Annotated in this window: 36 protein-coding genes and 2 rRNA genes (1 of these 38 running past the window's edge); 19 read left to right on the top strand and 19 right to left on the bottom strand. The window is 71.8% G+C overall.

The annotated features are described in order from the left end of the window. Positions 1-94 (top strand): 23S ribosomal RNA (locus tag ACWD01_RS02720); the annotation flags it as partial. Between the two features lie 96 nt (positions 95-190). Beyond that, a 5S ribosomal RNA gene (rrf, locus tag ACWD01_RS02715) occupies positions 191-307 on the top strand. Positions 308-383: 76 nt separating this feature from the next. Here rrf and ACWD01_RS02710 read toward each other — a convergent pair. The 6 genes from ACWD01_RS02710 to ACWD01_RS02685 are packed head-to-tail and all read right to left on the bottom strand — an operon-like array spanning position 384 to position 6,252. After that, positions 384-779, bottom strand: coding sequence for a contact-dependent growth inhibition system immunity protein (locus tag ACWD01_RS02710; protein ID WP_451157311.1), 396 nt, complete (start codon positions 777-779; stop codon positions 384-386). A gap of 36 nt (positions 780-815) precedes the next feature. After that, complete coding sequence (locus tag ACWD01_RS02705; RefSeq protein WP_451157309.1) at positions 816-2,126, bottom strand: DUF58 domain-containing protein; 1,311 nt, start codon at positions 2,124-2,126, stop codon at positions 816-818. Positions 2,127-2,134: 8 nt separating this feature from the next. Beyond that, positions 2,135-3,118 (bottom strand): AAA family ATPase, encoded by a 984-nt coding sequence (locus ACWD01_RS02700; RefSeq protein WP_451157307.1) that lies wholly within the window; start codon positions 3,116-3,118, stop codon positions 2,135-2,137. Next, entirely contained in the window at positions 3,115-4,353 is a 1,239-nt protein-coding gene (locus ACWD01_RS02695; protein ID WP_451157305.1) for a DUF4350 domain-containing protein, read from the bottom strand. Before ACWD01_RS02695 ends, ACWD01_RS02700 begins: the two co-directional genes overlap by 4 nt. Next, positions 4,350-5,036 (bottom strand): DUF4129 domain-containing protein, encoded by a 687-nt coding sequence (locus tag ACWD01_RS02690; protein ID WP_451157303.1) that lies wholly within the window; start codon positions 5,034-5,036, stop codon positions 4,350-4,352. The genes ACWD01_RS02695 and ACWD01_RS02690 overlap by 4 nt, the downstream gene beginning before the upstream one ends. 4 nt (positions 5,037-5,040) lie before the next feature. Continuing rightward, a complete protein-coding gene (locus tag ACWD01_RS02685; protein ID WP_451157301.1) occupies positions 5,041-6,252 on the bottom strand; it encodes a hypothetical protein in 1,212 nt (403 codons plus the stop codon). A gap of 183 nt (positions 6,253-6,435) precedes the next feature. Here ACWD01_RS02685 and mtnA point away from each other — a divergent pair, with 183 nt between their 5' ends. From mtnA to ACWD01_RS02650, 7 genes are all read left to right on the top strand, one after another. After that, positions 6,436-7,581 carry an S-methyl-5-thioribose-1-phosphate isomerase gene (mtnA, locus tag ACWD01_RS02680; RefSeq protein ID WP_451157299.1) on the top strand — a complete coding sequence of 382 codons (1,146 nt, stop codon included), beginning with the start codon at positions 6,436-6,438 and terminating at the stop codon, positions 7,579-7,581. Positions 7,582-7,585: 4 nt separating this feature from the next. Beyond that, positions 7,586-8,275, top strand: a complete 690-nt coding sequence (gene mtrA, locus ACWD01_RS02675) for a two-component system response regulator MtrA (protein ID WP_319020203.1) — start codon at positions 7,586-7,588, stop codon at positions 8,273-8,275. 1 nt (position 8,276) lies between these two features. Next, on the top strand, positions 8,277-10,271 hold the full coding sequence (mtrB, locus tag ACWD01_RS02670; RefSeq protein WP_451157297.1) for an MtrAB system histidine kinase MtrB: 1,995 nt from the start codon (positions 8,277-8,279) through the stop codon (positions 10,269-10,271). After that, positions 10,261-12,114 (top strand): LpqB family beta-propeller domain-containing protein, encoded by a 1,854-nt coding sequence (locus ACWD01_RS02665; protein ID WP_451157295.1) that lies wholly within the window; start codon positions 10,261-10,263, stop codon positions 12,112-12,114. Before mtrB ends, ACWD01_RS02665 begins: the two co-directional genes overlap by 11 nt. Before the next feature lie 81 nt (positions 12,115-12,195). Then, positions 12,196-12,930, top strand: a complete 735-nt coding sequence (locus ACWD01_RS02660) for a ComF family protein (protein WP_451157293.1) — start codon at positions 12,196-12,198, stop codon at positions 12,928-12,930. Between the two features lie 335 nt (positions 12,931-13,265). Beyond that, complete coding sequence (hpf, locus tag ACWD01_RS02655) at positions 13,266-13,958, top strand: ribosome hibernation-promoting factor, HPF/YfiA family (protein WP_451157291.1); 693 nt, start codon at positions 13,266-13,268, stop codon at positions 13,956-13,958. Between the two features lie 206 nt (positions 13,959-14,164). Then, positions 14,165-14,929 carry a response regulator gene (locus ACWD01_RS02650; protein ID WP_451157289.1) on the top strand — a complete coding sequence of 255 codons (765 nt, stop codon included), beginning with the start codon at positions 14,165-14,167 and terminating at the stop codon, positions 14,927-14,929. Positions 14,930-14,948: 19 nt separating this feature from the next. Here the strand turns inward: ACWD01_RS02650 and ACWD01_RS02645 are convergent, their stop codons facing one another. Further along, complete coding sequence (locus ACWD01_RS02645) at positions 14,949-16,109, bottom strand: winged helix-turn-helix domain-containing protein (RefSeq protein WP_451157287.1); 1,161 nt, start codon at positions 16,107-16,109, stop codon at positions 14,949-14,951. Positions 16,110-16,155: 46 nt separating this feature from the next. Further along, complete coding sequence (locus ACWD01_RS02640; protein ID WP_451157285.1) at positions 16,156-16,731, bottom strand: GNAT family N-acetyltransferase; 576 nt, start codon at positions 16,729-16,731, stop codon at positions 16,156-16,158. A gap of 239 nt (positions 16,732-16,970) precedes the next feature. Here ACWD01_RS02640 and secA point away from each other — a divergent pair, with 239 nt between their 5' ends. After that, positions 16,971-19,787: a preprotein translocase subunit SecA gene (gene secA / locus ACWD01_RS02635; RefSeq protein ID WP_451157283.1), complete on the top strand. Its 2,817-nt coding sequence runs from the start codon at positions 16,971-16,973 to the stop codon at positions 19,785-19,787. A gap of 386 nt (positions 19,788-20,173) precedes the next feature. Here secA and ACWD01_RS02630 read toward each other — a convergent pair whose 3' ends face one another. Then, complete coding sequence (locus ACWD01_RS02630) at positions 20,174-20,602, bottom strand: Rv3235 family protein (RefSeq protein ID WP_451157281.1); 429 nt, start codon at positions 20,600-20,602, stop codon at positions 20,174-20,176. A 278-nt stretch (positions 20,603-20,880) separates the two neighbouring features. On the opposite strand from ACWD01_RS02630, the gene ACWD01_RS02625 reads away from it, so the two are divergent. Then, the gene (locus ACWD01_RS02625; RefSeq protein ID WP_451157279.1) at positions 20,881-21,387 is read left to right on the top strand and encodes a DUF6912 family protein; all 507 of its coding nucleotides are present in this window, start codon (positions 20,881-20,883) and stop codon (positions 21,385-21,387) included. A gap of 54 nt (positions 21,388-21,441) precedes the next feature. Next, complete coding sequence (locus ACWD01_RS02620) at positions 21,442-22,113, top strand: HAD family hydrolase (RefSeq protein ID WP_451157277.1); 672 nt, start codon at positions 21,442-21,444, stop codon at positions 22,111-22,113. Between the two features lie 26 nt (positions 22,114-22,139). Here ACWD01_RS02620 and ACWD01_RS02615 read toward each other — a convergent pair whose 3' ends face one another. Then, the gene (locus ACWD01_RS02615; RefSeq protein WP_451157275.1) at positions 22,140-22,706 is read right to left on the bottom strand and encodes a DJ-1/PfpI family protein; all 567 of its coding nucleotides are present in this window, start codon (positions 22,704-22,706) and stop codon (positions 22,140-22,142) included. Positions 22,707-23,077: 371 nt separating this feature from the next. Here ACWD01_RS02615 and ACWD01_RS02610 point away from each other — a divergent pair, with 371 nt between their 5' ends. Continuing rightward, on the top strand, positions 23,078-28,045 hold the full coding sequence (locus ACWD01_RS02610) for an NAD-glutamate dehydrogenase (RefSeq protein ID WP_451157273.1): 4,968 nt from the start codon (positions 23,078-23,080) through the stop codon (positions 28,043-28,045). 307 nt (positions 28,046-28,352) lie between these two features. On the opposite strand, the gene ACWD01_RS02605 is transcribed toward ACWD01_RS02610, so the two are convergent. The 3 genes from ACWD01_RS02605 to ACWD01_RS02595 are packed head-to-tail and all read right to left on the bottom strand — an operon-like array spanning position 28,353 to position 31,112. Next, positions 28,353-29,312, bottom strand: a complete 960-nt coding sequence (locus tag ACWD01_RS02605; RefSeq protein ID WP_451157271.1) for a serine/threonine-protein kinase — start codon at positions 29,310-29,312, stop codon at positions 28,353-28,355. 38 nt (positions 29,313-29,350) lie between these two features. After that, positions 29,351-30,196, bottom strand: coding sequence for an ABC transporter ATP-binding protein (locus ACWD01_RS02600; RefSeq protein WP_451157269.1), 846 nt, complete (start codon positions 30,194-30,196; stop codon positions 29,351-29,353). Next, the gene (locus tag ACWD01_RS02595; RefSeq protein ID WP_451157267.1) at positions 30,189-31,112 is read right to left on the bottom strand and encodes an ABC transporter permease; all 924 of its coding nucleotides are present in this window, start codon (positions 31,110-31,112) and stop codon (positions 30,189-30,191) included. Before ACWD01_RS02595 ends, ACWD01_RS02600 begins: the two co-directional genes overlap by 8 nt. A 101-nt stretch (positions 31,113-31,213) precedes the next feature. Here ACWD01_RS02595 and ACWD01_RS02590 point away from each other — a divergent pair, with 101 nt between their 5' ends. The 5 genes from ACWD01_RS02590 to ACWD01_RS02570 all read left to right on the top strand — a co-directional run bounded on the left by ACWD01_RS02590 (position 31,214) and on the right by ACWD01_RS02570 (position 39,077). Then, positions 31,214-31,831: a TetR/AcrR family transcriptional regulator gene (locus tag ACWD01_RS02590; protein ID WP_451157265.1), complete on the top strand. Its 618-nt coding sequence runs from the start codon at positions 31,214-31,216 to the stop codon at positions 31,829-31,831. Positions 31,832-32,271: 440 nt separating this feature from the next. Then, positions 32,272-35,727 carry a CDP-glycerol glycerophosphotransferase family protein gene (locus ACWD01_RS02585; protein WP_451157375.1) on the top strand — a complete coding sequence of 1,152 codons (3,456 nt, stop codon included), beginning with the start codon at positions 32,272-32,274 and terminating at the stop codon, positions 35,725-35,727. 125 nt (positions 35,728-35,852) lie between these two features. Then, positions 35,853-37,109, top strand: coding sequence for a glycosyltransferase family 39 protein (locus ACWD01_RS02580; protein WP_451157263.1), 1,257 nt, complete (start codon positions 35,853-35,855; stop codon positions 37,107-37,109). 29 nt (positions 37,110-37,138) lie between these two features. Beyond that, entirely contained in the window at positions 37,139-38,668 is a 1,530-nt protein-coding gene (locus tag ACWD01_RS02575; protein ID WP_451157261.1) for a methyltransferase domain-containing protein, read from the top strand. A 34-nt stretch (positions 38,669-38,702) separates the two neighbouring features. After that, entirely contained in the window at positions 38,703-39,077 is a 375-nt protein-coding gene (locus ACWD01_RS02570) for a DMT family transporter (RefSeq protein WP_356898114.1), read from the top strand. On the opposite strand, the gene ACWD01_RS02565 is transcribed toward ACWD01_RS02570, so the two are convergent. The 6 genes from ACWD01_RS02565 to ACWD01_RS02540 all read right to left on the bottom strand — a co-directional run bounded on the left by ACWD01_RS02565 (position 39,049) and on the right by ACWD01_RS02540 (position 50,950). Beyond that, on the bottom strand, positions 39,049-41,319 hold the full coding sequence (locus ACWD01_RS02565) for a bifunctional glycosyltransferase family 2 protein/CDP-glycerol:glycerophosphate glycerophosphotransferase (protein ID WP_451157259.1): 2,271 nt from the start codon (positions 41,317-41,319) through the stop codon (positions 39,049-39,051). The genes ACWD01_RS02570 and ACWD01_RS02565 overlap by 29 nt on opposite strands. 84 nt (positions 41,320-41,403) lie before the next feature. Continuing rightward, a complete protein-coding gene (locus ACWD01_RS02560) occupies positions 41,404-43,698 on the bottom strand; it encodes a bifunctional glycosyltransferase/CDP-glycerol:glycerophosphate glycerophosphotransferase (protein WP_451157257.1) in 2,295 nt (764 codons plus the stop codon). A 191-nt stretch (positions 43,699-43,889) separates the two neighbouring features. Then, complete coding sequence (locus ACWD01_RS02555) at positions 43,890-44,777, bottom strand: carbohydrate ABC transporter permease (protein ID WP_451157255.1); 888 nt, start codon at positions 44,775-44,777, stop codon at positions 43,890-43,892. A 97-nt stretch (positions 44,778-44,874) separates the two neighbouring features. After that, positions 44,875-46,221 carry a carbohydrate ABC transporter permease gene (locus ACWD01_RS02550; protein ID WP_451157253.1) on the bottom strand — a complete coding sequence of 449 codons (1,347 nt, stop codon included), beginning with the start codon at positions 46,219-46,221 and terminating at the stop codon, positions 44,875-44,877. Positions 46,222-46,225: 4 nt separating this feature from the next. Further along, positions 46,226-47,590 carry an ABC transporter substrate-binding protein gene (locus ACWD01_RS02545; protein WP_451157251.1) on the bottom strand — a complete coding sequence of 455 codons (1,365 nt, stop codon included), beginning with the start codon at positions 47,588-47,590 and terminating at the stop codon, positions 46,226-46,228. Positions 47,591-47,776: 186 nt separating this feature from the next. Continuing rightward, on the bottom strand, positions 47,777-50,950 hold the full coding sequence (locus ACWD01_RS02540) for an FtsK/SpoIIIE domain-containing protein (protein ID WP_451157249.1): 3,174 nt from the start codon (positions 50,948-50,950) through the stop codon (positions 47,777-47,779). A gap of 432 nt (positions 50,951-51,382) precedes the next feature. Here ACWD01_RS02540 and ACWD01_RS02535 point away from each other — a divergent pair, with 432 nt between their 5' ends. After that, on the top strand, positions 51,383-52,384 hold the 5' portion of the coding sequence (locus ACWD01_RS02535; RefSeq protein WP_451157247.1) for a serine/threonine-protein kinase. It continues 642 nt past the right edge of the window; only the first 1,002 of its 1,644 coding nucleotides appear in the window; it begins with the start codon at positions 51,383-51,385; its stop codon lies beyond the right edge, outside the window.

Here is a 52,384-nt window from a genome sequence, read left to right as displayed (position 1 = left end):
AGGCTCCCAGTAGACGACTGGGTTGATAGGCCGGATATGGAAGCCCTGTAAGGGGTGGAGTTGACCGGTACTAATAGGCCGAGGGCTTGTCCTCAGTTGCTCGCGTCCACTGTGTTAGTTCTGAAGTAACGAACTCGCCCGACCCATGTGTGTGGGTTGCCGGCTGGTAGTTCGGACATCTTCATAGTGTTTCGGTGGTCATTGCGTTAGGGAAACGCCCGGTTACATTCCGAACCCGGAAGCTAAGCCTTTCAGCGCCGATGGTACTGCAGGGGGGACCCTGTGGGAGAGTAGGACGCCGCCGAACAATTATTGTGGGAAGGCCCCGCACCTCTGGTGCGGGGCCTTCCTGCGTTCAGGGCTCACCATCCCGCACCAGTGCTCTACGAAGCCAAGAACCGCTCGACCTTCTGTTGCAGCTCAGGAGGCAGGTCGGTCAACTCCGCGACGATGGCGCGAAACTCTCCAGCAAGGCCGGAAAACTCGGTCCAGACCGCTGGGTTCCTGGTGAGGACCGCGGACAGCAGATCACCTTCGTACATGTGCCCCTCTGCCATCGGGTTCTCCCGCAGTACTTCCGCTGCCAGTGGCAGGAGGTAGGGCAGGCCTATGCTCTGCCCGATCAACAAGCGCATGTCCTCGACGGTCAACTTGCCGATCGGCCGACGCCGCAAGGCGTGTGCAGTAGTGATAAGCCGGGTGGCGTCGGCTCCCGGAGCCGGCCAGTAGTCGTGTTCAAGCTCTTCAAGGGAGCGGTTACGGTTCAGGGGTCGCGTCACGTCCCTGATTGTCCACGACGAGATCTCAACCGCGGATCAGAGGCGCCCGGCGGCCTTGAGCGCGAGATACGCGTCGGCGAGGGCAGGGGCGAGCTTCTCCGGTGTCGCGTCCACGACCGTCACGCCGTGGCGCTGCAGTTGCTCTGCCGACCGACGGCGCTGGGCCTGGGCCTGCGTACCCGCAGCGGCGTCGTAGACGTCTTCGGCGGAGCCCCGGCCGCCGGTCATGTTCTCGATGTGAGGGTCGGCCACAGAAGCCACCAGGACCGTGTGCCGCTGGGTCAGCCGGGGAAGTACGGGGAGCAGTCCTTCCTCGACCGGGGCGGCATCGAGGCTGGTCAGCAGTACGACGAGCGACCGGCGGGGAGCGTTCTGCAGTGCGGCCGCGCTGAGACCACGGGCGTCGGTCTCGACGAGCTCCGGCTCCAGCGGGGCGAAGGCGTTGACGAGGGCCGGCAGGATGTCGCCGGCGGAGCGCCCGAGGACCTGCGCGCGGACGCGGCGATCGTAGGCCAGCAGGCCGACCCGGTCGCCGGCGCGGGCCGCGAGTGCGCTGAGAAGCAGTGCGGCGTCCATCGCGGCGTCCAGGCGGGGCACGTCCCCCACACGGCCGGCCGAAGTCCGCCCGGTGTCGAGGACGATGAGGATGTGACGGTCACGTTCCGGACGCCAGGTGCGGACCGCGACCGTGGACCGGCGTGCGGTGGCCCGCCAGTCGATGGAGCGTGTGTCGTCCCCCGGCACGTAGTCGCGCAGGCTGTCGAATTCGGTGCCCTGTCCGCGGACGAGGACGCTTGTGCGGCCGTCGAGTTCGCGGAGGCGGGCCAGTCGTGAGGGCAGGTGCTTCCGGCTGGTGAACGGCGGCAGGACGCGGACCGTCCACGGGGCCTTGTGGCTTCCCTGCCGGGCCGCCAGGCCCAGTGGGCCGTAGGAGCGGACCGTGATGCGTTCGGCCAGGCGGTCGCCTCGTCGTGTGGGCCGCAGGACCGTGGTGAGACGGCGGCGTTCACCGGCCGGAATGGTGAGCCGGTGGCGGGAGGCCTCCTGCCCTGTGCCGGACAGCCAGCTGCTGGGCGGCCAGGCATCACGGATGTGGGCCCGCAGCGTGCGTCCGGAGGGATTGGCGACGGTCAGCTCGACCTTGGCATCGTCACCGAGTCGAACTGTTGTGTCACCGCTTCGGGTGAATCGGAGCGTTCGCACTGGCGCGGCGAGGGCGTAGTCACACAGGATTGCGAGTGAGAGAGGCGCGTTGACAGCGAGCATCCCCGTCCAGCTCGGGGCGAGGATGCCCACGGGGAGAGAGCCGAGAGCGGCCAGGAGCGCAGTCCGTCCGGTGAGGGCCATCGGTCGCCTCAGCGGGGGACGGGGACGTGGGCGAGGATCGCGGTGATGACGGAGTCGGCGGTGACTCCCTCCATCTCCGCCTCGGGCCGGAGCTGGAGCCGGTGCCGAAGGGTCGGCAGAGCCAGGGCCTTCACATCATCGGGGATGACGTAGTCGCGTCCGGTGAGCCAGGCCCAGGCGCGGGCGGTGGACAGCAGGGCTGTGGCGCCTCGGGGGGAGGCGCCCAGAGTGAGTGAGGGGGACTCGCGGGTGGCACGACAGATATCGACGACATAGGCGGCGATGTCGGCGGAGACCGATGTCTTGGCGACGGCGGCACGCGCCGCCTCCAGTTCCGCGAGGCCGGCGACGGGACGCACCCCCGCCGCTTCCAGGTCACGCGGATTGAAACCGTCGGCGTGCCGGGTCAGGACATTGATCTCGTCCTCGCGGGAGGGGAGAGGCACGGTCAGTTTGAGAAGGAATCGGTCCAGCTGAGCTTCGGGAAGGGGGTAGGTGCCTTCGTACTCGACCGGGTTCTGCGTCGCTGCGACGAGGAACGGCTCCGGGAGGGGACGCGGTGTGCCGTCGACCGTGACCTGGCGCTCCTCCATCGCTTCGAGGAGCGACGACTGGGTCTTGGGCGGAGTGCGGTTGATCTCGTCGGCGAGCAGCAGGTTGGTGAACACCGGCCCGGGCTGGAAGGAGAACTGTGAGGTGTGCGTGTCGTAGACCAGGGAGCCGGTGACATCGCTGGGCATCAGGTCGGGGGTGAACTGGACGCGCTTCGTGTCGAGTTCGAGAGAGGCGGCCAAGGCGCGGACCAGCAGTGTCTTGGCGACACCGGGGACTCCCTCGAGGAGCACATGGCCGCGGCAGAGCAGGGCCACGACGAGACCGGTGACAGCGGGGTCCTGGCCGACCACGGCCTTGGCGATCTCGGCGCGCAGGGCCTCCAGGGAGGAGCGTGCGCGGTCCGAGCTCTCGGCTGTCTCGGGGGTCGGGGCGCTCATGAGGTGCGTACCTCTCTTTCGAGGGCGTCGAGTTGGTCTGCGAGTCGTACAAGGGCTGCGTCGTCGGCCGGGGGTGCGCCGAAGAGCAGCTCGCGGGTGTCGTGCTCCCCGTCGGGGAGGTGCGCCGAGACCGCGGGAAGCAGGGCTTCGGGTGAGTGGGTCTCGGCCGCGGAGACGCCGAGGAGTGGGGCGAGGCGGGTTCTGGTGGCGGCACGGAGCGAGGCGGCGGCACGGTCTCGGGCGTTCACCTTGCGATAGAGGCGGGCGCGTCCTTCGGTGGCTTCCGAGGCGCGGATGGCGACCGGCAGCCGTTCGGTGACCAAGGGGCCGAGCCGGCGCGCCCGCCAGACGGCGGCGAGGACGGCGGCCAGGGCGAGCTGCAAAGTGCCCCACAGCCAGCCACCGGGGATCAGGTCGAAGAACGAGTCCTCGCTCTCGGCCTCGGTGTCACGGCCGCTGCTGTCGTCGCCCTCCCCGTCCGCAGGCTCCACCGCGGAGGGATCGTCCAGCGAAGGGATGTACCAGACCAGCTCGGGTCGGGACCCGAGGAGTTGCAGGGAGAGAGAGGCGTTGCCGTGCTTGTCCAGACGATCGTTGAACAGGATGTCGGGGGAGCCCAGGAGGACGGTGTCGCCGTCGTTCTCGGCGGGGATCCTGACCAGGGAGGGCAGTCCGTCGTTCGGGTAGCAGCTGTCGGTGCCGGGAACGTCGGCCGTGTCGACGATGTACCGCTCGCCGCCGACTTCGGCGCTGCCGGCGCTGCGGGCGGCGGCGAGGTCGCACTGCGGGCCGCGGACGGAGACATCGGCGGGAACGTCGACATCGGCGCCGGGGGCCAGCGTTTCGACGGATGCCCAACCCGGCGCGACCAGTACCGTACGGCCGCCGGCGGTGGCCGTCGCGGACCGGAAGTCCCGCTGCTGGGCGTCCGTGAGCGTCTCGGGTTGCGCGACGAGGACCGTGGTGTCCGGGCCGGCCGCGGCGGTGGCGTCGTCGAGGGTGGTGACGACCCGGGTCGAGACACCGCGCGCCTTGAGGAGTTCGGCGACGGCACGGCTGCCGTACGGGTCCGCCGAGCGCGGGTCGAGTCGGCCGTGATGGTCGCCGGACTGCAGTGCGGCCATGGCGATGCCGGCCACGACGAGGAGCGCGACGACGAGGAGCAGGCCGCGCACCCGGTTCCACACCTGGCGGGTGGAGGGCGACATGGAGGTGGTGCTGGTCGGCCCGGTCATTCGGCCGCTCCCTGTGCAGCGCCGGCGGTCAGGGGCTTGGCGCGCTCCAGCGCGAGGTCCAGCTCCCGGAGCCGTTCGTACGCCCGCCGGTCGGCCGTGCGGCCGCCGTATGTGACGTCGTCGAAGGTCCGGGCCGCCGCGCGCAGTTCGTCGGCGTGGGCGGGCAGCGGACGGCCCGCCTCCGCGGCGGCTTCGTCGGCGGTGCGGCCGGGCCGCGGGTCGAGGAGGGTCCGTTCCTCCAGGGACCGGACGATGGCGCGCATCCGTTCCTGGACGGCCTGGTTCCAGCGGTCGGCGGCGGCGTGCTTGTCCGCTGCCGCGCGGTGTGCGGAGGCATCACGCGGGCGGTCGTCGAACAGCGAGTCCGAACCGGTCGCCGCCCGCTGGGGCTTACCGAGCCGCCACCAGAGCGCAGCCGCCAGGGCGACGACGACGAGGACGATGACGATCAGCCCGAGCGTGCCTCCCGGCGCTCCGCTCGAAGCGGCGCCGAAGAGGTCGTCGACCCACTCCCAGAAGCGGTTGAGGGCGCGTTCGAGCAGGTTCGGGTCGTTCTCGTGGTACATCGGCCGGGACAGCTCCCGCTCCGCCGCCTCGCGGGCGGGAACGCGTGGGATGTCCACCGGTACGTCGTCGCTCACCCGGATCAGCGGTGCTGCCGTTGCGCCCCCCGTGCCCAACACCGCATCAGCCTCCGGTGGGTCCGGCGCCGGGCGGTGCCGAACCGTAGCCGGGGAGGCCCGCCGCGCGGGCGAGTTCGAGGTCGAGCGCTTCGCGGCGGATGCGCTGGTCCACGTAGAGGAGGACCGTCACGCCCGCGGTGATCGGGTAGGTGATCGACGAAGCGATCACGGAGCCGATGCTCGCGATGATCAGGAAACCCCAGCCGAAGTTTGGGGCGGCCCCGGTGAACAGCTCGCTCAGCGCGGTCCCGTCCACCGCGAAGGCGAGGATCGTGAACGGAAGGACGATGACCAGGCTCACGATGAAGACGAGCAGCAGAGTCAGCAGCGTGATGCCGAAGATGCGCCACCAGGTGCCCTGAACCAGTTTGGCGGAGCGGCGCAGGGAGGCGATGACGCCCTGGCGTTCCAGCACGAGGGCGGGGGACGCCAGGGAGAAGCGGATCCCGAGCCAGATGATGACGCCGATCGCGGCGAGTCCGCCCAGCACGGAGAGCAGCACCCCTGCGCCGCCGATGAGCGCACCGGGCAGCACACCCACCGTCATGATCACGATGCTGCCCAGGGGCAGCAGCAGGATGAGCCCCAGCAGATGCGGCAGCCGCGGCCGGGCCTCGCGCCATGCCTCGGCGAGGGTCACCGGCCGGCCCAGGACGGAGCGGCTGATCACCACGGTGAGCAGTGCGGTGCTGAGCAGCGTGCCGACCAGCATGATCAGCAGGGTGGGGCCGAGGCCCACCAGACTGGCCTGCATGGAGTCGAGCGACTGCTCCAGGGCTTCCTCGGGCGTCGCGTCGGGATCGACGGCCGGCACCTCCGGGAGCAGGTAGCGGTCCACGAGGACATTGGCGACCTGGGAGACGACCGCGACAGTGACGGTCACACCGAGGATCGTGCGCCAGTGCGCGCGCAGCGTCGACACGGCGCCGTCGAGGATCTCACCGACGCCCAGGGGACGCAGCGGGATGACTCCCGGCTTGGCCACGGCCGGGGGCCGGCCCCAGCCGCCGCCGTACCCGCCGCCCCATCCCGGCGGCGGCCCGGGGGCCTGGCCGGGACCGGTGGGCGCGGACCACTGTCCGGGAGCGGGCTGCTCCTTGGACCACTTCGTGGCGGGACCGTTTCCGTCGGCAGGCGGGGCCGGGTGCGGCACGCCGGTGTTCTGGCCTTCGGAGGGAGCCGATCCGGGCGATGCCCAGCCCGGGGTGTCGTTCACGGTCGTCCACCTCATGGATTGGTGTCGGGGCCGGCTCGTCGAGCCGGCACGTTCACGGTGCCCCGCCGCCGCTGCGGGCAGCTGGTTTGGCTGCCATCGTGCCACGCGTAGCCGGTCGGCGGACCGCCGCCCGGGTCACCTTCGCACCTTCATTGTCGGAGGCCCACCGGGCAGACTGGGCGGATGGCTGATCAGCACGTACGAAACCAAGTGGTCGCCGAGCGGGCGAAGCTTCCGGTGCTGCGCTGGGACGAGCCGCCCGAAGGGCCCGTACTGGTGCTTCTCGACCAGACCAGGCTGCCCGCCGAGGAGGTCGAGCTGGTCTGCACCGACGTTCCCGCCCTGGTACGGGCGATCCGGACGCTCGCCGTGCGCGGGGCGCCCCTCCTCGGCATCGCCGGCGCCTATGGTGTGGCGCTCGCCGCCCTGCGGGGCTTCGACGTGGAGGAGTCCGCCGAGCTGCTGGCCGGCGCGCGGCCCACCGCCGTGAACCTCGGGTACGGGGTGCGGCTGGCCGCGTCCGCGCACCGGGCGGCGCTCCAGCAGGGCGCGGGCGCCGAGCGGGCCGCCAAGGCAGCGCTCACGGCGGCCCAGGAGCTGCACCGCCATGACGCCGAGGCCAGCGCGAGGATGGCCGCGCACGGACTGGCGCTGCTGGAGGAGCTGCTGCCCGGCGGCGGTCACCGGATCCTGACGCACTGCAACACCGGGGCGCTGGTGTCCGGCGGCGAGGGGACGGCGTTCGCCGTGGCGCTCTCCGCACACCGGGCAGGGCGACTGCAACGGCTCTGGGTGGACGAGACACGCCCGCTGCTTCAGGGCTCGCGGCTGACCGCCTACGAGGCGGCGCGCAACGGACTGCCCTACACGCTGCTGACGGACAACGCCGCGGGTTCGCTCTTCGCGGCCGGGGAGGTGGACGCTGTACTGATCGGCGCGGACCGGATCGCCGCGGACGGATCGGTGGCCAACAAGGTCGGCAGCTATCCGCTGGCGGTCCTGGCCAAGTACCACCATGTGCCGTTCGTCGTGGTCGCGCCGACGACGACGGTGGACCTGGCGACACCGGACGGCGCGGCGATCGAGGTGGAGCAGCGGCCGGGACACGAGGTGACGGAGGTAACATCCCCGCAGTCCGCAGTGGCCGGCGCCGGAAGCGGCGGGCTGTCCGTGGCCCCTGTGGGAACGCAGGCGTACAACCCCGCGTTCGATGTCACACCGCCCGATCTGGTGACCGCGATCGTCACCGAGGAAGGGGCGTTGTCGCCGGTCACGGGGGTCGGGATCGCGGAGCTGTGTGCCAGGTCACGCCAGGTAACGATTAGCTAATGGGATGATTGCGTTTATGAAGGGACGAGTCCTTGTCGTCGACGACGACACCGCACTGGCCGAGATGCTCGGCATTGTGCTGCGTGGTGAAGGTTTCGAGCCGTCGTTCGTAGCGGACGGTGACAAGGCGCTTGCCGCTTTCCGGGAGGCCAAACCCGACCTTGTGCTGCTGGACCTCATGCTGCCCGGACGGGACGGCATCGAGGTGTGCCGGCTCATCCGCGCAGAGTCCGGCGTTCCGATCGTGATGCTGACCGCCAAGAGCGACACGGTCGACGTCGTGGTCGGGCTCGAGTCGGGGGCCGACGACTACATCGTCAAGCCGTTCAAGCCGAAGGAGCTGGTCGCCCGGATCCGGGCGCGGCTGCGGCGGTCGGAGGAGCCGGCGCCGGAGCAGCTGACCATCGGTGACCTGGTCATCGATGTCGCCGGCCACTCCGTGAAGCGGGACGGGCAGTCCATAGCTCTGACTCCGCTCGAGTTCGATCTGCTGGTCGCGCTCGCGCGTAAGCCCTGGCAGGTGTTCACCCGCGAGGTGCTGCTGGAGCAGGTGTGGGGTTATCGCCACGCCGCCGACACCCGGCTGGTCAATGTGCATGTGCAGCGGCTGCGCTCGAAGGTCGAGAAGGACCCGGAGCGCCCGGAGATCGTGGTGACCGTCCGTGGTGTCGGTTACAAGGCAGGGCCGAGCTGACATGCCCGGCGGCAGCGTTGCTCCCGGGCCCGGCGAGCCGGCGGCCCACAAGGGGCGGGCTGCCGGAGCGGGGTATGGGCCCAGGCGTCTCGGCCGACTGCTGCACGGCGGACGGCTGCTCCAGGAAGGCGCCCCCAATGGGCCGGTGCCGCGGCTCGTCATGCGCTGGGTGAGGCGCCCGCTGCTGCCCGCGGTGCGGCTGTGGCGGCGGAACATTCAGCTCCGGGTGGTCGTGAGCACCCTGCTCATGTCGCTCGGCGTGGTGGTGCTGCTCGGATTCGTCGTCATCGGCCAGGTCCGCAACGGCCTGCTCGACGCCAAGAGCAAGGCGGCGCAGAGCCAGGCGGCCGGCGGTTTCGCCGTGGCCAGGGAGAAGGCGAATGCTCCGATCGGTCCCGGCGGGGGCGACGACAGCGGCGAAGGCGCGAACGCGCGCACCTGGCGTTCCGATCTCGTGGTGCAGCTGTCCAGTGGCGGCCAGGGCGCTTTCAACGTGGTCGCGCTCAGCGCGGACGCGCAGGGCGCCGGCACCAGCCGCGCGCCGCGTACGTCCGGGGCCGTGGACCCGGCGAGCATCCCGCAGGACCTGAGGGACAACGTCAGGGAGGAAGCGGGGACGTTCGAGACGTACCTCAGCATCCAGTACACGGACAACGTGCTCCAGCCGGAGCCCGGGCTCGTGGTGGGCACGCAGCTGAACGACATCGAGGGCAATCCGTACGAGCTGTACTACGTCTTCCCGCTGGCGCAGGAGGAGCAGTCGCTCAACCTGGTCAGAGGCACCCTGGCGACGGCCGGGCTCTTCGTCGTCGTGCTGCTCGGGGCGATCGCCTGGCTGGTGGTGCGGCAGATCGTCACCCCGGTCCGGATGGCGGCCGGTATCGCCGAGCGTCTCGCGGCGGGCCGGCTCCAGGAGCGGATGAAGGTCACCGGCGAGGACGACATCGCCCGGCTCGGCGAAGCCTTCAACAAGATGGCCCAGAACCTCCAGCTGAAGATCCAGCAGCTCGAGGAGCTCTCCCGGATGCAGCGCCGGTTCGTCTCGGACGTCTCGCACGAGCTGCGTACGCCGCTGACGACCGTGCGCATGGCCGCCGACGTGATCCACGAGGCGCGCAGTGACTTCGATCCGGTGACGGCGCGCTCCGCGGAGCTGCTCGGTGACCAGCTCGACCGCTTCGAGTCGCTGCTCGGCGACCTGCTGGAGATCAGCCGCTTCGACGCCGGAGCGGCGGCCCTCGAGGCCGAGCCGATAGACCTGCGTGAGGTCGTACGGCGGGTCATCGGCGGCGCCGAGCCGCTGGCGGAGCGCAAGGGCAGCCGGATACGGGTGGTCGGCGACGAGCAGCCGGTCGTCGCGGAGGCCGACGCCCGCCGCGTCGAGCGGGTGCTGCGCAATCTGGTGGTCAACGCCGTCGAGCACGGCGACGGCAAGGACGTCGTGGTCCGCATGGCGGTGGCCGGCGGCGCGGTCGCCGTGGCCGTGCGGGACTACGGGGTGGGACTCAAGCCGGGGGAGGCGACCCGCGTCTTCAACCGCTTCTGGCGGGCCGACCCGGCGCGGGCGCGCACCACGGGCGGCACCGGACTCGGTCTGTCCATCGCCGTCGAGGACGCGCGGCTCCACGGCGGCTGGCTGCAGGCGTGGGGCGAGCCGGGCGGCGGCTCGCAGTTCCGTCTGACCCTGCCGCGCACCGCGGACGAGCCGCTGCGCGGCTCCCCGATACCGCTGGAGCCGCAGGACTCGCGGCAGAACCGGGAACGTGCCGGTGCGCCGGCGAATCCCGAGGTGAACGGGCACCGGCTGACGTCCGTGCCCGTTCAGACGGCGTCGGACCGCTCCCCGCTGCCGCCGCGCACGGCGCCCCCCGAGGTGGACCCGACGGCGCTGCCGGGCAACGGGTCCCGAGTCGTCGCACGACCGTCAGGAGAGCGGGGCACCACCCCCGCCGCAAGGACTTCATCGGAGCGGGAGGACACGACTCGTGGGCGTTGACCGCCGTCGTAACGGGCCGGGACTGCGGCGGGCAACGGCACTGCTCGGCTGCAGCGGTGTGCTGCTGGCCGGGTGCGCCTCGATGCCGGACTCCGGTGACGTCCACCCGGTGAAGGCGTCGCAGCGGGCCGACTCGCAGGTGCGCGTGTACGCGGTGCCCCCGCGGAAGGACGCCTCCCCCGACGAGATCGTCACGGGCTTCCTGGAGGCCATGACCAGTGACGACACCAATTTCGACACGGCGCGCTCATATCTGACGCCCGAGGCGTCGAAGAGGTGGCGGCCGGAGGAGAGCACGACGGTGCTGGCGGCGGCGCCCGACCCGGGCGCGCCGATACCCGGAGGGCAGGACGCTCCCGGGATGAGCTATCCGTTGCTCGGCCGGCACATCGCCACGGTCGACGCTCAGCACGCCTATCAGCCGGTCACGCCGAGCGAGTACCGCAGGACGATCCATCTGTCGCAGAAGGCCGGTTCCGACGGAAAGCAGTGGCGTATCGACAGCCTGCCCGCCGGGCTGCTGCTGGGCGCGTCCGACTTCGAGCGCAACTATCGGTCGGTCAACAAGTACTACTTCGCCTCCGGGCGCGACGTCATGGTCGCCGACCCGGTCTACATCCGGCAGCGGCAGGATCCGGTGACCCGGATGGACCCGGTGACGCAGGCGGTCAAGGCGCTGCTGGAGGGGCCGACGAACTGGCTGAAGCCGGTCGTCGAGTCGCGGTTCCCCAGCGGCACGGGGATGAAGCTCAAGGACGGCACCACGTCACTGGCCTTCGACGACCGCAACACGCTGAAGGTCCCCCTCGACGACAAGGCGTCCAACGTGGGTCGGACGCAGTGCCTGAAGATGGCCGCGCAGATCCTGTTCACGATCAAGGACCTCTCGTCGGCCAGGCTCGAACACGTGGAACTGCTGCGCTCGAACGGCTCGCTGCTGTGCGTGATGAACGCGGGGCAGGCCGAGGGGTACGCGCCGGACCACACCTCGGGCCGGCCCGACTACCAGTACTTCGTGGACAGCAAGCAGCGGCTGGCGCTGATCGCGGCCGGGGCCTCGGAGGCGGACGAACCGCAGAACGTGGTCGGACCGTTCGGCGACGGCCGCCTCAGGCTGGGCACGGTCGGCGTGGCCAGGGACGAGCACAAAGCCGCGGCCGTCTCCGCGGACTTCAGCAGCCTGTACGTGGCCTCGATCGTCTCCAACAGCGAGCTGGACGCGCCCGTGCTCACCAGTTCGGGCAAGGGGATCGACGACCGGCTGTCCGCACCCAGCTGGGACGGCCGCGGTGATCTGTGGGTGGCCGACCGGAATCCGGCCCAGCCGGAGCTGCAGCGGCTCGCGCGCGGCGCGGACACCCCGGAGCCGGTCAAGATCGTTCCGGGCCTGGACGGGGCGCGTATCGAGGCCGTGCGGGTGTCGGCGGACGGCGTGCGCATCGCGCTGCTGCTGACGAAGGACGGCAGTACGACGCTGAGGATCGGGCGGGTGGAGCGGCACGGAGGCGGCGACGACCCCGTGGTGACCGTCACCGAACTCCGGCGTGCCGCGCCGCAGATGGAGACCGTGACGGCCGCCTCCTGGGCGGGTCCGAGCCGGCTCGTGGTCGTCGGCAAGGAGGCCGGCGGCGTGCAGCAGGTGCGCTACATCCAGACGGACGGCTCGACCGTCCCCAAGGGGATCCTGCCCGGCCTGAACCAGGTGAAGGCGGTCGCCGCGTCGGACGACGAGAGCCAGCCGCTGGTGGCGTACTCGCTGGAGGACGGCATCGTGCGGCTGCCCGCCGGAGCCAACTGGCAGACGCTGGTCAAGAAGGGGACCTCGCCGGTCTACCCGGGGTAGCTCCCGCCCTCCTGCGGGCGTCCGGCCGCGGTTGTCCACAGGGGTGGCGGACGGCCCGCCGCCGCGGCCACAGTGGTCTCCATGAGGGCGTGGTGGCGTGAGATCTCCGGCCTGGTGCTCCCAGCCGTCTGCGGCGGCTGCGGTGCGCCTCGTACGCAGCTGTGCGCCGAGTGCGCGCATCTCCTGCACGGGCGTACCGCGCGCAGGGCCAGGCCGGTGCCCGAGCCGTCCGGGCTGCCCGCAGTGCACGCTGCCGCGCTCTACACGGGCTCGGTCCGCGCCGTGCTCCTGGCGCACAAGGAGCGGGGCGCGCTGGGGCTGGCCGGTCCGCTGGGCGTGGCGCTGGCCGGAGCGGTACGTGCGGCGGTCGCGGACACGGCGGGGCCCGGTGGCCCGCTGCTCCTGGTGCCCGTGCCGTCGGCGCCCGGCGCGGTCAGGGCCCGGGGTCAGGACGCGGCACGGCGGATCGCGCTCGCGGCGGCCGGTGAGCTGAGGCGGACGGGCAGGGCCGCGAAAGTGCTGCCGGTGCTGCGGCAGCGGCGCCGGATGGCCGACCAGGCGGGGCTCACGGCCCGGCAGAGGCTCGCCAACGCGGCGGGGGCGCTGGAGGTGCGGGCGGGTGGCGCGCGCCTTCTCGCGGGCGGCAGGACGGTCCTCGTGGACGACCTCATGACGACGGGGGCGACGCTGGTCGAGGCGGCTCGGGCACTGAGTGCCGTGACAGGGGTGACAGGGCCGGATTCCGTTGGGGCGCCGGGGCCGAGCGCCGCGGTCGTCGCCGTTCCACCACTGTCCTTCGAATTAAACCGGAACTGACTGGGAACCTGCATCGTTGCAGGTGGTAAGAGGGTGAAAACGCCTGATCGGAGGTACCTCCGAGTAGCGGGTGCCGACACCCGTCCGAGAGAGCTATGTTCGGGTGTGAGGAAAGGCGAGCGCCTGACCCGCCGAATGGGCTGCCGATTTTCCCGGCCGGGAAACGAGCGGTGGCGGCCCCTCCGAAATTGGGGTGGGTGGAGACCTTGTCGACTGGGGAGGAGGAGGTGAAAGTCGCCAAGTCCGAGGCTCCGGAGAACACCGGGGCCTGGTGCAAGAGGGAGATGCTCCGCAGCCGATGAGCGGGCGGAGCGAATCCGGGAACGGAGTTCTGCGTGGACATCGTCGTCAAGGGCCGCAAGACCGAGGTGCCCGAGCGGTTCCGCAAGCACGTGGCCGAGAAGCTGAAGCTGGAGAAGATCCAGAAGCTCGACGGCAAGGTGATCAGCCTGGACGTCGAGGTGTCCAAGGAGCCCAACCCGCGGCAGGCCGACCGTTCCGACCGGGTGGAGATCACTCTCCGCTCGCGCGGCCCGGTGATCCGGGCAGAGGCAGCGGCCTCCGATCCGTACGCGGCGCTGGACCTCGCGACGGACAAGCTGGAGGCGCGGCTTCGCAAGCAGCACGACAAGCGCCACAACCGACGTGGCAGCGGCCGTCTGTCCGCAGCCGATGTGGCCGATTCCGTCCCTGGCGTGGCCGAGTTGAGCGCCACCAACGGCAAGCCGCTCACCGAAGAAGTGGCAGAGCCCGTTCCTACCACCAGGATCGGGTCGATCGAGGTGCAGGGCGAAGGGCCGCTGGTGGTCCGCGAGAAGCTGCACACCGCAGCACCGATGACGCTCGACCAGGCGCTCTACGAGATGGAGCTGGTCGGACACGACTTCTATCTCTTCGTCGACTCCGAGACGAAGCAGCCCAGTGTCGTCTACCGGCGGCACGCTTATGACTACGGCGTCATCCACCTGGAGACCGACCCCCTGGCCGGGTCGGAGGCCGGCGGCGCCGGAGGTGCGCTCGGCGGCTGACGCCGCATTCCCCACGGTCCGTCGGTGACGAATCCGGTGCCCCTGGAGCGCGTTGTGCGCCCCCAGGGGCACCTTCGTGCGACCGCGGGAACAGCACGTCGACGCCCGGGCATGAAAGCATGACGTCGCAAGCAACCGGTGCGCCCCGTAAAGACGTTGGCGAACCGTACATGATCTTCGGGCCACGGCCTTCAGGGGGAGGAACGATGGCGGACGGATTCGGTCCGGTGCACGGCGGCGCGGACCACCCCGGTGACACGCACGCAGAAACCGAAGCGCCCTGCGACGAGGTGACCGGAGACTCCGGAAAGGAGCCGATCCGGGTTCTCGTCGTGGACGACCACGCGCTGTTCCGGCGAGGACTCGAGATCGTCCTCGCGCACGAGGAGGGCATCGAGGTCGTCGGCGAGGCCGGCGACGGCGCGGAGGCCGTGGACAAGGCGGCCGATCTGCTGCCCGACATCGTGCTGATGGACGTCCGGATGCCGAAGCGAGGCGGCATCGAGGCGTGCACCAGCATCAAGGAGGTGGCCCCCAGCGCGAAGATCATCATGCTGACGATCAGCGACGAGGAGGCCGATCTCTACGACGCGATCAAGGCCGGGGCCACCGGCTATCTCCTCAAGGAGATCTCCACGGACGAGGTCGCGACGGCCATTCGCGCGGTGGCGGACGGGCAGTCGCAGATCAGCCCCTCCATGGCGTCCAAGCTGCTCACCGAGTTCAAGTCGATGATCCAGCGCACCGACGAGCGCAGGCTCGTGCCGGCGCCCCGGCTCACCGAACGGGAGCTGGAGGTGCTCAAGCTCGTGGCCACCGGCATGAACAACCGCGACATCGCCAAGGAGTTGTTCATCTCGGAGAACACGGTCAAGAACCACGTGCGCAACATCCTGGAGAAACTGCAGCTGCACTCCAGGATGGAGGCCGTGGTCTACGCGATGCGGGAGAAGATCCTCGAGATCCGGTAGCCGGAGCCCGGCGCCGTGCTCAGCCCAGCGCCTTGACCAGGTCCGCGGTGAGCTCGGGCCGGTCGACCCGTTCGACGCGGACCGCGTCGCAGCCCACCCACTCGGCGGCCTCGCGCAGCGCCTGAGCCATCGGCGCCACGGCCTTGGGCGTGTCCAGCGACACCTGCCGGGCCACCAGGGTCGTCCCCTCGCGCGCCGGATCGACGCGGCCCAGCAGCTTCCCGCCCGCGAGCAGCGGCATCGCGAAATAGCCGTACACCCGCTTGGGCTTGGGCACGTACGCCTCCAGCCGGTGGGTGAAGCCGAAGATCCGCTCCGTGCGCGCACGCTCCCAGATGAGCGAGTCGAACGGCGAGAGCAGGGTCGTCCGATGGCGGCCGCGGGGCGGCGAGGCCAGCGCCGCCGGATCGGCCCAGGCGGGCTTGGCCCAGCCCTCGACCGACACCGGCACCAGCCCCGAGTCCGCGACCACCGCGTCGAACTGCTCGCCCTTGAGCCGGTGGTAGTCCGCGATGTCGGCGCGGGTGCCCACGCCGAGCGACTCACCTGCCAGCCGGACGAGACGGCGCAGGCACTCGGTGTCGTCCAGGTCGTCGTGCAGGAGCGCGTCCGGGATCGCCCGCTCCGCCAGGTCGTACACCCGCTTCCAGCTGCGCCGCTCGGTGCACACCACCTCGCCGTACATCAGCGCGCGCTCGACGGCGACCTTGGAGGCGGACCAGTCCCACCACTCGCCGCCGTTGTTCGCGCCGCCCAGGCCGGTCGCGGTCAGCGGGCCCTCCGCGCGCAGCTGCTTGATCACCGCGTCGTACGCGCCGTCCGGCAGGTCGTGGTACCAGTGCGGGCGGGCGCGGAAGGCGCGGCGCCGGAAGGCGAAGTGCGGCCACTCCTCGACGGGCAGGATGCACGCCGCGTGCGACCAGTACTCGAAGCTGTGCCCCTCCGTCCAGTACGCGTCCTCGACCGTCCGGCGGCCGACGGCGCCGAGCCGCGCGTACGGAACCAGCTCGTGCGAACGCGCCAGCACCGAGATCGTGTCGAGCTGTACGGCGCCGAGATGGCGCAGTACGCCCCGGACTCCGCCGCGCCGGTCGGGCGCGCCCAGGAATCCCTGGGCGTGCAGTGCGATGCGGCGGGCCTCGTCGGCGGAGAGTTCGAGCGTGGGCGGCGGCGTCGTCATGTCCCGCACGATAGAGGGCGTCACTGACAACCCGGCCGGGGGACGGTCAGGAGCGGGCCGGGAGATACGCGACGTCGCAGGGCAGGCCCAGATCGGACGGGAGCAGCCCGCCGATCCACACGTCCCGCAGGGTGTCCTTGTTGAGGAGCGCCGCCCGCAGCTCGCCCTCCATCCGGAAACCGGCCTTCTCCGCGACCGCCCGGGAAGCGGTGTTGCCGACCTCGGCCCGCCACTCGACGCGGGTGGCGCCCAGCCTGGTGAAGGCCCAGTGGGACACGGCGGTGACGCTCTCCGCCATCACGCCCCGGCCCCGGTGCTCCTTGCCCGTCCAGAAGCCGATCTCCCAGGTGCCCGAGAAGGTGCGCATGGTCACAGCCACCGACGCCATCAGCGGGCCGCCCTCGCGCGGCAGCACGGCGAAGGTGCAGATGGTGCCGTTGCGCCAGCCGTCCGGGACCATGTGCTCCGTGAACTCGGCCGCGTGCCGCCACTCGTAAGGGGAGGGAACCGTGGTCCACCGCTGGATGTCCGGATCCTGGCAGGCCTCGTGGACCGCCTCCGTGTCCTCGGGGGTGAAGGTCCGAAGCAACAGGCGTTCGGTGGTGAGTGTGATCGGCTCCATACAAGGATTCTGGTCAGCCCGGCAGCCCGATGCGAGCACTTTTGCCGTGATCCCGGCACCTTCCGCGCCCCCCGCGCGTTCACCTGATGGCGGACAGCCGGTCTCCGTGGCCATGGATCTCCCGACGCGGCGGGGTCCTCGCTTACGATGGCCGATGCGGTGGGGCCTACCTGCCGTGCCCGCGCCAGTGTCCATCACAGACCCAGTGCCAGGCCCGACCGGCAAGGAGACCAACCTCAGTGTCCGTCTTCAACAAGCTCATGCGTGCAGGCGAAGGCAAGATCCTGCGCAAACTGCACCGCATTGCGGACCAGGTCAACTCCATCGAAGAGGACTTCGGCAACCTCTCCGACGCCGAGTTGCGGGCGCTCACCGACGAGTACAAGCAGCGGTACCAAGACGGTGAGAGCCTGGACGACCTGATGCCCGAGGCGTTCGCGACCGTCCGCGAGGCGGCCAAGCGCGTGCTCGGCCAGCGCCACTACGACGTACAGCTGATGGGCGGCGCCGCGCTGCACCTCGGGTACGTCGCCGAGATGAAGACCGGTGAGGGCAAGACCCTCGTCGGCACGCTGCCCGCCTATCTGAACGCCCTGTCCGGCAAGGGCGTCCACATCATCACGGTCAACGACTACCTGGCCGAGCGCGACTCCGAGATGATGGGCCGGGTCCACAAGTTCCTGGGCCTCGAGGTCGGCTGCATCCTGGCCAACATGTCGCCCTCCCAGCGCCGCGAGATGTACAACTGCGACATCACGTACGGCACGAACAACGAGTTCGGCTTCGACTACCTGCGCGACAACATGGCGTGGTCCCAGGACGAGCTCGTCCAGCGCGGCCACAACTACGCCTGTGTCGACGAGGTCGACTCGATCCTCGTCGACGAGGCGCGTACGCCGCTGATCATCTCCGGCCCGGCCGACCAGGCCACCAAGTGGTACGGCGACTTCGCCAAGCTGGTCACCCGCCTGACCAGGGGCGAGGCCGGAAACCAGCTCAAGGGCATCGAGGAGACCGGCGACTACGAGGTCGACGAGAAGAAGCGCACCGTCGCGATCCACGAGGCCGGTGTCGCCAAGGTCGAGGACTGGCTGGGCATCGACAACCTCTACGAGTCGGTGAACACCCCGCTCGTCGGTTATCTGAACAACGCCATCAAGGCCAAGGAACTCTTCAAGAAGGACAAGGACTACGTCGTCATCGACGGCGAAGTCATGATCGTCGACGAGCACACCGGCCGTATCCTCGCCGGCCGCCGCTACAACGAGGGCATGCACCAGGCGATCGAGGCGAAGGAAGGGGTGGACATCAAGGACGAGAACCAGACGCTCGCCACGATCACCCTGCAGAACTTCTTCCGCCTCTACGACAAGCTCTCCGGCATGACCGGTACGGCGATGACCGAGGCCGCCGAGTTCCAGCAGATCTACAAGCTCGGCGTCGTGCCCATCCCGACGAACCGGCCCATGGTCCGTCTCGACCAGTCCGACCTGATCTACCGGACCGAGGTCGCCAAGTTCGCCGCCGTCGTCGACGACATCGCGGAGAAGCACGAGAAGGGCCAGCCGATCCTGGTCGGCACCACCTCGGTCGAGAAGTCCGAGTACCTCTCGCAGCAGCTGAACAAGCGCGGCATCCAGCACGAGGTCCTCAACGCCAAGCAGCACGACCGTGAGGCGACGATCGTCGCCCAGGCCGGCCGCAAGGGCGCCGTCACGGTCGCGACGAACATGGCCGGCCGCGGTACGGACATCAAGCTCGGCGGCAACCCGGACGACCTCGCCGAGGCGGAGCTGCGCCAGCGCGGCCTCGACCCCGTCGAGCACGTCGAGGAGTGGGCCGCGGCCCTGCCCGCCGCGCTCGAGCGCGCGGAGGCGGCCGTGAAGGCCGAGCACGACGAGGTCAAGCAGCTCGGCGGCCTGTACGTGCTGGGCACCGAGCGGCACGAGTCCCGCCGTATCGACAACCAGCTGCGCGGCCGTTCCGGCCGTCAGGGCGACCCGGGCGAGTCCCGTTTCTACCTGTCGCTCGGCGACGACCTGATGCGTCTGTTCAAGGCGCAGATGGTCGAGCGCGTGATGTCGATGGCCAACGTGCCCGACGACGTCCCGATCGAGAACAAGATGGTGACGCGCGCGATCGCCTCGGCGCAGTCCCAGGTCGAGCAGCAGAACTTCGAGACCCGTAAGAACGTCCTCAAGTACGACGAGGTGCTCAACCGGCAGCGCGAGGTCATCTACGCCGAGCGCCGCCGCGTCCTCGAGGGCGAGGACCTGCACGAGCAGGTGCGCCACTTCATGGACGACACGATCGACGCCTACATCGAGGCCGAGACCGTCGAGGGCTTCGCCGAGGAGTGGGACCTGGACCGCCTGTGGGGCGCGTTCAAGCAGCTCTACCCGGTGAAGATCACGGTCGACGAGCTGGAGGAGGCGGCCGGCGACCGGGCCGGGATCACCGCCGAGTTCATCGCCGACTCGATCAAGGACGACATCCACGAGCAGTACGACGCGCGTGAGAAGCAGCTCGGCTCGGACATCATGCGTGAGCTCGAGCGGCGCGTGGTGCTGTCCGTCCTGGACCGCAAGTGGCGCGAGCACCTCTACGAGATGGACTACCTCCAGGAGGGCATCGGCCTGCGGGCGATGGCCCAGAAGGACCCCCTGGTCGAGTACCAGCGCGAGGGCTTCGACATGTTCACCGCCATGATGGAGGGCATCAAGGAGGAGTCCGTCGGCTACCTGTTCAACCTGGAGGTCCAGGTCGAGCAGCAGGTCGAGGAGGTCCCGGTCGAGGCGGCCGACAAGACGTCGCTGACCAAGGAAGAGGCCGTGGCCACGGGCGCGTCCCGTCCGGAGATCCGCGCGAAGGGGCTCGAGGCGCCGCAGCGGCCCGACCGGCTGCACTTCTCCGCTCCGACGGTGGACGGCGAAGGCGGTGTCGTCGAAGGCGACTTCGACAACGGCGACGGGGCGGCGCGGTCGCAGTCCGACGGGATGACGCGGGCGGAGCGCCGTAAGGCGCAGAAGACGGCGGGGCGCCGTCGCAAGAAGTAAAGCGGGTACGTACGTCGTAGCCGGGGCGCCGGGCCGGACACCATGGGGTGTCCGGCCCGGCGACGTTCGGGGGCGGGGCCCGGCGGGTGCGGGTGCCGCTGGGCGGGGCGGTTTCCCCACCCCGCCCCTTCCCGACACCGGGCTCCGCCCGGACCCGTCCACGGGGGCTCCGCCCCCGTGCCCCGGTGCCGCCGTATACCGACGCGGTGGGCCCAGCGCGCCCGGCCCAGGGCGTTGGGGGCCCGCTGCCCGCTGACGGGCCAGGAGGCCGCCGTAGGGCTCCCTGCGGGCCGCACAGCCGGGCGCAGAGGGCGCGGCCCGGCGGTGGGTGTGACAGGGCGGGCCTCGCCCGCAACGGCAGCGGTGCCCGGACAGGCAACGCCGCCTCATCGCGCGTCCGGGCCCGTGCGTTCGCCGCCCAGTTCCACGGCTGCGCAGCGCCAGCGGAGGTCCGGGCCCTGTTCGAGGCGGAAGGCCATCGCGGTGACGCGTTCGCCCGAGCCGATGCGGGCGAAGGCCTCGATCACGCCCGGGCCCGGGTGGAACTCGCCGCAGTGGCGGACGACCGGGGTCACCCGGTCCGCGGGGAGCAGTGGGGTGTCCGGGGCGAGGCGGACGAGTTGCTCGTACGCCTCGCCGATCGTGTGCCCGAGCATCCAGTGCACGGGTCGCCGGCCGCTCAGTACCGCGAGCAGGCGGTCGGCGAACCAGTAGTGCGGTTTGTGCTGCCTGCCGCGGGCGTGGGTCAGTGCCGCCGCCGCGTGTGCGGCGGGCCTGCGCTGGTCGTGCCGGCCCGCGGGCCTGGTCCTGTCCATACGGAGAGCCCCCGATGTGCTGGTCCCGGGCTCAGTACCGGGAAGTAGCTTCGACGGGGGAACTTCTATGGCGTGCGGACCCGCGCCGCAAAGGGACCGGAGCCCCGGCGGACCGTCCCGCGAAAGTCACCTATCAGGGTGACGAGGGCCCGTCCGCACCGGGCGGGGACGGCACCGAGGGTGTACGGGGTGGACGCCGGGCAAGGCCCGGAGGGCACCCCGAAGGGGGACGCCGCACGTATCCTGATGGCGTTCTCCGACTACGAAAGCGGCCTGGCATGCGCGTGTACGTCCCTCTGACCCTTCCCGGTCTCGCAGCGGCGCACAAGGCCGGCGAACTCGGTCCCGGCCCGCTCACCGCGTACGCCGTCACGCCCGGTCTGCGCGAGTGGTACGTCTCCGACGACATCGAGGAGCTGGAGTACGCCGCCCTCAGCCGCGCCGCCGCCGCGTCCCTGCGTCTGCTGGCCGGTCTGCCGGATGCGGCCCGGCGCCGCGTCGTGGTCGCCCTCGACGTACCGGACCAGGACGCCGTCGCCGACCCCGACCGGGCGCTGGACGCGGGCGCGCTCGGTGAGGTGCGGATCGCCGCCGCCGTTCCGATCGCCAAGGCGGCGGCCGTCCACGTCGACGCCGACGACGCGGAGGCCGACGTCTCCGCCGCGGTGGCGGCGCTCGGCGCGGCCGACCACGGCGACGACGACGCGCAGTTCACCGTCGACGGCGCGGAGGACCACGAGCTGCTCTGGTTCGGCGTGCAGGAGATCCCCAACATCGTCGGCTGACCGGCGCCCCGGCTCCCGGCCTCGGTGTCGTACCCGGCCTGTACGGTTCTCGGCATGGGGATGAAGGGGACGCAGGCACATCTTGTCTGGGACTGGAACGGCACACTGCTCGACGACATCAGCGCGGTCATCGCGGCGACGAACGCCGCGTTCGCGGAGATCGGCCTGGAGCCGATCACGCTCGAGCGCTACCGGGAGCTGTACTGCGTCCCGGTACCGCGTTTCTACGAGCGGCTGATGGGCCGCCTCCCGTCGGACGCCGAGTGGACCGTCATGGACGAGACGTTCCACCGGCACTACGTCGAGCACCGGACCGGCTGCGGGCTCACCGAGGGCGTGGAGGAGCTGCTGCACGAGTGGCAGCTCACCGGCCGGAGCCAGTCCCTGCTGAGCATGTACGGACACGACCAGCTGGTCCCCGTGGTCCGGGACTACGGCATCGAGAGCCGTTTCATACGCGTCGACGGGCGGACCGGGCCGTCCGGGGGCACCAAGGCGCTGCACATGGAGCGCCACCTCGGGGCGCTGGCCACGACGGTCGTGCCCGAGCGCACGGTGGTCATCGGCGACGCCGTGGACGACGCGCTGGCGGCCGCACACGTCGGCGCCCGGGCGGTGCTGTTCACGGGCGGCTCCCACAGCAGGTCCAGCCTGGAGTCCGTGGGCGTGCCCGTGGTCGACACCCTCGCGGAGGCGGTGGAGGAGGCGCTGCGCCTCGCCTCCTGAGCCCCGCCCGGGTGGCCGGCAACCGCCTAGCCGGCCGGCGCCGTCGCCCGCAGCACCTTGAGGAACTCCCGCATCCACGCCGGATGGTCCGGCCACGCCCGTGAGGAGACCAGCAGCCCGTCGACGACCGCCTCCAGGTCCTGGAACGACGCACCGGCCGCCTGCATGTCCAGTTCCAGCGCCGGGTAGGACGTGACACGGCGTCCCGCGAGGCCGCCGATCGCCGCCGTCAGCAGCGGGCCGTGGCAGATCTGGGCCACGGGCTTGTCGGAGTCGAAGAACGCCTTGAGGATCTTGCGGAGCTCCAGATCGTTGCGCAGATACTCGGGCGCGCGCCCGCCGGGGATCACGATGGCGGCGTACGCCCCGGGGTCCACCTCGGAGAAGGCCAGGTCCGCCTGCCAGGTGTAGCCCGGCTTCTCGGTGTACGTGTCGAAGCCCGGCTCGAAGTCGTGGACGACGAACTGCAGCTTCTTGCGTACAGGGGCCGCGATGTGCACCTCGTACCCTTCCTCCAGCAGCCGCTGGTACGGGTAGAGGACCTCCAGGGACTCCGCGGCGTCCCCGGTGACGATGAGAATCTTCGTGGTCATGGCTGCTCCCGGTTGCTTGGTTGCAAAAGGGCCCTGTGTCGCTGTCCAGAGTGTCAAACTTCGGGCCCCGCTTTTGTACACATACGGCTCATGACGGTTCGGGGGTGCGGCGGGATAGCCTGGGGGCGTGATCAGCGCGATACGCCGTGGGGGCAGCGAAGCCCCCGGCCTGCGCCCGGAGTGCCACAGCGTCCGGGCGATCGCTGACCCCTCCCGTCCGGACTGTCTCCGCCAGACAGAATTGGCCGACTACGGCTCGGACGGCTCTCATCGCGGCATAACGTCGACTGCGACCGGACACCCCGGGCCGCGGCGATTCGTCGCACCCTTCACCTACGTCACGCAACGGCGCGCGACAGGAGCCAGAGGACATGCAGACCAAGCTGGACGAAGCCAAGGCCGAGCTGCTCGCACGAGCGGCCCGGGTTGCTGAGAACAGCCCGGCCGGGGGGCACCTTCCGACTGGGACCGAGCAGGGAAAGCGCCCCGACCAGGGCACCCTGCTCACGTACCTCCAGCGCTACTACCTGCACACAGCTCCGGAGGACCTCGCCGACCGCGACCCGGTCGACGTCTTCGGCGCAGCGCTCTCCCACTACCGGCTCGCGGAGAACCGTCCGCAGGGCACCGCGAACGTCCGGGTCCACACGCCGACCGTCGAGGAGAACGGCTGGACCTGCAGCCACTCCGTCGTGGAGGTCGTCACCGACGACATGCCCTTCCTCGTCGACTCGGTCACCAACGAGCTCTCCCGCCAGGGCCGCGGCATCCATGTCGTGATCCACCCGCAGATCGTCGCCCGCCGCGACGTGACCGGCAGGCTCATCGAGGTGCTGCCGTCCCGGGCCAACGCCAAGGACCTGCCGCACGACGCCCTCGTCGAGTCCTGGATCCACGTCGAGATCGACCGCGAGACCGACCGCGCCGACCTCAAGCAGATCACCGCCGATCTGCTGCGCGTCCTGTCCGACGTCCGCGAGGCCGTCGAGGACTGGGAGAAGATGCGCGACGCCGCGCTGCGCATCGCGGACGGCCTGCCGAGCGAGCCCACCGCCGACGACCTGCGCGACCAGGAGGTCGAGGAGGCCCGGGAGCTGCTGCGCTGGCTCGCCGCCGACCACTTCACCTTCCTCGGCTACCGCGAGTACGAGCTGACCGAGTCCGACGCCCTGGCCGCCGTGCCCGGCACCGGCCTCGGCATCCTGCGCGCCGACCCGCAGCACGACGAGGACGAGGCGCACCCGGTCAGCCCGTCGTTCAGCCGGCTGCCCGCCGACGCCCGCGCCAAGGCCCGCGAGCACAAGCTGCTCGTCCTGACGAAGGCCAACAGCCGCGCGACCGTGCACCGCCCCAGCTACCTGGACTACGTCGGCGTCAAGAAGTTCGACGCCGAGGGCAACGTCATCGGCGAGCGCCGCTTCCTCGGCCTGTTCTCGTCCGCCGCGTACACCGAGTCGGTGCGCCGCGTGCCCGTCGTGCGCCGCAAGGTCGCCGAGGTCCTCCAGGGCGCGGGCTTCTCGCCCAACAGCCACGACGGCCGCGACCTGCTGCAGATCCTCGAGACGTACCCGCGTGACGAGCTGTTCCAGACGCCCACCGACCAGCTCCGGGCGATCGTCACCAGCGTCCTGTACCTCCAGGAGCGCCGCCGGCTGCGGCTGTACCTGCGCCAGGACGAGTACGGGCGCTACTACTCCGCGCTCGTCTACCTGCCGCGCGACCGCTACACCACCGGGGTGCGGCTGCGGCTGATCGACATCCTCAAGGAGGAGCTCGGCGGCACCAGCGTCGACTTCACCGCCTGGAACACCGAGTCGATCCTGTCCCGCATCCACTTCGTGGTGCGCGTCCCGTCCGGCACCGAGCTGCCGCACCTCACCGACGCCGACACCGAGCGGATCGAGGCCCGGCTGGTGGAGGCCGCCCGCTCCTGGGCCGACGGCTTCGGCGAGGCGCTGAACGCCGAGTTCGGCGAGGAGCGCGCCGCCGAACTGCTCCGCAGCTACGCGGGAGCCTTCCCCGAGGGCTACAAGGCCGACCACTCGCCGCGCACCGCCGTGGCCGACCTGGTGCGCCTCGAAGAGCTCACCCACACCGAGAAGGACTTCGCCCTCTCGCTGTACGAGCCGGTCGGCGCCGGCCCGGGCGAGCGGCGCTTCAAGATCTACCGGACCGGCGAGCAGGTCTCCCTGTCCGCCGTGCTGCCCGTCCTGCAGCGCCTCGGCTGCGAGGTCGTCGACGAGCGGCCGTACGAGCTGCGCTGCGCGGACCGTACGCCCGCCTGGATCTACGACTTCGGCCTGCGTATGCCGAAGGCCGCCAACGTCGGCGACTACCTCGCCGACGACGCCCGTGAACGCTTCCAGGACGCGTTCGCCGCCGTGTGGACCGGCGAGGCCGAGAACGACGGCTTCAACGCGCTGGTGCTGGGCGCCGGGCTCAACTGGCGGGAGGCGATGGTGCTGCGCGCGTACGCGAAGTACCTGCGCCAGGCCGGTTCGACCTTCAGCCAGGACTACATGGAGGACACCCTCCGCAACAACGTCCACACCACCCGGCTGCTGGTCTCCCTCTTCGAGGCCCGGATGTCGCCGGACCGCCAGCGCGCGGGCACCGAGCTGATCGACGGGCTCCTCGAAGAGGTCGACGGCGCCCTCGACCAGGTCGCCAGCCTCGACGAGGACCGCATCCTGCGGGCCTTCCTCACCGTCATCAAGGCCACGCTGCGCACGAACTTCTTCCAGAGCGCCAGCGAGGGAAGCGAAAGGAGAGGTCAGGAGGCGACGCGCGGCGAGCGGCACGGCTATGTGTCGATGAAGTTCGACCCGCAGGCCATCCCGGACCTGCCGGCACCGCGCCCCGCGTTCGAGATCTGGGTGTACTCGCCGCGCGTCGAGGGCGTCCACCTGCGCTTCGGCAAGGTCGCCCGAGGCGGTCTGCGCTGGTCCGACCGGCGTGAGGACTTCCGTACGGAGATCCTCGGCCTGGTCAAGGCCCAGATGGTCAAGAACACCGTGATCGTGCCCGTCGGCGCGAAGGGCGGGTTCGTCGCCAAGCAGCTCCCGGACCCGTCCGTGGACCGCGACGCCTGGCTGGCCGAGGGCATCGCCTGCTACAAGACCTTCATCTCGGCGCTGCTCGACATCACCGACAACCTGGTCGCGGGCGAGGTCGTCCCGCCGGCCCAGGTGGTCCGCCACGACGAGGACGACACGTATCTCGTCGTCGCCGCCGACAAGGGCACCGCGTCGTTCTCCGACATCGCCAACGAGGTCGCGGTCGCGTACGACTTCTGGCTCGGCGACGCCTTCGCGTCCGGCGGGTCCGCCGGATACGACCACAAGGGCATGGGCATCACCGCCCGCGGCGCCTGGGAGTCGGTCAAGCGGCACTTCCGCGAGCTCGGACACGACACCCAGACCGAGGACTTCACCGTCGTCGGCGTCGGCGACATGTCCGGTGACGTGTTCGGCAACGGCATGCTGCTCAGCGAGCACATCCGGCTCGTCGCCGCCTTCGACCACCGCCACATCTTCATCGACCCGGACCCGGACGCGGCCCTCTCGTACGCCGAGCGCCGCAGGCTCTTCGAGCTGCCCCGCTCCTCCTGGGCCGACTACAACAAGACGCTGCTGTCCCAGGGCGGCGGCATCCACCCGCGCAGCGCCAAGTCGATCCCGGTCAACGCGGCGATGCGAGAGGCCCTCGGCATCGAGGCCGGCGTCACCAAGATGACCCCCGCCGAGCTGATGCAGGCCATCCTCAAGGCGCCGGTCGACCTGCTGTGGAACGGCGGCATCGGCACCTACGTCAAGGCGGCCACCGAGTCGAACGCCGATGTCGGCGACAAGGCCAACGACGCCATCCGCGTCAACGGCGCCGATCTGCGGGTCCGCGTCGTCGGCGAGGGCGGCAACCTGGGCTGCACCCAGCTCGGCCGGATCGAGTTCGACCGCAACGGCGGGAAGATCAACACCGACGCGATCGACAACAGCGCCGGCGTCGACACCTCCGACCACGAGGTCAACATCAAGATCCTGCTCAACGGCCTCGTCGTGGAAGGCGACATGACCGTCAAGCAGCGCAACCAGCTCCTCGCGAAGATGACGGAGGAGGTCGGCGTGCTGGTGCTGCGCAACAACTATGCGCAGAACACGGCCCTCGCCAACGCCATCGCCCAGTCACCCTCCCTGCTCCACGCCCACCAGCGCTTCATGCGGCGCCTCGGACGGGACGGGCACCTGGACCGGGCGCTCGAGTTCCTCCCCAACGACCGCCAGATCCGTGAACTGCTCAACACCGGCAAGGGCCTGAGCCAGCCCGAGCTGGCAGTGCTCCTCGCCTACACGAAGATCACGGTGGCGGAGGACCTGATCAAGACGGGCCTGCCGGACGACCCGTACCTGCGCAGGCTGCTGCACGCCTACTTCCCCAAGCCGCTGCGCGAGAAGTTCGGCGACGCGATCGACGCGCACCCGCTGCGCCGCGAGATCGTGACGACGGTCCTCGTCAACGACACCGTCAACACCGGTGGTTCGACCTTCCTGCACCGGCTGCGGGAGGAGACCGGCGCGACCATGGAGGAGATCGTCCGGGCGCAGACCGCGGCGCGCGAGATCTTCGGTCTCAGCGCGGTGTGGGACGCGGTCGAGGCGCTCGACAACGAGGTCCCCGCGGACGTCCAGACCCGGGTCCGGCTGCACTCGCGCCGGCTCGTCGAGCGCGGCACGCGCTGGCTGCTGGGCAACCGGCCGCAGCCGCTGGAGCTCGCGGAGACCATCGAGTTCTTCTCGGAGCGCGTCGAGCAGGTGTGGGCGGCGCTGCCGAAGATGCTGCGCGGCGCGGACCTGGAGTGGTACCAGGGCATCCTGGACGAGCTCACCGGGGCGGGCGTCCCGGAGGCGCTCGCGCTGCGGGTGGCCGGCTTCTCGTCCGCGTTCCCGACGCTCGACATCGTCGCGATCTCGGACCGCAACGGGCAGGACGCGCTGGCCGTCGCCGACGTGTACTACGACCTGGCGGACCGGCTCTCCATCACGCAGCTGATGGACCGGATCATCGAACTGCCGCGGGCCGACCGCTGGCAGTCCATGGCCCGCGCCTCCATCCGCGAGGACCTGTACGCGGCGCACGCCATGCTCACGGCGGACGTGCTGTCCGTGGGCAACGGGACCTCGACGCCGGAAGACCGGTTCCAGGAGTGGGAGCGGAAGAACTCGGCGATCCTGGGGCGGGCGCGGACGACGCTGGACGAGATCCAGAGCTCGGACACGTTCGACCTGGCGAATCTGTCGGTGGCGATGCGGACGATGCGTCAGCTGCTGCGTACGCACAGCTGACGGGGCCGCCCGGAGGGCGGCGGTAGGTGACGGGCCCGGTCGCGCGTGTGCGCGGCCGGGCCCGTGGCTTTCCCGCACCCTGCCCTTCCCTCCGAAACCGGGGGCTCCGCCCCCGGACCCCTCGGTCCTGCCCCGGCGGGGCGGGCGCGGCCTGGGCTGCGCCCCTGCCCTGTGTGACGTCGCGCCGGCTTCGGCCCGTGTCCCGGGTGGGGCATACAAGGCTCCGCCCCTGCCCCCCGGGCGGGGGATGCGCCCCTACCCAGCAGCCCGGGCCCGGCAGGGGCCCGGTGTGCTGGCACCCGTGGGGTCACGGGGAGCGGCGGAAGTGGGGGAGCCATGAGGTGGATCGGGGGTCCTGGGGGGTGGAGAGTCCGGCGGACGCGCGGGCGGTCTCCGTGACGGCCGATGCGACGCGTTTCGGGAGCCAGGCGGCGAAGTCGGGCGGGCCGCACAGTTCCGCGACCTCCGACGCGGACGGGCGGTCCTGCGGGCGGGCCGCCAGAGTGGCGGTCAGGAGTCGGCGGAGGGCCGGCGGGTGGGCCGACAGGTCCGGGGGGTCGCGGTCGGTGCCGGCGATGCGGGTCGCGACGGCGAGGCCGCCGCCCTCGCCGTACGGATGGCGTCCGGCAGCCGCCTCCGCCGCCACCAGCCCGAGCGTGAACACGTCCGACGCGGGCGTCAGTTCGCGGCCCAGCGCGTGCTCGGGCGACATGTACTTCGGGGTGCCGACCATCCGCCCGACGGTGGTCAGCACGGAGGTGCCGTCCGCGGCGCGGGCGATACCGAAGTCGAGCAGCCACGGCCCCTCGGCGGTCAGCAGCAGGTTCCCCGGCTTCACGTCCCGGTGGATGAGACCGGCGGTGTGCACGGCGTCCAGCGCGCGGGCCGCGCCGGCCGTCAGCCGCAGGACGCACGACAGGGGCAGCGGCCCGTGGCCGCTCAGCACGTCGCCGAGCGGCAGTCCCGGTACGTAACGGGTGGCGAGCCACGGCAGTTCGGCGTCCGCGTCGTGGTCGACGACCTGCACCAGGTGCGCGCCGCGGACCCGTCGCGCGGCCTCGACCTCGCGGGCGAACCGCCGGCGGAAGTCCTCGCTCCGCGCGTGCTCGCGCCGGATCAGCTTCAGCGCGACGGGCAGCGCGCCGTCGTGGCTGCGGCTGAGGAAGACGGTTCCCATGCCGCCCTCGCCGATGCGTGCCCGCAGCGCGTATCCGGCGATCTCGCGCGGATCGTCGTCCCGCAGCGGTTCCGGTCTCCGACCGTTCATCCCGACCACCATCCCCTTGGCCGTCCGGCAGTCGGAGCCTACCGCGCGGTCCGCCCGGCGGACCCGGCTCCGCCCTTGGTGAAGTCCTCGTACGCCGCGACGACTTCCTTCGCCGGCCCGTCCATCCGTAGTGTGCCCGCCTCCAGCCAGAGCGCGCGGTCGCAGGTCTCCGTGATGGTGGAGTTGCTGTGGCTGACCAGGAAGACGGTGCCGGCCTCCCGCCGCAGTTCGTCGATGCGTTCGCGGCTGCGACGGCGGAAGCGGGCGTCGCCGGTGGACAGTGCCTCGTCGATGAGCAGCACCTCGTGGTTCTTGGCGGCGGCGATGGAGAAGCGCAGCCGGGCCCCCATGCCGGACGAGTACGTGCGCATCGGCAGGGCGATGAAGTCGCCCTTCTCGTTGATGCCGGAGAAGTCGACGATGTCGTCGTAGCGGTCGTGGATCTCCGCGCGGGTCATGCCCATCGCGAGGCCGCCGAGGACGACGTTGCGCTCGCCGGTCAGTTCCGACATCAGGGCCGCGTTGACGCCGAGGAGGGAGGGCTGACCCTGGGTGTAGATCCGGCCTCGCGCAGTCGGGAGCAGGCCGGCGACGGCCTTGAGCAGGGTCGACTTGCCGGATCCGTTGGAGCCGATGAGGCCGATCGCCTCGCCCCGGTACGCGGCGAAGCTGACGCCCTTGACGGCGTGCACCTCGCGTACGCCGGGGGAGGCCCGGCGGGAGACGATCCGGCTGAGGGCGGAGGTGGCACTGCCGCGGCCGGTACGCGCGCCGTTGACCCGGTAGGTGATGTGGACGCCGTCGGCGACGACGGTGGGGGCCCGCTCGGTCCGCTCAGCCCGCTCGGTGTGTTGGGTTCGCTCATGGGGTCGGTTCTCAGCCACGGCCGTACCGCTCCTCCGCCTGCCAGAAGTACAGGAGTCCGCCGGCTCCGCAGAGCACGGCCCACAGCAGGGCCGCGGCCCAGACGTGCGGCGGCAGCCGGTCCGCGGTGAACGAGTCGATGAACGCGAAGCGCACCAGGTCGATGTAGAGCGCGGCCGGGTTGTACTGCAGGGCCAGCGCCGCCAGTTGGGGCAGGTCCCGGTCACCGATCACCTTGTCGACGGACCACATCACCCCGGACCCGTACATCCAGGTGCGCAGCAGGAACGGCATCAGCTGCGAGACGTCGGGCGTACGGGCAGCGACTCGCGCCATCGCCATCGACAGCCCGGTGTTGAAGACGGCCTGCAGCACGAGCGCGGGCACCGCGAGCAGCCACGACGCGGTGGGGAGTTGGCCGAAGGCCGCCAGGATCACGATCAGCGCGCCGAGCGAGAACAGCAGTTGCTGGACCTGTTGCAGGGCGAGCGCGACGGGCAGCGCGGCGCGCGGGAAGTGCAGGGCCCTGACCAGGCCGAGGTTGCCGGAGATCGCACGGGTCCCGGACGTGATCGAGTTCGCCGTGAAGGTCCAGATGAACACGCCCGTGACGAGGAACGGCACGAAGTCGGGGACGTGGTCGGCGGTGCCGAGCAGCACGCCGAAGACCAGGAAGTAGACCGCGGCGTTGAGCAGCGGGGTCATCAGCTGCCACAGCTGGCCGAGGCGGGCCTGGCTGTACTGGGCGGTGAGCTTGGCGGTCGCGAACGCGGTGATGAAGTCGCGGCGCGACCAGAGGCCGCGGGCGTACGCGGGGAGGGTGGGCCGCGCGCCGCTGACGGTCAGGCCGTGGCGGGCGGCGAGCGCGGCGAGGTCGGTGGGCGGGGGTGGGAGGGGTGGCGGGGCCACGGGGGCTGTGGGGGTGGCTGTGGTCATGGGGCTCGCCTTCCGCGCACGCTGGGACGGTACCGTTTCGTCGCTACGGGGAGGGTAGGACGAGTTTACGTCGGGACGCAACCGTTCCGTCGTCGCCGCGTATGCTCGTGGGCATGACGACGGACCCCAGAAGCCCACGCCGCGCCCCCGCAGGAGCCGCCGTGCTCCGGGAGGACGTGACCGACGCCATCCGGAGCGCCGTCTTCGAGGAACTCGCGGCCGTCGGCTTCGCCCGGATGTCCATCGAGGGCATCGCGCGGCGGGCGGGGGTCGGGAAGACGGCGGTCTACCGACGCTGGAAGTCCAAGCTGTCGCTCGTGCTGGACCTGGTCTCCGCCTTCGCGGCGCAGGGGCTGCCGGCGCCGGCGACGGGGTCGCTGTACGGGGACGTGCGGGCGCTCCTGGAGGTCGCCGCGCACGCGCTGCGGCATCCGGTGGCCTCGCGGGTCATCCCCGACCTGCTGGTCGAGTCGGCGCGCAACCCCGAGATCTCGGACGCGATCAAGGCGGCGCTGCTGGACGAGCAGCGGGGGGTGGCGGCGCTGATCGTCCGGGACGCGGTGGGGCGGGGGGAGCTGGCCGAGGGGACGGATCCGGACCGGGCGCTGGATGTGATCGTGGGGCCGCTGTACTGGCGGCTGGTGGTGGTGCGGGGTGGGGTGGACGGGGGGTACCTGGACGAGGTGGCGAGGGGAGCGGTGGCGGCGTTGCGGTCGTGACGTTCCCCCACCCCGCCCCTTCCCGAAACCGGGGCTCCGCCCCGGGCCCGTGTCACGTGCTCTGACCTTGCGCCCCGCAGCCCCGTACCGCGCTGCGCGCGGTGGCCTCAAGCGCCGGCCGGGCTGTGACTTGCCGGTCTTGTCGGGGCGCTGCCCCGAGCCCCGCGCCTCAATCGCCGGCGGGGCTGGGGTTGCCCGGGCTGCGCCGCGAGCGCCGGCGGGCCCGGATGACCGCGGTCGCGCCTCAATCGCCGGCGAGGCTGAGGTTGCCCCGGCCCAAGCCCCGGCGAGGCTGAGGTTGCCCCGCCTCAGGCGCCGGTGGGCTGGAGTTGCCCCGCCCCGCGGACCGTGTCACCCGGATGGGGGAAAGGGGGTGACCCCAGGAAGGTGGGTCGGTTGTTCTGCGCAGCGAACCTGCTTCAAGAATGGACGTGTCCACCATGCCGCTGCGGCTCAGCATCGTCGTTCCCGTGTACAACGTGGAGGACTTCCTGGACGAGTGTCTGCGCTCGCTCGCCGGGCAGCGTCTCGCGGACATCGAGGTCGTCATGGTGGACGACGGGTCGACGGACGAAAGCGCCGCCATCGCGCGGCGGTTCGTCGCGGAGGACGCGCGGTTCAGGCTTGTCACGCAGGTCAACGCCGGGCTCGGCGCCGCCCGTAACGCCGGGACGCGGGAGGCGCGCGGTGAGTTCCTCGCGTTCGTGGACAGTGACGACGTCGTGCCGCCAGAGGCGTACGAGAAGATGGTGGCGTCGCTCGACGCGTCCGGGTCGGACTTCGTCAGCGGGAACGTGAGCAGGCTGCGGGCGAGCGGCAAGGTCGAGCAGTCGCCGATGTTCCGCGAGCCGATGGCCAAGTCCCGTACGGCCACGCACGTCACCCGGCACTGGCCGTTGCTGTACGACCGGATCGCGTGCAACAAGGTGTTCCGCAGAGCGTTCTGGGACCGGCACGCGCTCGCGTTTCCCGAAGGGGTCCTGTTCGAGGACATTCCGGTGATCCTGCCCGCGCACTTCCTCGCCGGTTCCGTGGACGTCCTGCACGACACGGTCTATCTGTGGCGCGACCGCGACGGGTCGATCACCACGCGCAGGGCGCGGCCGAAGGCGGTGCGCGACCGTACCGGGTCCGTGGCCGGGGCACGGGACTTCCTCGCCGGGGAGGACAAGTGGGCGGAGGGCAGGCGGCGTTACGAGCGGAGCGTGCTCTGCAGCGATCTGTGGCTGTTCATGGAGGCGCTGCCGGACGGTGACGACGCCTATCACGCGGCCTTCCTGGAGCACGCCGGCGCGTTCGCGGACTCCGTCGGGCGGGACGTTCTCGAGAGGCTTCCGCTGCACTTCCGTGTCAAGTGGCAACTGGTCAGGGAGCGCCGGCTGACCGAGCTCCTCGATCTGCTCGCCTTCGAGAAGAAGCACGGCCGTGACGCGTTCCGGCTGCGCGGCCTGGGACGCCGCGCCGAGTACCCCGTGCTCACCGCGCCGCTGCCGCGCGGTGTCGACCGTCCCGCGCCCGCCGAACTCCCGGTGATGTCCGACGTCACCGAGGCGGTGTGGCGCGACGGCAGGCTACATCTGCGGGGTTACGCGTACATCCGCAACCGCCCGGCGGGCGAGCGGCGGCCGGTCACCCTCGGCTGGCTGCGGGCCGGCCGGCGGCGGGTGGTGCCGCTGCGGCTGCGGGCCGCGGACGTGCCGAAGGCGACCGCCGACTCGCGGCAGGGGCTGCACAGTTACGACCGGGCCGGGTTCGAGACCGTGATCGACCCGGCGCGGCTCGGCGGGCCGGGCACCACCTGGAACGTGGAGGTCGGCGTCGTCGGCGGCGGGGCGCTGCGCCGCGGTCCGCTGCGGATGCTGGGCAACCGCGCCGCCCCCACCGTGCACGACGTCCGCGAGGACCTGCGCGCCGTGCCGGTGCTCTCGGGCAACAGGCTGCGCATCCGGATGGACCGCGTCGCCGCGCTGTTCACCGGGCACACGGCCACGGCCGACGGGCTGCTGAGCATCGAGGGGGCCGTGCTGGGCGGCGCCGGCGGGCCCGCGCCCGAGGCCCTCGCGCTGGAGAACCGGCGCACCAAGGAGGAGCACCTGCTCCCGGTCACGGCCCAGGGCAGCGCCTTCACCGCCGACGTGGACCCGGCCCTGCTCGGCGGCGGGTCGTGGCGGGTGCGGCTGCTGCGCGCCGACGGCAGCCGTGCGGCTCTCGCCGTACGCGGTGCGACGCCCACCGGCCGGCATCCGCGGCCGCGCCCCCTCGACGGCGGTGAAGCCCGTGAGATCGCCGTGACCGCCGACGCGTCCGGCGCTCTCGTGCTCACCGACCAGGCCGTGCAGCCCCTGGCCGACGCGTTCGCCTGGGCGGACTCCGGCGAGCTCGCGATCGAGGGACGGCTCCAGGAGGCCGCGTTCCGCCGGGCCGAACTGGTGCTGCGGCACAGCGCTACGCGGGAGGAGACCGTCGTCGCCCACGAGACCCGCGGTGACGGCCGTTTCCGGGCCGTCCTCACGCCCGCCGCGGTCGAAGGGCCCGGTGGCGAGCTGCCGCTCGCCGAGGGCCGGTGGTACCCGTTCTTCCGCGAACTCGGCGGCAGCGACCCGGAGCGGTACGCGCCCGTCCGGCTGGCGTTCGCCGAGCACGCCGCCGTACCCGCCGTGCGACGCGTCGGCGGCAGGGACTTCACGATCGACCGGCGCTACCACGACCAGCTCGTCCTCGAGTCCGGCCCCGTGCTGCCTCCCGGCGAACGCGGCGGCTTCAACGAACGGCTGATGCGCGAGCGGGCCGCGGCCCTGCGCACCGGACCACGCCGGGACACCGTGCTGTTCAGCAGCTTCGACGGCCGGCAGTTCTCCGACTCGCCGCGCGCCGTCCACGAGGAACTGCTCCGCCGCGACGTCCCGTTCGAGACGCTGTGGGTGGTCCGCGACCAGCAGACGCGGCTGCCGGCCGGGGTGCGGCCCGTCCCGTACGGCGGCGCCGAATGGCACGAGGCGCTGGCGACCAGCCGGGCCGTGGTGACCAACACCCAGCTGCCGGACTGGTTCCGGCGCGGCACGGACCAGTTCGTGGTGCAGACCTGGCACGGCACACCCCTCAAGCGCATCGGCCGCGACCTGCTCGGCACCGACCGGGCCAACCGCCCCTACATCGAGTCGCTGCCGATGCGCGCCGCCCAGTGGAGCCTGCTGGTCTCGCCCAACCGGTTCTCCACGCCGATCCTGCGCCGCGCCTTCGGCTACGAGGGCGAGGTGATCGAGTCGGGTTATCCGCGCAACGCCCTGCTGCACGCGCCGGACCGGGCCAAGGTCGCCGCCTCCGTCCGGGAGCGCCTCGGTATCCCCGAGGGCCGTCAGGTGGTGCTGTACGCGCCGACCTGGCGGGAGGACCGGCCCGCGGGCGGCGGCCGCTACGCCCTGGATCTGCGGCTCGACCTCGAGGCCGCCCGCGCCCGGCTCGCGGACAGCCACGTGCTGCTGGTCCGCCGGCACTACCTCGTCAGCGACCGGCTCCCGGACACCGGCGGCTTCGCGCTCGACGTGTCGCGCTACCCGGACGTGGCAGACCTGCTGCTCGTCGCCGACGCGCTCGTCACCGACTACTCCTCGCTGATGTTCGACTTCGCCCAGACCGGCCGCCCGATGCTGTTCCACACGTACGACCTGGAGCACTACCGCGACGTCCTGCGCGGCTTCTACTTCGACTTCGAGACCCGGGCCCCCGGGCCGCTGATCCCGGACGGCGCGCGCCTCGTCGAGGCGCTGCGCGACCCGGCCGGCGCCACGGCGCCGTACGCCGGCGCGTACGAGGCCTTCCGCGAGTCGTTCTGCGATCTCGACGACGCGGGCGCGGCGGCCGCGGTCGCCGACCGGATGCTGGCGGCCATCGGCTGACCCGCCGTACGGGTGATTCCCGCGCCCGAAAGGCGCCGAAGACCGCAGCACAGTGCGGCAGACCGGTCTAAGTGTGTTTATCGGGTGCGGGATATTGACGTTTCGGATTGCTACGTTCGCCCGCCATGGACCTGCGATTGCGAACCGCGGCGGCGACGCCCGATGTACGACGAGCCAGGGCTCTCGTCATCGGCGCCGCCGCGCTCGCTCTCGTCGCCAAGACGCTATTCGCCGCCCTGACCCGCGGACCGGCGGACGTGCGCTTCTTCGAAGCCTTCGCCGCCGCCGTCTCCCAGGTCGGACCGGTCCGCGTCTACGGGCATCCGATGCCCGGCCTGCCCGTCTACAACCATCCGCCGCTCGCGAGCTGGCTGCTCTCCGGATTCCATGAACTGACCGAGCTGGGAATTCCGTTCGCGCTCCTCATCCGGATGCCGGCCTGCGTCGCCGATTTCGTCTCCGTGCTGCTGGTCTTCGAAATCGTCCGCCGCCGCCGTTCGCTCCGTACCGCCACGGTGTGCGCGCTCGTCTGCGCATTCAACCCGGTCCTTTTCACCACCTCGGCGTATCACGGGAACACGGACTCGGCGGCGATCGTGCTCGTCGTCCTGGCCGCGTATCTGCTGGCCGACCGCCGTGCCCCGCTGGCCGCGGGCGTCGCGGCGGCGCTCGCGGTGAGCGTCAAACTCGTCCCCGTCGTCGCCGTCCCCGCCCTGCTGGTGGTCGCGGTGCGGGCCGGCAGGCCGGCCGCCGTCAGGTTCTGCGCCGGCCTGGCCCTCGTACTGCTGACGCTGTGGGGGCCGGTGCTGGCCGCCGTGCCCGGGCCGCTGCGGGAGAACGTCCTCGAGTACGAGGGCGGGCGGTGGCGGCTGTGGGGGCTCGTACGGTTCGCCGACCTGGCCGGCGCGTCCGACGGGCTCGTCGCGGGCCTCCAGGGCGGCTTCCACTTCGTGTTCGTGCTGCTGTGCATGGCCGCGGGCGCCTGGCTCGCCTGGCGGCGGCCCACCGCCCCGGCCGCCGCCGTCGCGCTCTCCCTGACACTGCTGCTCCTGCTCAGCACCGGCTCCGCCGTCCAGTACCTGGCCTGGCCCGTCGTCGCCCTGTGCCTCCTGGGCGTCCGGGGGGCCGTCGGTTACGGAGCCGTCGTCGGCACCGTCACCGTCGTCGTCTACTCGGGCGCCAGCGCCGTCCGCTGGAACGACTGGGCGCTGCATCTCGCAGAGGCGGGCTGGCTGCTGCTGGCCGCCGCGACCGTGACCGGCGTACGCAGGGCGCTCGCGGACCCGCCGGGCCCCGCGCCCGGCGTGCCCCTCCCCGTCGTGGCCCAGCGGACCGGCAAGCCGGCCGCTGCCGCCCGACCCGTCAACCGACCGCACCGATGACCCCACCGACGGAGAGTAGAGAAGACCCAGTGAAGGAAAGCCCCAGCCCGCGGATCGGCATCCTCGTCGTGGCCTACAACGCCGAGTCCACACTGGAGAAGACGCTCCACCGCATCCCCGAGGACTTCCGGTCCCGTGTCGCCGAGATCCTGATCCTCGACGACGCGAGCAGCGACGAGACGTTCAGCGCGGGCTGCCGCTGGTCGCAGCTCGAGGGCATGCCGCCGACCGTCGTCATGCGGCACACCAAGAACCTCGGCTACGGCGGCAACCAGAAGGCGGGCTACGCGCTCGCCGCGGAGCGGGGCCTGGACATCGTGGTGCTGCTGCACGGCGACGGCCAGTACGCCCCCGAGCTGCTGCCCGAGATGGTCGCACCCATCGAACGGGGCGAGTGCGAAGCGGTGTTCGGCTCCCGGATGATGCGCCCCGGCAGCGCGCTCGGGGGCGGCATGCCGTTCTACAAATGGCTGGGCAACCGCGTCCTCACCCGCTTCGAGAACGCGCTGCTGGGCTCGCACCTCACCGAGTTCCACTCCGGCTACCGCGCCTACAGCGTCGCCGCGCTGCGCAGACTGCCCATCGACCGGAACACCGACGCCTTCGACTTCGACACCCAGATCATCGTCCAGCTGCTCGACGCCGGGATGCGGATCAAGGAGATCCCCGTCCCGACCTACTACGGCGACGAGATCTGCTACGTCAACGGCCTGCGCTACGCCAAGGACGTCGTCAAGGACGTCCTCGAGTACCGGCTCGCGCTCAAGGGCTTCGGCACCTGCCCCTGGATCCCCAAGCCCGTCGAGTACGCCTTCAAGGAGGGCGACGGGTCCTCGCACTCCGCGATCCTCGGCATCATGCGCACCCTGCCCCCGGGCCGGGTGCTCGACGTCGGCTGCTCCGGCGGCCGGTTCGCCGAGCGCCTCGAAGCGCTCGGCTTCACCGTGACCGGCCTGGACTTCGTCGAGGTGCCCGGCGTACGGGAACGCTGCTCACGGTTCCTGCTGGCCGATCTGGAGGAGGGACTTCCGGCGGAGACCGGCGACGACTACGACTATGTGGTCGCCGGAGACGTCATCGAGCACCTGTCCCGCCCCGAGCACGTGCTGCGGGAACTGCGGGACGTGCTGCGCCCCGGCGGCCGGATGCTGCTGTCCGTGCCCAACTTCGGCCACTGGTACTCGCGTCTGCGCGTCGCCCTCGGCATCTTCGGCTACGACCGGCGCGGCATCCTCGACGAGACCCATCTGCGCTTCTTCACCCGCGGCAGCCTGCGCCGCACCGTGCGGGCCGCCGGCTTCGACCAGCTCCGCCTCACCTCGACCGGCGCGCCCTTCTGGTCCGTACTGGGCGGCGGCCTCGCCGCCGGGGCGCTGACCGGCGTCTCCCGGTTCCTCACCCGTGTGCGGCCGACACTCTTCGGCTACCAGTACGTCGCCGTGCTCACTCCGCACGCGGCGCAGACGATCATCGCGGGGGAGCACGTCGATGTACAGGACATCATCAGCCGCCAGTACGTCCCGGCCGAGCTCGCCGGCCGAGTGGGCGCCGGCACCTGACCCACGGCACCGACCGCCCACCAGGAGGCCCACCTTGGCCCTGCCCAGCCTGTTGCTGCTGCTCTTCGCGGTCTTCTCGTCGGCGGCCGGGCAGATCATGCTCAAACACGGGATGCGCTCGGCGGCCGCCGTCGCCGAGCACGGCGGAGGCTCCCTGATGATGCGGGCCGCGACGAGCCCGTGGGTCGTCGTCGGCCTCGTCGTCTTCGGCGTCTCCGCGGTGGCCTGGATGTCGACCCTGGCCCAGGTGCCGCTGAACATCGCCTATCCGTTCAACGCCCTGGGCTATCTGCTGATCGTGCTGGCCAGTTCCACGGTGCTGCACGAGCGGACCTCGATGTGGACCTGGGCCGGCTCGCTGATGGTGATCGCGGGCCTGATCACCGTGATGGCCGGCCAGCAGCGCTGAGCGCCTCCCCCTCGGGTGCGTGCGCCTGGCGCGGCACCGCCACCGGGCGGCGCTCCGCGGGCGGTGTCACCGGCAGCAGGCCGGGCTCGCCCAGCAGCACCCGGCGGACGACGCGCTCCGCGGCCCGCCCGTCGTCGAAGGCGCAGAACCGCGTCCGGAAGGCGGCGCGCAGCTCGCGCGCCGCCTCGCCGTCCCAGGTGCCGTCGGAGAAGACCCGGATCAGCTCCTCCGTCGTACGGGTCACCGCGCCCGGAGTGTCACCGGGCGCACCGGAGAGCAGGTCGAAGCAGACCCCGCGCACCGCCCGGTACGTCTCCCAGTCCGGTGCGTGGATCACGATCGGCCGGTCGAGGTTGGCGTAGTCGAACATCGCGGACGAGTAGTCGGTGACGAGCGCGTCCGCCGCCAGATACAGCTCCTCGGCGCTCGGGTGGCCGGAGACGTCGATGATGCCGGGGTGCTCGGCGAGACCGCTCTCGTCGTGGAAGTAGTGGGCCCGGACCAGCAGCACGGTGTCCTCGGCCAGCGCCTCGGCCACCCGCTCCAGGTCGAGCCGGCAGGTGAAGGTCCGCTCGTAGTCGCGGAACGTCGGCGCGTACAGCACGGCCCGCTGCCCCGGTCGGACGCCGAGCGACTCCCGTACGGCGCGGATCCGGTCGGGGCCCGCGTCGACGAGGACGTCGTTGCGGGGGTAGCCGGTCTCCAGATGCTCCACGGCGCTCGGGTAGGCGCCCGCCCAGCACTCCGTCGAGTGCGGATTGGACGACAGGCTGAAGTCCCAGCGGTCCACCCGGCGCAGCAGGTCGTTGAAGTTCATGCCCTGCGCCGCCGCCGGGTAGCGGGCCTGGCCCACGCCCATCACCTTCACCGGCGTGCCGTGGTGGGTCATCACATGCACCTGGCCGCGGCGCTTGACCACATGGTTGGGGAAGTTGACGTTGCTGAAGAAGTACGTGGCACGGGCCATCACCGCCCAGTAGCGCCGCGATCCCGGCACGACGTGGTCGATGCCGGGCGGCAGTTCGGCGGCGGCCTTCTGCGACACCACCCACACCCCGCGCACCCGGGGGGCCAGCTCCGCCGCCTTGCGGTGCACCGCCGCCGGGTTGCAGCTCACCCCGCGGTTCCAGTACGCGCTGTAGACGGCGAGGTCGCGCTCCAGCGGAAGCAGCCGCTGGAGCCGGTAGTACAGCGGCGTCAGCCGTCGCGCCAGCCGCCCGCGGACCGCGGCGGCGACGGCGAGCAGCCCGCGGCGGACGGCGAGGGCCGTGTCGAGGGCCCGGAGCCGCCCGGCCCGGCCGCCGGTCAGCAGCCGCAGGCGCAGCGCCCTGAGGCCGCCGTCCACGCGGTGCCCGGGCGGCAGATGGTCCCGGTGGAACGCCGCGACCGCCCGGACGTAGGCCCGGCGGCGCCGCCGGAGCGTCCCGTACGTCTCCAGCAGCTCCCGCGAGGCCAGGTCGAACAGCGGCCCACGCACCGCCTCGAACCGGGGCGTGCCCCGCAGCGCGCAGAACAGGTCGCTGAACTGCTCGACGAGCTCGAGTTGCCCGGTCCGCTCGCCGGGCGCGTCGGCGTCCGACTCCGCGAGCCCCGGCACATGACGCTGCCGGCGGTGCTCGACGCACGGCACCGGCAGGGCGGCGACCGTGTCGGCGGCGGCGAGGGTGCCCAACGCGTACGGCCGGTCGCCGTGCCGGCCCGGCGCGAACGACGCCTGCCCCGACGCGTGGAACTCGCGGCGCACCGCGCGGTTCCAGCACACCGCGGCCACCCCGAGCAGCTCCGGGCGGTCCGCGAGTGTACAGACCGCCGTGCCGCCCATGTCCTTCAGCAGCGACAGGGAGCGGCTGGCCTGCGGGGTGCCGCGGAACGGCGTACGGACGTGGCCGAACAGCAGCAGGTCGGGGTCGACGGCCTCCGTGAGCCGGTCGGCGATGCGCCGCAGCGCGCCGGGCAGCAGCACATGCGTGGCTTCGAGGAACAGCAGATAGTCGCCCTTCGCGTGCTCGGCCCCGGCCGTGCGCCGCCCGTCCGGGCCCGCCGGCTCGGCGAGATGCACGGCACGCACCCGCGGATCGGTGTCCGCGATCTCGTCGAGCAGCCGGCCGGAGCCGTCGGGGCAGCCGTCGGCGACCCCGATGATCTCGAAGTCGGTGAACGACTGGCAGAGCACCGACTCCAGGCACTCGCGCAGGCTTCCGCGTACACGACGGACGGGGACGACGACGCTCAGACGGGGCATGGACACTCTTTCTCGCGTTCTTCGGTGACTCGGCGGGTCTGGGGCTGGGGCTGGGAGAGGGCCGGGGCAGGACTCGGGTGTGGCTCAGGTGTGCCGGCCGCCGGCGAGGCTGCCGCTCTGCTGGACGGGCAGCGGGCCCGTCGGCTGCCGCACCGGCGCGGCCACCGGCGCGGGGGACAGGGCACCGGGCGCGGGCGCCGGGGTGCGCTGCTCGCGCGGGACGACGACCGGAAGGCCCGTGCCCTCGCCCAGGAAGACGCGGCGCACGACGCGCTCGGCGGCGAACCCGTCGTCGTACGGGCAGAAGCGCTCGCGGAACGCGGCACGCAGCTGAGCGGCGCGCGAGCCGCACCAGTGGTCCGTCGCGAAGACGTCGATCAGCTCGTCCTCGGTGCGGGCGACCGCTCCCGGCGGGAACTCCCGTACGTCGAAGTACGTCCCCCGGGCGGCCTGGTACGCCTCCCAGTCCCCGGTGTGCAGGACGATCGGCCGGTCCAGGACCGCGTAGTCGAACATCAGGGACGAGTAGTCCGTGACGAGCGCGTCGGAGGCGAGGCACAGGGACTCGACCGACGGGTGGCCGGAGACGTCGATGACCCGGTGCGCAGCGGGGGCGCTCAGCGGGGTGCCGCTGAAGTAGTGGGCGCGGGTGAGCAGGACGAACCGGGGGCCGAGGGCCGCGGCGAACCGCTCGATGTCGAGCGGCGGCGGCTGGCTGCGGCGGTAGTCGCGGTGGGTCGGCGCGTAGAGGACCGCGACACGGTCCTCCGGGATGCCGAGCGAGGCCCGCAGCCGGGCCACGTCCTCGGCGCCCGCGTGCAGGTAGACGTCGTTGCGGGGATAGCCGTACTCGAGGACCGTGCACGCCGACGGGTACGCCCGCTCCCACACCAGGGTGGAGTGGCGGTTGGCGGAGAGCGCGTAGTCCCACTTGTCGGCGTTGGCGAGGAGCTGCCCGAAGTCCATGGAGCGGGCGGCGGCGGGGCGTTCCTGCAGGTCGATGCCCATCGTCTTCAGCGGCGTGCCGTGGTGCGTCTGGACCATGATCTGCCCGGGCCGCTTGACCCACCGCCGGTCGAAGTTGACGTTGTTCACCAGGTATTTGGCGCGGGCGAGCGCCGACCAGTGGCCGAACGAGCCGGGCCGCAGCCGCCGGGTGCCGGCCGGGACCGTGTGGTGGTACTCCTCGTCCGCGATCCACGCCGTGCGGATGTGCGGCGCGAGCTCGCGCAGCTTCCCCTCGATGGCGGCCGGATTGCAGGAGTAGCCGCGGTTCCAGTACGCGGAGAAGACCGCCAGGTCGGAGCGGACCGGCAGCCGCAACTGGATGCGGTAGTGCACCCGCACGGCCACGGCGCGCAGCGCGCGAAGGGCGCTCCCCGCGAGGCCGCGGGCGCGCGAGCGCAACCGGTCGCCCGCCCACAGCACGCGGAAGATCCGGTGGCCGCCGCTGCGGATCACCGCGTGGCGCAGCCGGCCGCGCAGGGCGGGCGTCGCGCCGGGGGCGTGGTAGCGGCGGCAGTGCGCGCGGGCCCGGCGGAAGAACTCGGCGCGGCTGCCGCGCGGCAGCCGGCCCCGTGCCGTGGCCAGCGTCGAGAAGTGGTCGGCCATCCGCCGGTACAGGAGCGGCCGCCAGTGCGCGAGGGCCGGCCGGGCGTCGAGGAACGCGAACACCCGGTCGTACTGGTCGAAGATGTCGAAGTGCTTGCGGCTGGTGGTGGCGAGGATGTTGCCGCCCTGGCGGCGCTGGCGGTAGTGCACGCACACCCGGTCGAGCGTGGCGAGGCGGTTCGCCGCCAGCAGCACCGGATAGGTCCAGGGGGTGTCCTCGTAGTAGCCGGGCGGGAAGGTGAAGCCCTCGCGCTCGACGAACTCCCGCCTGTAGGCCTTGTTCCAGACCACCATCAGCAGCTTGAGCAGCTCCGGCCGGTCCTTCAGGGTGAACGGAGCCGGGCCCTGCTCGGTCAGCAGCGCGGCGAACTTGTTCCGGGCGCTCTCCCCGGTCCAGTACGTGCGGGCGTAGTCGTAGACGAGGACGTCCGGGTCGCCGGTCGTGGCGAGCCGTTCGGCGATGGCCCGGAGCGCACCGGGGACGAGGCTGTCGTCACTGTCCAGGAAGAGGATGTAGTCGCCGCCCGCCCGCGCCAGCCCGGCGTTGCGCGCCTGGCCGAGGCCCACGTTTGTCGGGAGGTGGACGGCCTGTACGCGTGGATCGCGTGCGGCGAACTCGTCGATGATCGCACCGCAGGCGTCGGGCGAGCAGTCGTCGACCGCGATGAGTTCGAGGTCCGCGAAGGTCTGTGTCAGCACCGACTCCAGGCATTCATGGAGATAGGCCTGGACCTTGAACGCGGGCACGATGACGCTGAACCGGGGCACGGCACATCCATGGGTCGCGCGGGCAGGATGGCCCGAGAACGGCCAAAGGGGTGACTTGGTTACGCCGCACGTGGCATACGGGGGACCAACGGCGAATGGCGGTCCGGTTACGGGGGTAACCAGAGCCGCCATTCCGTACGCCCGTGCGCCTGTTCACACCTGCCCTGCCGGTTCGTGCGCCGGTCAGCCGGTCATTTGACCGCGCCCGCCATCACGCCGGAGACGAACTGCCGCTGGAAGGCGAAGAACACCGCCAGCGGAATGATCATCGACACGAACGCGCCCGGCGCGAGCACGTCGATGTTGTTGCCGAACTGCCGTACCTGCCGCTGGAGCGCGACGGTGATCGGCGCGCTGTCGGAGTCGGCGAAGATCAGCGCGACCAGCATGTCGTTCCACACCCACAGGAACTGGAAGATGCCCAGCGAGGCGATCGCCGGGGCGCCCAGCGGCATGACGACCCTGGTGAAGAGCCGGATCTCGCCCGCGCCGTCGAGCCGTGCCGCCTCCAGCAGTTCGCGGGGGATCTCCGCGAAGAAGTTCCGCAGCAGGAAGATCGCGAAGGGCAGACCGAAGGCGACGTGGAAGAGGACCACACCGAGCGTCGTCTCGAAGATGCCGACGACACCGAAGAGTTCGGAGACGGGCACCAGCGCGACCTGCACGGGGACCACCAGCAGACCGACGACGACCATGAACCACCAGTCGCGGCCGGGGAACTCCATCCAGGCGAAGGCGTATCCGGCCAGCGCGCCGATGACCACGACCAGCACGGTGGCCGGGACGGTGATCATCACCGTGGAGACGAGGGAGCCGGTGATCGCGTCGTTCTCCAGCAGCCGTGAGTAGTTCTCCGTGGTGATCTGGGCCGGGGCCGTGAACACCGTCCACCAGCCGCTCGCCGCGATGTCACCGCTGTCGCGCAGCGACGAGAGCAGCAGGCCGATGGTGGGCATCAGCCAGAACAGGGCGGCGAGGATCAGGAAGACCCGCAGCACGCCTCCGCCGGTGCGGGCCGCGATCCGGGTGGCGAGGGAGTGCTTCGCCCTGACGCCGGCCCCCTTGGTGGTGTCGCTCATCGCCGGGTCTCCCTTCGCATCCGCCGGATGTTGCTGTGCCTGCCCGGGGGGCGACCCCCGGACCCCCGGCCGGGGGCGGCCGTGCGGCGCCGGGAGCTCATCGCCGGGTCTCCCTTCGCATCCGCCTGATGTTGAAGAACATCACCGGCAGCACCAGCAGAAGCAGCAGCACCGCGATCGCGCTGCCGAGACCGAGGTCCGCGTCCGTGCCGAACGACGAGCGGTAGAGCTGGAGCGCGAGGACGTTCGCGTCGTCCTGGGAGGAGCCCGGCGCGATGATGAAGACCAGGTCGAAGATCTTCAGTACGTTGATCATCAGCGTGACCAGCACCACCGCGAGCACCGGCGCCAGCAGCGGCACCGTGATCCGCCGGAAGACCTGCCACTCGTTCGCGCCGTCGACGCGGGCCGCCTCCAGGAGTTCGCGGGGCACGCTCGCCAGTCCGGCCGCGATCAGCACCATCGCGAAGCCCGCCCACATCCACACGTAACTGCCGATGATCGCGGGCGTGACCAGGTTCGGCCCGAGCCAGTTGACGCCGTTGTACGGCTCGCGGAAGTTGTCCGCCGGCAGCCGCAGCAGCGCGCCGTCCGCCGCGGTCGGCAGGGTGAACATGCCGTCGGCGCCGGCGCGCGTCTCGGCGACCACCCGGCCGTCCTTGACCGCCTCCACCTTGATGCCCTTGAGGCCGACCTCCTCGGAGTCGATGGTGTTCGGTTTGCCGCCGCCGCCCCGGGTGAAGTCCAGCCACGCGGTGCCGTGGATCTCCCCGTCGCCGGTCTCCGGCGCCTTCGCCGGTTCCGCGTCGGACGGCATCTTGGCGGGCGCCACCCCGACCAGGGGCAGTTGTACGGGAGTGCCGGCGGAGACCGGCTCCTTGGTGACGAACGCACCGGCCCCCGCGGCCTCGAGGGGATGGACCGGCAGGGGGCGGGCCTTGGGGAAGCCGGCCGACTCGGCGAACGTGTCGTGCACGCCCACCCAGACCGCGTTGGCCACCCCGCGCTCCGGGTCCTGCTCGTACACGAGCCGGAAGATGATGCCCGCCGCGAGCATCGAGATCGCCATCGGCATGAAGACGATCAGCTTGAACGCGGTGCCCCAGCGGACCCGTTCGGTGAGCACCGCGAAGATCAGGCCGAGCGCGGTCGACACGGTCGGCGCGACGACCACCCAGACCGCGTTGTTCTTGACCGCGGTGAAGATCGTGTCGTCGGTGAAGATCTCCACATAGTTGCCGAGCCCGGCGAAGCCGTTGCCCGACTGATCGAAGAAGGACCGGTAGAGGGAGTACCCGATCGGGTAGACCACGAGCGCGCCCAGCAGCACCAGCGTGGGCAGCAGAAAGCCCACCGCGACTATTTTGCGTGTGCCTGTCACGCTCTTGCGCTTGTCGGCGGGGGGCACCGGCCGGGCCGGGCCCCCCGCGGTGACGGGCGTCACGGCGTCAGCTCTTGAACGCCTTGGCCGCCTCGGCCTCCAGCTTCTGCTGGGTGCCCGCGACATCCTTCGGGTTCTTCAGGAAGTCCTGGAGGATCTTCCACTCGCCCTTGCCGGGCGTCCCGCCGAACGACTGCGGCATCTGGTCCGACATGTCGAAGCGGAAGTCGTCGCCCGCCTCGATCAGCGCCTTCGCGATGTCGCGCTGCACGTCGTTCGGGTACGCCGCCAGGTCCAGCGACTTGTTGGGCGAGAGGAAGCCGCCGGCGCCCGCCTGGATCGCCGCGGCGTCGGGGGACGCCAGGAAGGTCAGCAGCGCCTGGGCGCCCTTGCTGTCCGTGAGCGCCACCGCCGCGTCCCCGCCGGTCACCACCGGCGGCTCCGCGCCGACGGCCGGGAACGGGAAGACCTTCGCGTCCGTACCGATCTCGGCATCGGTCTGCGCGATGTTGACGGTCACGAAGTCGCCCTCGAAGACCATCGCGCTCTTGGGGGCGTCACCGCCGGTGAAGGTCTGGGTGACGGACGCGGGGAACTCGGTCTGGAGCGCGCCGTCCGTGCCGCCCGCGATCAGGTTCGGCTTGCCGAACAGTTCGCCGAGCGTGGTGAGGGCGTCCTTCACGGACGGGTCGGTCCACTTGATCTCGTGCCTGGCGAGCTGGTCGTACTTCTCGGGGCCCGCCTGGGAGAGATAGACGTTCTCGAACCAGTCGGTGAGGACCCAGCCGTCGGCGCCCGCGACGGAGACCGGCGTGACGCCCGACGCGGAGATCGTCTCCGCCGTCGACATGAACTCGTCCCAGGTCTTCGGCTCCGTCGCCCCCGCGTTCTCGAAGACGGCGTTGTTGTACCAGACCAGGGACTTGTTGGCGGCCTTGTAGTACACGCCGTACTGCTCGCCGTCGACGGACCCGAGGTCCCGCCAGCCCTTCGAGTAGTTCTTCTCCAGCTGCTCCTTGGCCTCCGGCCCGACCGGCTTGGCCCACTTGCGGGCCACCGCCTGCTGGATCGCGCCGACCTGGGGCAGCATCGCCACGTCCGGCGGGCTGCCGCCGGCGATCTTCGTGCCGAGGAAGTTGACGATCGGGTCCTGCGCCGGGACGAAGGTGACCGTCGCTCCGGTGCGCTTCTCGAACTCGTCCAGGACCTTGGTGAAGTTCTCCTGTTCGGGGCCGCTCCACACCGCGGCGACCTCGATCTTCTCGCCGTTCAGCTTGGGCAGCTGCACCGTGGACGGCGACTCGCTGCCGTTCGTCGGACCCGCGTCACCCGGCTCGCCGCCGCCGCCGTCGCCGCCGCATCCGGTGAGGGCGAGGGCGCCGATCGCGGCGAACACCACTGCGGCCCTGCCCGTACGAAGAGTTCTGCGCATTACTGCCCCGTCTCTCCTGTGCGCTGCTTTACCTGACCTGTCGCGCCTTCCGACAGGTCTACGCCCGCACTACGGGTGCCGCAATAGCGCCCCGGGGGAGTATCACTCTTTCGTGATGCCCTCGTGACGCGATGTCAGGTCAAATGGCAGCGACGCCGGACAGGGGTGCGGTGGTGCCGCGGCCCGTCAGGGATGCGCCGGGGCCAGCGGAGGGACGGGGGACGCGTCCACCGACTGTGCCGCCCGCTCCAACGCGCTGGCCAGCAGGGCCAGATCGGTCGGACCGTTGCCCAGCTCGCGCAGCGGCCGGCGGGTGGGCGGGTCGCCCATCCGTTCCCATTCCAGCGGGACCACGGTCGGCCGCGACGTCGCCGTACGCGGTATGCGTCCGGTGACCCGGCCGCTCTGGAACGCGGTCACCCGCCCGTCCGGGTGCCCCAGCCTGCCCCGGCCGGGCGCCGGGTCGTCGGGGCCGGGCGCGACCGGCGGCGCCTCCAGGACGACCCGCAGCCGCGCACCCTCGGCGAGCTGCGTGTCCGCGGTGCGGTCGGGCCGCGACGAGGTGGCCACGAGATGGATGCCGAGCCGCCCGCCGTCCCTGGCCACCGCTTCCAGCGCCCGTACGACCGAACCGGCCGCCGGCCGGCCCGGGCTGCCCAGCGCCGGGGCCACCAGCGCGTCGAAGTCGTCCACCAGCACCACCAGGCGCGGCAGCGGGTCGGGCTCGCGGCTCCGCGTACGCCCGCCGGGACGGAGCCTGAGCGTCCCCGAGGAGGGCGAGTCGAGATCGCCGCGCTGCTCGGCGGCGCTCGGCGGGCGCTGGCCCACCATCCGCTCCGCGACCTCGCGCCGGGTGCGCCACTCGGTGAAGTCGGCGACGCCCGCCTCGTCCAGCGCGGCCGCACGGCGCTTCAGCTCCGCGCCGAGCGCCTGGGCGAACGACCGCATCCGCACCGGGTCGCTCGCCACCAGGTGCTCGGTCACATGGGGCAGTTCGGTGCAGGCCGTCAGCCCGTCGCCGCGCTCCCCGCCCGCGCCGTCGACCAGCAGCAGCCCGAGCCGGTCCGGGCGGCCCGCCGCCGCCAGCGACGCGGCGACCGAGCGGAGCAGCTCCGTACGGCCGCTGCCCGCCGGGCCCTCGATCAGCAGATGCGGGCCCTCCTCCGCCAGGTCGACGGTCAGCGGCCCCCGGGGGCCGGCGCCGAGGACCACGGTCCCGTCACAGGCCGACGCCCAGCGCGCCATCAGTGACGCGGGGGTGGCCCGCGCCAGCTCCAGCTCGTCCAGCAGCCGCGCGGACCGCGGCAGCACGGCCACCCTGCCGGGGTGGACGCTCGAACCCTCCGCGCGCAGCGGGGCCAGCGCCCGTCCGAAGCGCTCGGCCCAGGCGGCTGACACGGCGTCCACCACACCGACGGTGCCGTGGCCCGCGGGCTGCCCGCCGGCCACCCGCATCAGGCGCAGCGCGGTCGCCACGTCCCCGGTCAGCAGGGCCGCGGCCCCGCACTCGCGGAACGGCAGCGACACCGCGCACGCCGACTCGTAGGTCACGGCGACGGGGGAGAGCGGGGAGGCCGCGGCCGTCTCCGCCAGGCAGATCAGATGGATACCGGCGGCGCGGCCGGCTCCGGCGAGCCGGGCCGTCGTCTCCCGCAGCGCGGCGGAGCCGGGGTCGCCGTCGACGATCACCACGGTGCGCGGGCCGCCGTGCCGGTCGGCCGCCGCCGTGACGGCCCGGCCGTCGGCGCTCGGCCAGCCGGGGCCGAGCGGGCCCTCGTCCAGCCGGCGCGACAGCTCCGCGGCGCGGGCGGTCGCCTGGTCGTGGTCGTACGCGAGCAGCAGCCGGCAGTCCTGGCCGTGCGCCGGGCGCAGATGCGGCAGCCAGCCCAGCCAGGCCCACTCCGCCGTGCGCTCCTCGACACGCCGGGTGCGGTCCGCGCTGATCAGCACGATCTCCAGGTCACTGGGGGAGTGCAGCGCGGCGAGCTGGGCCACCGCGGACCTGGCGAGGCCGGCGAGCCGTGCACGCGGGCCGGCGAGACCGAGCGAACCGGCCTCCTTGAGCGCCACGGTCACGGCGACGGACGGCAGTTCGGCGCGGTCGGCCGTACCGAGCCTGAGGACCAGCGACTCCGGGTGGTCCGGGCCCCGCTCCCACAGCCGGTGACCGGGGCCGAGCGCGGTCAGCAGGACGGCCGCGGGGTCGGGCCAGCTCGCCACCGTGGGCGGGGCCGCGGCGGCCACGGGACCGGCCGGGCCGGTCTCCTCGACCACCGGTCCGCCCCGGCCGCCCGCGAGCCGCCGTGCCCAGGTTCCTATGCCGCGCCTGCGCCGGCCCGGCGCGTCCGCTTCCGGGCCGGTGACGGGCGTCCCGCCCTCGGGGACGTACTGCGCGGGCACCCGCGCAGCCGCGGCGTCGAAGTGGTGCGTCTGCTCGGACCGGTTCGGCTCGTGCCCCGTGCCGCCCTGGCTGCCTGCGTCGTACGCGCCGCCGGGCGCGGGCCCTCCGGCGGTGGTCACGCGGGCGGCGCCGTCCGGGCCGGTCGTGCCGCCGGCGTGCGGCCGGTGAGCCGCGTCCGGGGCCACGGCGGGACGGGCGGGGCCGGGGTCCGCCCAGGAAGGGCCGGGTGCGCTGCCGCCGCTCGCGCCGGCCACCGGCCGGTATCTGCTGGACTCCGGCGGCACCGGAGCGTCGTCCGGCTCCGCGGCCACGGAGCCGCCGGGGATGCGGAGGTGGCCCTCGCCGTCAGGAGTGGTGGGGAGCGCCGGCGGCCCGGCCCCCGGGGCGAGCCGGAGGGTCGACTCGCCGAGGCGGAGCAGCGCGCCCGTCGGCAGGCGGACCGGGCGGCTGCCCACGGAGGCGCCGTCGACCGTCGTGCCGTTCGTGGAGCCGAGGTCGGTCACCGTGACCCGGCCGTCGTCCGCGACCGTCACCGCGCAGTGCAGCCGGGAGACGTCGGGGTCGTCCAGCGGCACATCGGCGTCGGCGGAGCGGCCGATGCTGATCCGGCCGCCGTGCAGCAGATGGACACCGCCCGCGTCGGGCCCGGCGACGACATGGAGCTGGGCCGGGACGTCGCTCCCGTGGGGCTCGTCGTCGGCCGGTGTCTGGAGGGCCAGCACGGCGCCGTCCACCAGCGGCGGTTCGCCCAGGGTGCGGCGCTGGAGGTCGAGGCGCTCCTGGCCCGCGTAGAGGACGACGGTCCCCGAGACGTCGGTGCCGGAGACGGCTGCGGCCAGACCGGAGGCCACGGCGGCGAGCGCCGTGCCCGCGGGCGCGGTCACGATCACGTCGCAGGGACGCCCGGCGGGCGCGGACTGTCCGCCGCGCGGCGCGAGAACAGTCAGCCGGATCTGCATCGCCGTCAGCCATCCCTTCTGCGCGGGTGCCCGGCAGGGGAGCCGCCCAGATAGCCCCCACCCGGCAGGTCGGCACGGGGCCCGGGTCTTCCCGCCCACGGCTCCGTGCTGGAGGCATCCTCGCATCCGCCACCGACAACACGCGTCCCGCCCACCCGTAAGTGATCTTGGCCGGTCGGCCGGGGGGACAAATGCGGACGGAGAAGCGCCTGGTGGCATCCCGTAAAGGTCATCCAGTGGACTACGGACGGAAGGGATCGTGATGTTCACTGCACGCGGACCCGGCAACCATCCGTACGATGCCCGCGTCTGTCTCTCGAACAGCGGCGACAGGAAAGACACCCCTTAAAGTGGGGCGGACAACCCGGCGGACCGACCTTCATCCGGCGGACCGGGCCATGTGAGGACCACGATCAGCAGGGAGCGCATGACGTGCGGCCGGTAGGCAGCAAGTACCTGCTCGAGGAGCCGCTCGGGCGCGGCGCCACGGGCACCGTCTGGCGAGCCCGTCAGAGGGAGACCGCGGGCGCCGAGGCGGCCGTCGCGGGACAGCCCGGTGAGACCGTCGCGATCAAGGTCCTCAAGGAGGAGCTCGCGAACGACGCGGACGTGGTGATGCGTTTCCTGCGGGAGCGCTCCGTCCTCCTCCGCCTCACCCACCCGAACATCGTCCGCACCCGCGACCTCGTCGTCGAGGGGGATCTCCTCGCCCTGGTCATGGACCTGGTCGACGGCCCGGACCTGCATCGCTACCTGCGCGAGAGCGGCCCGCTCAGCCCGGTCGCCGCGTCGCTGATGACCGCCCAGATCGCCGACGCGCTCGCCGCCAGCCACGCCGACGGAGTCGTCCACCGCGACCTGAAGCCGGCGAACGTGCTGCTCAAGACGGACGCCGACGGCCAGATGCACCCGATGCTGACCGACTTCGGCATCGCGCGTCTCGCCGACTCCCCCGGCCTGACCCGCACCCACGAGTTCGTCGGCACCCCCGCGTACGTCGCGCCGGAGTCCGCCGAGGGCCGCCCGCAGACGTCGGCGGTCGACATCTACGGCGCGGGCATCCTGCTCTACGAACTGGTCACCGGACGGCCCCCGTTCGCGGGCGGCACGGCGCTCGAGGTGCTGCACCGCCACCTCAGCGAGGAGCCCCGGCGCCCCACCACGGTCCCCGAGCCGCTGTGGACGGTCATAGAGCGCTGTCTGCGCAAGGAGCCGTCGGAGCGGCCCAGCGCCGAGAACCTCGCCCGCGGTCTGCGTACGGTCGCCGCCGGAATCGGCGTGCACTCGAACGCCGCCCAGGTCGACGCCGCGCTCGGCGTCGGCGCGCTGCTGGCGCCCGACCCGGCCCCGGCGCCGGTCCCCGGCGCACCGGGGTCCTCCGACACGACGCAGGTCCTGCCGAACACCGGCGGCGGCAGCTCGGCGTACGACCCG

Source organism: Streptomyces sp. NPDC002835 (genome assembly GCF_053591995.1).
Note: the sequence above shows the minus strand (reverse complement) of the source record. Positions and strands in the feature narration are given on the sequence as shown.

Excerpts from the sequence above, each read along its gene's own strand:
- ACWD01_RS02605 (WP_451157271.1), bottom strand. The coding sequence starts at position 29,312 with ATGAACGGTCGGAGACCGGAACCGCTGCGGGACGACGATCCGCGCGAG.
- ACWD01_RS02660 (WP_451157293.1), top strand. The coding sequence starts at position 12,196 with ATGAGGGCGTGGTGGCGTGAGATCTCCGGCCTGGTGCTCCCAGCCGTC.
- ACWD01_RS02615 (WP_451157275.1), bottom strand. The coding sequence starts at position 22,706 with ATGACCACGAAGATTCTCATCGTCACCGGGGACGCCGCGGAGTCCCTG.
- ACWD01_RS02610 (WP_451157273.1), top strand. The coding sequence starts at position 23,078 with ATGCAGACCAAGCTGGACGAAGCCAAGGCCGAGCTGCTCGCACGAGCG.
- ACWD01_RS02555 (WP_451157255.1), bottom strand. The coding sequence starts at position 44,777 with ATGAGCGACACCACCAAGGGGGCCGGCGTCAGGGCGAAGCACTCCCTC.
- ACWD01_RS02585 (WP_451157375.1), top strand. The coding sequence starts at position 32,272 with ATGCCGCTGCGGCTCAGCATCGTCGTTCCCGTGTACAACGTGGAGGAC.
- ACWD01_RS02645 (WP_451157287.1), bottom strand. The coding sequence starts at position 16,109 with ATGACGACGCCGCCGCCCACGCTCGAACTCTCCGCCGACGAGGCCCGC.
- ACWD01_RS02625 (WP_451157279.1), top strand. The coding sequence starts at position 20,881 with ATGCGCGTGTACGTCCCTCTGACCCTTCCCGGTCTCGCAGCGGCGCAC.
- ACWD01_RS02650 (WP_451157289.1), top strand. The coding sequence starts at position 14,165 with ATGGCGGACGGATTCGGTCCGGTGCACGGCGGCGCGGACCACCCCGGT.
- ACWD01_RS02545 (WP_451157251.1), bottom strand. The coding sequence starts at position 47,590 with ATGCGCAGAACTCTTCGTACGGGCAGGGCCGCAGTGGTGTTCGCCGCG.
- ACWD01_RS02580 (WP_451157263.1), top strand. The coding sequence starts at position 35,853 with ATGGACCTGCGATTGCGAACCGCGGCGGCGACGCCCGATGTACGACGA.
- mtnA (WP_451157299.1), top strand. The coding sequence starts at position 6,436 with ATGGCTGATCAGCACGTACGAAACCAAGTGGTCGCCGAGCGGGCGAAG.
- ACWD01_RS02640 (WP_451157285.1), bottom strand. The coding sequence starts at position 16,731 with ATGGAGCCGATCACACTCACCACCGAACGCCTGTTGCTTCGGACCTTC.
- ACWD01_RS02630 (WP_451157281.1), bottom strand. The coding sequence starts at position 20,602 with ATGGACAGGACCAGGCCCGCGGGCCGGCACGACCAGCGCAGGCCCGCC.
- ACWD01_RS02620 (WP_451157277.1), top strand. The coding sequence starts at position 21,442 with ATGGGGATGAAGGGGACGCAGGCACATCTTGTCTGGGACTGGAACGGC.
- ACWD01_RS02700 (WP_451157307.1), bottom strand. The coding sequence starts at position 3,118 with ATGAGCGCCCCGACCCCCGAGACAGCCGAGAGCTCGGACCGCGCACGC.
- ACWD01_RS02595 (WP_451157267.1), bottom strand. The coding sequence starts at position 31,112 with ATGACCACAGCCACCCCCACAGCCCCCGTGGCCCCGCCACCCCTCCCA.
- mtrB (WP_451157297.1), top strand. The coding sequence starts at position 8,277 with ATGCCCGGCGGCAGCGTTGCTCCCGGGCCCGGCGAGCCGGCGGCCCAC.
- ACWD01_RS02705 (WP_451157309.1), bottom strand. The coding sequence starts at position 2,126 with ATGGCCCTCACCGGACGGACTGCGCTCCTGGCCGCTCTCGGCTCTCTC.
- ACWD01_RS02590 (WP_451157265.1), top strand. The coding sequence starts at position 31,214 with ATGCTCGTGGGCATGACGACGGACCCCAGAAGCCCACGCCGCGCCCCC.
- ACWD01_RS02695 (WP_451157305.1), bottom strand. The coding sequence starts at position 4,353 with ATGACCGGGCCGACCAGCACCACCTCCATGTCGCCCTCCACCCGCCAG.
- ACWD01_RS02565 (WP_451157259.1), bottom strand. The coding sequence starts at position 41,319 with ATGCCCCGTCTGAGCGTCGTCGTCCCCGTCCGTCGTGTACGCGGAAGC.
- mtrA (WP_319020203.1), top strand. The coding sequence starts at position 7,586 with ATGATTGCGTTTATGAAGGGACGAGTCCTTGTCGTCGACGACGACACC.
- ACWD01_RS02540 (WP_451157249.1), bottom strand. The coding sequence starts at position 50,950 with ATGCAGATCCGGCTGACTGTTCTCGCGCCGCGCGGCGGACAGTCCGCG.